This is a genomic window from Ralstonia insidiosa, from assembly GCF_008801405.1.
GTDB lineage: Bacteria > Pseudomonadota > Gammaproteobacteria > Burkholderiales > Burkholderiaceae > Ralstonia > Ralstonia insidiosa.
In genome coordinates, this window is the sequence record NZ_VZPV01000005.1 from 114,362 (window position 1) to 161,730 (window position 47,369).

A 47,369-nucleotide genomic window follows, 5' to 3' on the forward strand; every position below is an offset into this window, starting at 1 on the left:
ATGTTCGACGACAACGACAACATCAAGTGGTACCGCACGGCGGTGGTGCTCAATCGCGTGAAGGTCGGGCTCGAGGTGCCGCTGGGCTAACGCTGTACGGCCCACCGCCTGCGCAAGGCGTCAATACGGGGATGAGGCTATAGTGCCCGAGCACGCCGCCTGATAAGGTTCGCGCGCCGATAACACGTACGCCGGCACAACCGGCGTCCAGAAGGTACCAAAGGAGCTCCTATGCAGAATCCAAGAACAGGCATGCGGTGGATCGCCGCCGCAATCGCATCGGTCAGCATCGCTGCCGTTGCCCCCTCATACGCCGCCTCCGTGGCGCCGGTTGCCGCAGAAAACGGAATGGTCGTCTCCGCGCAGCACCTCGCCACCATGGTGGGCGTGGACGTGCTCAAGCGCGGCGGTAACGCAGTCGACGCGGCCGTGGCAGTCGGCTATGCGCTGGCCGTGGTTTATCCCGCAGCCGGTAACCTGGGCGGCGGTGGTTTCATGACCATCCAGCTGGCCGATGGCCGCAAGACCTTCCTCGACTTCCGTGAAGTCGCGCCGAAGGCCGCCACCGCCAACATGTACCTGGACAAGGACGGCAACGTCATCAAGGGCGCCTCTACCAAGGGCCATCTGGCTGTGGGCGTGCCGGGCACGGTGTCGGGCATGGAATACGCCCGCCAGAAGTACGGCACCATGCAACGCGCTGCATTGATCGCACCGTCCATCGCACTGGCTGAAAAGGGGTTCACCCTCGATCAGGGCGACGTCGACATGCTGCACACCTCCACCAAGGACTTCCAAGAGGATGCTGCTTCGGGCGCGATCTTCCTGAACAAAGGCCAGCCCTTCCAGGTGGGTGAGAAGCTGGTGCAGCATGACCTGGCCAAGACGCTGCGCGAGATCAGCAACAAGGGCACCGACGGCTTCTACAAGGGCTGGGTCGGGGAGGCCATTGCTGCATCGAGCAAGGCCGGTGGCGGTCTGATTACGACGGCAGACCTGACGAGCTACAAGACGCGTGAACTGGCGCCGGTCGAGTGCGATTACCGCGGCTACCACGTGGTCTCCGCACCGCCCCCGAGCTCGGGCGGCGTGATCATCTGCGAGATGCTGAACATTCTGGAAGGCTATCCGCTCAAGGAGCTGGGCTGGCACTCCGCGCAGGCGACGCACTACCAGATCGAAGCCATGCGCCACGCCTATGTGGACCGCAACAGCTATCTGGGCGACCCGGACTTCGTGAAGAACCCGCTGGACCGTCTGCTGAGCAAGGACTACGCGGCCAAGATCCGTGCCGTGATCGACCCGAAGAAGGCGGGCGTGTCGAAGGACATCAAGCCGGGCGTGGAGCCGCATGAGGGCAGCAACACGACGCACTACTCGATTGCGGACAAGTACGGCAACGCCGTGTCGGTCACGTACACGCTCAACGACTGGTTTGGCGCCAAGGTCACGGCCGCCAAGACGGGCGTGATCCTGAACGACGAGATGGATGACTTCACCGCCAAGGTTGGTGTGCCGAACCTGTACGGTCTGGTGCAGGGTCAAGCCAACTCGATCGCCCCGGGCAAGCGTCCGCTGTCTTCCATGAGCCCGACCATCGTCACCAAGGACGGCAAGCCTGTCATGGTGGTGGGCACGCCGGGTGGCAGCCGCATCATCACGGCCGTCATGCTGACCATGATCAACGCCATCGACTACGACATGAACGTGCAGGAAGCCGTGGATATGCCCCGCTTCCACCAGCAATGGCTGCCGGACGTGACCAACGTCGAGCCGTACGCGCTGTCGCCGGATACGCGCAAGGTGCTGACCGACATGGGCCACAACCTTGGCGCGCCGCAGCCGGCCAATCACCTGGCGGCCATCATCGTTGGTGCGCCGTCGCTGGGCGGCAAGCCGGTGGGCAACAACAAGTTCTATGGCGCTAATGATCCGCGTCGCAATACGGGTCTGGCTGCCGGTTACTGATCGGCACCGCACCACAAAAAAGCCCGCCAGAGTTTCGGCGGGCTTTTTTCATGGTTGGGTGGAAGCGGGTCAGGCCGCCGCGGTCAACACGGGTAGATTGCCCTCGCCGAAGCCATGGTGCCCGCGCCGCTGCACGATCTCGAAGAAGATTTCGCCCGGGTGGCGTTTGACAAAGGTCTGCAGGAACAGCTTGGGCACACCGTCGACGATCTCGCCATCGATCAGGATGCCGTACTGGCGCAGGGCACCGAGATCCAGACCATGCCCGGGCAGGCGTGCATCGACGGTGTCGTAATAGTGCGGCGGCGGCTCGACAAAGGTGAGGCCGTTGGCCGCCAGCGCGGCTGCCGTGTGCAGGATGTCGTCGGTGGCCAGTGCAATGTGTTGCACGCCTTCGCCGGGGTGGTCGGGCAGGTAGGCGTGCATCAGGTGGGCGCGGTGTGTGCCTTCTTCGTAGAGCGGAATCCGGATCGTGCCGCACGACGACACCATCACGCGGGAATCCGGCGCGACATGCCAATTGGTGTGCAGTTCGTGGATTTCGCTAAAGCCCAGTTGGTTGCGATAGAAATCGATCCAATCCTGCAGCCGGCCGGCGCCGACGGTTTGCGTCAGGTGGTCGACCCGCGCCAGCCCAACACCGGCGTGGTGCCAGTCTTCATGCGCGGTGGCAGGGTCCAGCGGCCGGAAGTCGATGTCGTAGATGGAGATGTCGCCCAGACCGCCCTTGGCGCCGTGCTTGCCGCGCCAGCGATCGACAAAATACAGGTGCGTATCGCCCACGCCCTGGATGGCAGGGATGACCAATTCACTCGGGCCGATCGGCTCGGCCTCGGCCGGCCATGCGCCCAGTTCGACAGCACGGTCATAGGCGCGCTGCGCATCATCGACGCGGATGCCGATCGCGCAGATGCCCACGCCGTATTCCTCGGCCCAACGGTAGGCGAAGGAGTCGGCCTCCGCGTTGACGAGGAAGTTCATGTCGCCCTGCCGGTACAGCGTCACGTCTTTGCTCACGTGGCGCGCGATGGCCTTGAAGCCAAACGATTGGAACATCTGCCCCAGTGCGGTCGGCTCCTGGGTGGCGAACTCGACAAACTCCAGGCCGGCGGTCTTGAACGGCAAGTCGGCATTGCGGCCCATGTGTGAACTCCTGTAGCTGAGCAAAGAGTGAGAACTCCGCATTGTGTACCACGCCTGTGGCAATGCGCACGCACCTGCGGCTATGCGGCAACCCTTTGCAGATTCGATGGACGCGGCAGCCTTGGCAGCCACACGAAGGCGATCGACGCCAGCACCGTGCCGGCAAGCATCATCGGCACGACCATGGGCCACGCGCCCAGGCTGTGCGATGGGTTGTCAAAGGCGGCAGCCGTTTGCCCCAGGCAGAAGGCGGCCAGCATCATGATGAAGCCCGACCATGACACCGCGCGCCCCGCAAGATGCGGAAGTTCGCCCACCGCGCCTGCCTGGCCGCAAGGCTGATGGATGCCGTGCCCCATGCAATAGACGCCGTGCCCAAGCAGCAGCGGCCATGCCTCCCCAGGGAGTAGCCAGCAGCCCAGCGCCTGGATGCCCGCGCCGCATAGGCTGAGCGTTGCGCCTTGCTGCACCGTCCGCACGAGGCTTTGGTGACGCAGCAGGCGCCGGCAAACGGTGGTGCTCACGATATAGACGAGCGAGCCGCCGGCCGGTATCCAGCCATACAGCGCGGGCGACAGGCCGAGGTAAGCGATGTAGACCATCGGCGAGAGCAGCAGGAAGCAGAACATGCCGGCGTAGGTCGTGGCGGCCAGCAGCCCCCAGACGCGAAAGTCCGCGCTGGCAAAGATCTCGCGCACGCCGCCGGCCTGGGTGTGTGTGTCTTGCCGGGTCTCGGCAAAGCCGTACCAGCACATCGCCCACAGCACGAGCGCATAGCCGCTCATGCCCGCGAGCACCCAGCGCCAACCGGCATGCTGCGCGACAAAGGCGCCCAGAATCGGCGCCACCAATGCCACGAAACCCAGCCCGGTGAGACCACGCGCCATCACATGAGGGCCGTCGCGCGCCGGATGCAGATCGCGTACGGCCGCACGTGCGCACACCAGGATGGCCGCCATGGCGAAACCCTGCATGGCACGCGCTGCCGTCAGCATTGGCGCGGTCATCGACAGGGCGCCGGCCAGCGCCGCAAGGGCGTAGCACGCCAGCCCGATCAGCAGCACCTGCCGACGGCCAAACCGATCGGCAAGGCTGCCCATCGGCAGTTGCCCAATGCCAAAGGCCAGCGCGAAAACCGTGAGGCTCGTGCTGACCGAGCCCAGCGCCTGGGCAATCGCGGGCAGGGCGGGGAGGTAGCTGTCGGTCGCCACTGGCTGCGCAGACAGCAACAGCGGCAGCAGCAGGGCAAAGCTCAGCGGGCGACGCGTCATCGAACTCAGTAGGCAATGGCTGCCGTACGCCGCAGTTCTTCTGCAGTTGCGGTGCCAAAGCCGAAGAATTCCAGGTAGGCGGGAATCATCTCGAACAGCATGTCGGTGCCCACCTGGACTTCGCAGCCCTTGTCGAGCGCCGCGCGCAGCAACGGAGTGAATTCCGACTTCATGACCACCTCGCCGACAAAGCAGCTGGGCGCGATGCGTGATACGTCGAAGGGCAGCGGGTCGTCGTCCTTCATGCCCACCGGGGTGGCGTTGACGACGACGTCGAAGCCGTCCGGGTCATTCGAGCCGGTGCGCACCACCAACGCCGGGTAGTGCTCGCGCAGACGCCGGCCCAGCGATTCAGCCGAGGCTGCGCGCGTGTCGTACAGGGCCAGCTCGCCAACACCGGCGGCGGCCAGGGACGCGGCAATCGCCGAGCCCACACCCCCCGCACCGGAGAGCAGCACGCGCGCGCCTTCCAATGTGTGCCCCTTTCGCAGCACGCCGCGCACAAAGCCTGCGCCATCAAACTGGTCGCCCAGCAGCGTGCCGTCTTCGCGCTTGAGCACCGCGTTGCACGCGCCGGCAATGCGCACAGCGGGCGTCACCTCATCGACCAGATCGACCGTGGTCACCTTGTGCGGCATGGTGATCAGTGCGCCGCGCAGATTGGTGAAGCGGAAGATCGACTGGAGGCTCTGCGTGTAGTCCTCCGCCTTGACCCCCATGGGCACCACAACGGCGTCGATGCCCTTCTGTTCGAACCAGGGGTTGTAGATCATCGGCGACTTGAAGGTCTCGGTCGGGTCGCCGATGTGGGCGATGAGGGTGGTTTTTCCAGAAATCATGGTTCAGGAGGTGCGTGTTTCAGGCGGCCAGAGCGCCGGCCCGCTGGCGGGCGTATTCAGCTTTGTCGACGGGTTGCGCGGCTGGCTGGCCCAGGTCTTCCATGTGGATGCGGTAGGTTTCGCGCGCGCTCATGGCGGCCACGGCGGCAATGATGGTCACGCCGAAGGCGATTGCACCCACGGTCAGCCAGATGTTGTCCGATCCCGGGGGCGCCACGGCCGTGAAGAGCGCCGGCAGCATGGCGGTGATGGCGGTGCCGATGTTTTGCGAAATCGCCATCGCAGACACACGGGTGCGCGTCGGGAACAGCTCGGGATAGAAACTCGGGAACACCGCGTTGTAGCCCTGGTAGACCACGCCCCACATCAGAATCGACATGCCAAACGCCAGCGGCACATTCTTGATGCTGATGGCATACAGATAGCCAAACGCGAGCAGGCCGGCAAGCAGCGAGCCGATCACGATGGGCGGCTTGCGGCCGACGCGGTCGGACAGGTCGCCCACATACGGAATGACCAGCACGGCGACGATGTTGCCCACCACCGGAATCCACAGGTAGATGTCCTTGGCAAAGCCGATGCCGTAGGCCGGCTGTACCGCATAGGCCGCGCCGAAGATGGTTGCCACCACCGGAATCACGTTCATCAGCGCCATGCAGACCACACGCAGCATGTCGGGCGTGCTGTATTTGAACGCCTCGAGGATGGGCGAACGGGGGCGGCCCTGTTGCTGTTGCTCAGCGGTAAAGGCCGGCGTTTCGTGCACTTCGCGGCGGATGACGTAGCCCGCGACGATGACGATGAAACTCAGCAGGAACGGAATGCGCCAGCCCCAGGTGTTGAACTGTTCGGCAGGCATGTAGTGCGCCAGCGGCAAGAAGACGGCAGCTGCCAGGATCTGCCCGGCCTGCACCCCCTGCAGCGTAAAGCTCGCAAAGAACCCGCGCCGGCCAAACGGTGCATGCTCCAGGATCATCGAACTGGCGCCCGAAATTTCACCGGCCACGGCAAAACCCTGGATCAGTCGCATGATGACCAGCAATGTGGGGGCCAACAGCCCAACTTGGTCATACGTTGGCAGCAGACCCACGGCGATGGTCGAAAAACCCATCAGGAACATGCACACCAGCAGGACGTTCTTGCGCCCGTGCGTGTCGCCAAGATGGCCCAGCACAAACGCGCCGATCGGCCGTGCGATATACCCCACGCCGTACGTAGCCAGTGAGGCGACGATGGCGGTCTTCGGATCCCCCTTGGGGAAAAAGATCTGCGGGAAAATCAGCGCCGCCGCGGTGGCGTAGATGAAGAAGTCGTAGTACTCGAGCGCCGAGCCGATCCAGCCGCTGGCGGCGGCTTTCTTCGACTGGTGCTTGCCCAGAGGCTCGTGGGCAGGGGCTGCGGTCATGGTGGTCTCCGGTTTTAGTCTGTGCGGCCTATCGTGAAGGTGGTGCAATGAAGGGCCGTCTGTACACGCACCGCAGCGTAGTCCGCCGCCATGGCGGGGCACAAGCCGCTGCCGGCTGAAAACGTTCGATAATCGCACAACATGGTGCGAATAGCGTACGACTCAAGGGTTTCTCCGAGTCCGTACGCGTGATAAAGGGTTGAGGTGTTGCGCCGGGAAAGTGCGCGATGGGCTGTCGGCCTACAACACCCGCATGATCGACAGCGCGGTGTCCTGCAGCACCTGCAGCACGCGCTGCAAGGCCTGCTCCGTGGTCTCTTCGCCGACTTGCATGTTCACGCTCAACGCGGCAATCACGTTGCCTTGGCGATCGCGCAGCGGCACCGCCACGCCGCGCACGCCGATCTGCAATTGCTGCTCGACCACGGCGTAATCCTGTCGACTGGCCTTGCGAATTTCATCGAGCAGCCGTTCGCGCTGCAGGATCGTGTACGGCGTATAGGGTGTCAGCACGCAGGTCTCCAGCCATGCCTTGACGGCCTGCTCGGGCTGCGCGGCCAGCATCATCACCCCGGCGGATGCAAGCGGCGCTGGCACACGTGCCCCTAGCACGAAGCCCGTGCTCATCACGCGGCTCGTGCTGGTGCGCGAGATGAACACCAGCTCCCAGTCGTCGAGCACGCTCAGGTACGCCACCTCACCAACGGCTGCCGTCACCTGCTGCAGGAAGGGCTGCACCGTGCGGGGCAAGCGGGCCGAGTCAAAGTAAGACCACCCCACCTTCAGCACGCGCGGCGTCAGGCTGAAGAGCGTGCCTTCGCTGGTGAGGTAACCGAGGTGCTCCAGGGTCAGCAGGTAGCGGCGCGCGGCCGTGCGCGTCAGCCCGGTCAGCTCGGCCGCCTGCGTGGGGGTCAGGCGTGGATGCTCGTGGTCGAACGCCTCAAGGATGGCAAGCCCTTTCTCCAGCCCGGCGATCCAGTCGCGCCGATCGAGCGGTTCTTTCTTCATGGCGATAACCCTAGGAACGTGCGATATGTGCGCATGATTGTACGATTATCGAACGCTGTTGCGCGAATGCCGCTTGTGAGCGTACGGGGTGCCCACCTACGCTGCGGGCATCGTCTGACCACCGCATCGCCATGAATCCGCTTCGCCCGGGCCCCCGCCCCAAATGCATCGCCACCGTGTGCCTGTCTGGCACGTTGCCCGAGAAACTGGAAGCGGCTGCTGCTGCCGGGTTTGACGGCATCGAGATCTTTGAGAGCGACCTGCTGAATTTCGACGGCTCGCCGGCGCGCGTACGGCAGATGGCGGCAGACCTGGGGCTGGCGATCATGCTGTACCAGCCGTTTCGCGATTTCGAGGCGATGCCGCGCGATCTGCTCGCCCGCAATCTGGCGCGTGCCCAGCGCAAGTTCGACGTGATGGCCGAACTGGGTGTCGAGACGGTGCTGGTGTGCAGCAACGTGCAGGACATCGCGATCGATGACCCCGCGCGTGCGGCGGACGATCTGCGCCAGATGGCCGAAGCTGCTGCGCAACGCGGGCTGCGCGTGGGTTACGAGGCGCTCGCCTGGGGCCGGCACACCCGGCGTTGGCGTCAGGCATGGCAGATCGTGCAGCAGGCCGACCACTCCGCGCTCGGGCTGATCCTGGACAGCTTCCATACGCTGTCGCTGGGTGACACGTTGGATGGCATCCAAGACGTGCCTGCGGACAAGCTCTTCTTCGTGCAGTTTGCGGATGCGCCCAAGCTGTCGATGGACGTGCTGTCCTGGAGCCGGCATCACCGCAATTTCCCTGGGCAGGGCGATCTGCCTGTCGCGGCGTTTGCGTGCGATCTGCTTGCCGCCGGTTATGCGGGGCCACTGTCGCTGGAGGTCTTCAATGACGAGTTTCGCTCCGCCCCTGCGCGCTTGACGGCCCTGGACGGGATGCGTTCCCTGATCTGGCTGGAGTCGGAAGCCGGTGGCGTTGCGCTGCCTGAGCCCGCCCGTTTTGTCGGCGTGGATTTCCTGGAGTTTGCCGTGGATGCCACTGCCGGGCGGGAGCTGGAGGCGCGCCTGCGTGCGTTGGGATTTGGTCTTGCGGGCCACCATCGCTCCAAGGCGGTGGATCTGTACCGGCAGGGCGGCGTGAATGTGATCCTGAACATGGAGCAGGACAGTGCAGCGTCGGAACACTTCCAACTGCATGGGCCATCCGTCTGCGCGATCGGCCTGAAGGTGGACGATGCCGAGCGCGCAATGACACGCGCCCGCGCGTTGTGTTGCCAGGAGTGGCGTGGGCCGGTGGGGCCGAGCGAGCGCAGCATTCCTGCGTTGCGCGCACCGGATGGCACGTTGCTCTATCTGATCGATGACCGCCACGCCGAGCGCAGTATCTACGAGAGCGATTTCATTCTGCAGCCCGAAGCGCAGTCCGATGCAACCGGATTGGCCTCGATCGACCACGTTGCGCAGGCGCTGCCCGCGCATCGGCTCGACAGCTTTGTGTTGTTCTATCGCGCCGTTTTCGGCATGCAGGCCGAAGCGGTGCAGGAAATTGCCGACCCCTACGGCTTGGTGAAAAGCCGGGCGATGGTGAGCCCGGACCGCAACCTGCGGATTCCGCTCAACGTGTCGGAAAGCGGGCACACGGCAACCGGCCGCTTCATTGCCGCGTATGCGGGCTCGGGCGTGCATCACATTGCCTTCCGTACGGACCGGCTGTTCGACACCGTTGAGGCTATCGACCGCAGCGTGGCCCGCATGCTGCACGTGCCCGAGAACTACTACGACGACGTGGCCGCCAGGCTCGGCCTGGACGACACGCTGCTCACGCGCCTGCATGACGACGGGTTGCTCTACGACCGCGATCCCCACGGCGATTTCCTGCACGTCTACACCGAGCCCTTCCGCGAGCGCTTCTTCTTCGAGCTCGTCCAGCGCGACGGCTACCTGGGCTATGGCGCCGCAAACGCGGCTGTGCGCATGGCCGTGCAAGCGCAGATGAGCCGCACCGGCGCGACAGCGGCTGACCGCTAAACCACGACACCTTTGACTTGACGTCCACGGCGTGTGCGGCTGTGGGCGGGTTCCACGCAACGCCACGGCTGCGCGGGCAGCCATCGCACATCCAACCCCATCACATCAAAGAGGAGACAGGGGAGCCATGAACAAGACAATGATCGCCGCACTGGTACTCGGAGCCACGAGCCTGCCGGCAGCGGCGCAATCCACCGGAGGTGTCACGCTCTATGGGCTGATCGACACCACCATCCGCTACAGCACGCATGAGAATGCGGCGGGCAACAGCAATCTGCAGATGATGGACGGCGTGCTGACCGGCAGCCGCTGGGGTTTGCGCGGCACGGAGGATCTGGGTGGCGGCACCAAGGCCATATTCATCCTCGAATCGGGGTTCTTTCCCGATACCGGTGGTAGTCAGCAGGGCGGCCGGCTGTTTGGGCGCACCGCGGTCGTCGGCCTGGAGGGCGACTACGGCAAGCTTTACCTCGGCCGACAGTACACGCTGGCGCATGAGGTGCTGTCTTCGTATGAAGCGATGGCGTTTGCCAACAACTCCATCGTCGGCTATCAGGGCGGCAACTACACCGGCTTGCGTTACGACAACACGGTCAAGTACATCAAGTCATTCGGTGGCTTGCAGCTGGCCGGCGCGTGGACCTTTGGCGAGGCCGCCGGCAGCTTCAGCAAGAGTTCGGCCGGTGCAGGCTCGATCGTCTACAGCATGGGGTCGGCGGAAGTAGGCGCGGTGTACCAGGTCACGCGCGATGTGTCTTCGGCGTTCTTCGGCGCGGTGCCGGCGGCGCTGGCCAGCAAGCAGACGGTCTGGGGTTTTGGCGGCAAGCTCGATACCTCGATCGCCACGTGGTACCTGGGCTACACAAACAGCCGCCTCGACGTGGCTGATTACAAGAACCAGGCCGCCTATGTTGGCGCGAAGGTGCCAATCTCCGGCGCGTTGAGCTTCATCGGCACCATGCAGTACGACTGGATGAAGCATCTTGATGCCAGCGGCAAGCGCCTGACCTCCGCCGGCATGCTCGATTACGCCTTTAGCAAGCGCACCGACGTGTATGCGGAAGTGGACTACACGCGTCTGCAAGGTGCCTGGATTGCGCTGAATAGCGCTGCCGCGTTCAACAACTCGGGCAATACCTACGGCAACAACTCGCGGCTGGGTGTGATGCTGGGGGTGCGTCACAAGTTCTGAATGCTTGGATATTCGTTGTTGTGACTTCGGCCCGCCGCGATCTGTGGCGGGCGCATGCCCTCCTGGGTATCGACATCGCTGCGCCTGCATGTGCTCGGTACATCCTGTCCCAAAATGTGACGCAATCGCCGCCACGATCGGGCGAAATACAGTTCGCGAGAAATTAAGAAATCGCGTAAAACTGTACTCTTCAGCACCGTACTGATGTGTGCTCATGCACAGCCGCACTGTGCCTTTACGCTTCCCCTATCGAATACACATGCGGCCGGCCGGACACGGGCAAGCCGCCAAGGGAGCACAGTCGTGGAACGGACAAAGCGGAGCACAAGTGCTGGCGGAAAGCCGCAGGCAGGGAGCCTCTGATGAAGCTCTACGAGAAGTTTGCGGACGACCTCGAGCGCCTCATCCGGCAGGGCGTCTACCACCACGGAGACCGCATCCCATCGGTGCGCCAGGCCAGCCAGCAGCACCGCATCAGCATCACCACTGTGCTGCACGCGTATCTGCTGCTGGAGAGCCGTGGGCTGCTGGAGAGCCGCCCGCAGTCGGGCTACTTCGTCAACCTGCAGCGCGGCAATGGCGAGCTGCATATGCGCGAACTGCAGCCGTCCAAGCCGATGGCGATCTCATCGTCGGTGGACGTGAGCCGGCTGGTGCTTTCGACCCTGCGCTCGATTGGTACCAACGATGCGATACCGCTTGGCTCACCGTATCCGGACCCTGCGCTGTTCCCGTTTGAGAAGCTCAACCGCTACGCTTACACCGCAGGCCGCGAGAAGGGGCTGTGGGGCGTGACGGGCGCACTGCCGCCCGGTCATCCCCGGCTGGTGCGCCAGATTGCGCGCCGCTACCTGGAGAACGGCCTGTCGGTCGACCCCAACGAGATCATCGTCACCGTGGGCGCAACGGAGGCCATCAACCTCTGCCTGCAGGCCGTCGCCAAGCCCGGCGATGTGATTGCGGTGGAGTCGCCCACGTTCTACGCCATGCTCCACGCGATCGAGCGGATGGGCATGAAAGCCATCGAGGTGGCGACGCACCCCGAATACGGCATCGACATTGCCGCGCTGGCCGCGATTGTGAAGTCGCAGCCGATTGCGGCGTGCATGGTGATGCCCAATTTTCAGAACCCGCTGGGTTTCCAGATGCCAGACGAGCGCAAGCGCGAGCTGGTTGAGTTCCTCACGCGGGCGGATATTCCCGTGATCGAGAACGGCGTCTACAACGAGCTGTACTACGGCAACGCGCACCCGAGCAGCCTGAAGTCGTACGACAAAAAGGGGCTGGTGCTGCATTGCTCGTCGTTCTCGAAGAGCCTGACGGCCGCGTACCGGATCGGCTGGGCGCTGCCGGGCCGGTATCGCGATCAGGTGGAGAAGCTCAAGTTTCTGAACACGCTGACCACGCCGTCGATCCCGCAATTGGCCATCGCGGAGTTCCTGGAGCACGACGGCTACGAGCACCACCTGCGACGGGTCCGCAAGGCCTACGCGCAACAGGCCAACCTGATGCGGGCGATGGTCTCGCGGTTCTTTCCGGCGGGCACGCGCATGTCAAGCCCGGCAGGAGGCTACGTGCTGTGGGTAGAGCTGCCGCCCAAGGTGGATGCGATGCGCTTGTATCAACTCGCGCTCGAACGTGGCATCACGATTGGGCCGGGTTACATGTTCTCGATTTCGGACACCTACCGGAATTACATCCGGCTCAACTACAGCAGTACGTGGTCGAGCGAGATCGAGCAGGCCGTCATTACCGTCGGCAAGCTGGTCGCGATGTGCGACCGCTGAGCGGGGGCGAATTGGTGGCCGCAGGTCAGCCACCGGTAACGGGCGGGAAGAACGCAACTTCGCAGTCCTCGCGCACGATGAACGCGCCGTCGACGGTCTCCTGATTGACGGCAGCCCGCACCGCCCGACCGGTGCGCAACGCTTCGGCGGTTTGCGCATGCCTCGCGGCCAGGGTGGAGCGCAGTGCGTCGATGCTCAGTTCGGGCACGTCGATGTCGATGGTTTCCTGCGTGATGCCCAACTGCTCGCGAATGCTGGCGAAATATCGGATGTTGAGTTTCATGGATGTGCTTATCCCCAGCGCTTCATGGCTTGCTCGTCGCTGATTTTGGTTTCGACCCATTCGGATGCGCCGCTGCGCTGGATCTCCTTCTTCCAGAACGGTGCGTGAGTCTTGAGAAAGTCCATCAGAAACTCGCAGGCGTCGAACGCCGATGCGCGATGCGGCGCAGCCACCGCAACCAGCACCACCGGATTGCCCAGCGCAATGCGGCCCACGCGATGGACGATCTTCACGGCTTCGACCTGCCAACGCGCCGCCGCTTCTTCAATGAGGGTCCAGAGCGTCTGCTCGGTCATGCCGGGATAGTGCTCCAGCTCCAGCGCGATCACATCGTCGAGGTCGCCGCTTTGTCTTACGACGCCTACGAAGTTCACGACCGCGCCGACCTTCGGGTTGCGCATGATCGGCTCAAGCTCGGCTTGAATGTCAATCGGGACGCGCTGCAGGCGCACCTCGAAGCCTGCGGCAATGTTCAGTTGCCGGCCTTCAGGCTGAAACGCTGTGTTCTCGATGTCTGGGGTGTCGGTGCTGGCCTGCACATCGGACTGTGCGGGTGGGTGATCGGAGGCGGGTGTCATCGCTATGCTCCATGAGGCATCGCCGCGCTAGCGGGAAGGACCGCAGGCCATTGCGGGCGCTAAGGTGGAAGCGGATTCGGTGATGGGCGCCGTGTATTCGACGAAGCCGTTCTCACGGCAGAAGCCAAGTAGCCGGATGCCCGCTTGCTGTGCAATGTTGATGGCGAGCGAAGTGGGGGCAGAGATTGTCGCGACCATCGGAATGCCCACACGGGCGGCCTTGCGCACCAGTTCATAGCTGGCACGGCTCGACAGGAACACGAAGCCGGCACGCGTATCGATCTTCAGGCGGGCGAGCTGGCCGATCAGCTTGTCGAGTGCGTTGTGGCGGCCTACGTCTTCAAAGACGCTGAGCACTTCACCGTTACGGGAGCACCATGCCGCGGCATGGATACCGCCGGTCTCATGCATCAGCACCTGGTGCGCGGGCAGTTCGCGCGCGGCACGCTCGATGGCTGCCGCGCCGATATCGTTTGCGGTACCCGCGTGGTCGAGGCACGCAGGGTGCAGATCGAGCAGTGCGATGCTTTCGATACCGCAAACGCCGCATCCGGAGCGGCCGGTCAGCGTGCGGCGCTTGTCTTTGAGCGCCATGAACGCCTGCTGCGCGATTGTCAGCTGTACCTCGGCACTGTCTGGCCGGAGTTCGGCTTCGATGTCGAAGACGTCAGTCGCGCGTTCGACAATGCCTTCGCTGAGCGCAAAGCCCAGCGCAAACGCTTCCAGGTCGATGGGCGTGGCCATCATCACCGCATGCGAGATCCCGTTGAAGACCAGCGCGACCGGCAACTCCTCGACCACCTGATCGGCGGTTGATGTTGGGGCGCCGTTCCGGTAGCGCGTGACCGTGCAGGACACGCTGCCGGCGTGGTCGGTGGGCGTGAAGCATGGCTGCATGGTGGTCCTCGTGGCGGCGCATGGGTCTCCAAGGTTAGGCGCGTGATTGCGGGCCGGACAGGCACACATTGCCCGATTTGGGCAGAGCACAGTTTGAGCGTGGCGGCATGTGCAAGCCTGCACAGACAACGTCCGGAACCGAGCCGGCAGAGCACAGTTTTGAGCAGAGCCGCCAGTTGTGTGCGCATTTCATGCACACCTCGCGGCAGTTGCTCGGAGCACAGTTCACGCGCAGCGAGATTTGATTGCGGGCGGCATTCGTGTCGCGCTACCGTCGGGCACGACTCGCACCAACCCACGTGCGCGTCGCCTTGAAACGCTGCTGCGCAATGCGGCAGTGTCCCGCTGTCACCCAGAGCCTTAGACATCATGGAAATCTTCGATGCACTTCATCTCGCAAGATTGCAGTTTGCGTTCACGGTGTCCTTCCATATCGTCTTTCCAGCCATCAGCATCGGCATGGCCAGCTTTCTGGCGGTACTGGAATGGCGCTGGCTACTGACGGGAGACCAGGCCTACAAGGACATGTTCCTGTTCTGGTCGAAGATCTTCGCCATCGGCTTTGGCATGGGGGTGGTGTCGGGCGTGGTGATGGCCTACGAGTTCGGTACCAACTGGAGCGGGTTCTCGCAGGTGGCGGGCAACATCACGGGGCCGCTGTTGCACTACGAAGTGCTGACCGCATTCTTCCTGGAGGCGGGGTTTCTCGGCATCGTGCTGTTTGGCTGGGAGCGCGTCAGCCCGCGTGCGCACTTCTTTGCCACGCTGATGGTGGCACTGGGCACGTTGATCTCCACCTTCTGGATTCTGGCCTCGAACAGCTTCATGCAGACACCGCAGGGGTTCGCCATCGAGAACGGCCGCATCGTGCCGGTCGACTGGCTGAAGGTGGTGTTCAACCCGTCGTTCCCGTATCGACTGGCGCATATGACGATTGCCGCGTTTATCGTGGCGGGCTTCATGGTGGCGGCATGCGGTGCGTGGCACTTGCTGCGCGGGCGGCGTGACGTGCCAGTCAAGCGCAGCTTCTCCATGGCGCTCTGGCTGCTGTTGCTGCTCGCGCCCATCCAGATCTTTATCGGTGACGCGCACGGCCTGAACACGCGCGAGTATCAGCCCGCCAAGATCGCTGCCATCGAAGGCCTATGGGACACCGAAAAGGGCGGCACCGCGCTCAACCTGTTCGGCTTGCCTGACATGGACTCCGAGGTGACCCGCTATGCGGTGCAGGTGCCGCACCTGGGTAGCCTGATCCTGACGCATAGCTGGGATGGCGAGATTCGTGGCCTGAAGGAATTCCCGAAGGAAGAGCGGCCGTATTCGCCCATCGTTTTCTGGTCGTTCCGGATCATGGCCGGGCTGGGCATGCTGATGCTGCTCACAGCGGTGCTGGGCCTGCTGCTGCGAAAGGGCGGGCGGCTGTACGAAGCCCGCTGGTTCCAGCGCTTCGTGCTCTGTATGGGCCCATCCGGCCTGGTGGCGTTGCTCGCAGGGTGGGTGACGACCGAGGTTGGCCGGCAGCCGTGGACGGTCTACGGCGTGCTGCGTACGGCGGACTCCGTCTCGCCTGTCAGCGCGCAGCTTGCCGGGGTGTCGCTGTTGATCTTTGTGATCGTCTACTTCGCGGTGTTTGGCATGGGCGTGTATTACATGCTCAAGCTCATGCGGCGCGGGCCGGTGGCGCAGGCCGACGCGCACAGCACTGCGCGCAAGCATCCGGAATTGCACAACCGCGCCTTGGACGCGCTGCAAGGGGAGTAAAGCCATGCAAATCGATCTGCCGGTCATCTGGGCCGGAATCATCGGGTTCGGCGTGTTCCTGTACGTCATGCTGGACGGCTTCGACCTGGGCATCGGCCTGCTGTTTCCGTTCTTTGAGTCCAAGGCGCACCGGCAAGTGATGATGAACACGGTCGCGCCTGTGTGGGACGGCAACGAGACGTTTCTCGTGCTGGGCGGCGCGGGGCTGTATGGGGCGTTTCCGGTGGTGTACTCAACGCTGCTGCCGGCCAACTACCTGCCGCTGATCCTGATGGTGGTGGGGCTGATCTTTCGCGGTGCGGCGTTCGAGTTGCGTGGCAAGGCACGCCGCACGCAGAACCTGTGGGATCTCGCATTCATCTGCGGTTCCGCCCTGGCGGCGTTCTGCCAGGGCATCGTGCTGGGCTCGCTGCTGCAGGGGATCAAGATTGCCGATGGACGGTTTGTTGGCGGTGCATTTGATTGGCTGTCGCCGTTCAGCCTGTTCTGCGGGTTCGGTGTGATGTTCACCTACGCCATGCTCGGCTGTGGCTGGCTCATCATGAAGACGGAAGGCAGGCTCCAGCACGAGATGCGCTTGCTGATGCGGCCGCTCACGGGTGTCTTGCTCGGCATCATGGCGGTCATCAGCCTGTGGACGGTGATCGGGCTGCCTGCGGTTGCGCATCGCTGGTTCGGCAGCGGCAATCTCGGCTGGTTTTTGCCGGTGCCCATTCTAGTGGTGGCCTGTGTCTGGGGCATTTTCAGCGCCAGCCGGCGCGCGCATCATCACGCAACGCCATTCCTGCTGGCGCTCGCGCTGGTCTTCCTGGGCTATACGGGGCTGGTCATCAGTATCTGGCCGAACATCGTGCCGCCGTCGTTGACGATCTGGCAGGCGTCGTCCAGCCATTCCAGCCAACTCTTCGCGCTGGTCGGTACCGTCATCGTGCTGCCCATCATCCTCGTCTACAACGCGATGCAGTACCGCGTGTTCCGGGGGAAGGTGCGCGAGGGGGATCCGGGCTACCACCACTGACCACACCGATGAACGATTTCAAGGGCGCGGGTGACGCATCATGATTGTGCGACCACGGGAGAACTGGTTTCGCATGCTGTTCGTCTGGAACGGCTCGGTGCTGCAATCCATCATTCCGCAGCTGATGTTCATGGCGGTGTTCAGCAGCTTGGCGGTGATTACGCAGGGCCGCATCCTGGGCGAGAAGATTCCGCTCAATACGACGCCCTTCACGCTGTTCGGCCTCGCCTTGGCAATCTTCCTGTCGTTCCGGAATAACGCCAGCTACGCACGCTTTGATGAGGCGCGGCACCTGTGGGGCAACCTGCTGATCGCGTCCCGCGCGCTGACTTCGCAGGTGCTGTGCTACCTGCCGGAGCACGTGAGTCAGGCTGACCGTATCAGGGTGGCCAACACCGTGATTGCGTTTGTCTATGCGCTCAAGCATCAGCTGCGCAAGACGGACCCGACGGCAGATCTAACGCGCCTGCTCGGTGCAGAACAGGCGCAAGCGCTGCAACACAAGTGCTACCGGCCAGCGGCGCTCCTCAATGACATCCGAAGCCGCCTGGTCCGTTTGCAAGGCGAGGCGCCGACTTCGGACACGACACGCTGGATGCTGGATGCGCAGCTCAACGACATGGGCAAGACGCTCGGCGGCTGCGAGCGGATTGCGTCCACGCCCATCCCATTCGCCTACAGCGTGTTGTTGCACCGCACGGCCTATGCGTACTGCATGTTGCTGCCGTTTGGCCTGGTGGATTCCACGGAGTTCTTCACGCCGCTGTTGTGTGTGTTCATCTCGTACACGCTGATTGCACTGGAGGCGATTGCCAATGAAGTTGCCGAGCCGTTTGGCATTGCACCGAATGCGTTGCCGCTCGATGCCATTACGCGCACGATCGAGCGGTCCGTCCTGGAGCTATGTGATTGCGAGATTCCGCCCGAAGTTGTGCCGCAGCGCCGGTATCTGCTGACCTAGTGATGGCTTGACCTTTGGGGCGCCAAGTTCTGTGCTCTTCACCCGCAGCGGGGCGTTGCCTGCCGTGCGGTGCAGGATCACGTGTTTGCTGTGCCATGACGCGGCGATGACAAGCGCAGTGCGCTGTACACAGGCCGGCGGCTGTCAACTGTACCTTGGAGCGGATACAGCGATCAGCTAACGTAAGCGGACAGGCTTGCACGGCCGCATCCGCATGAAGCGCATCGCGCTTGCGACGGCAGCGTGCGAGATGCGCACTCATAGAAGGAGGTTGTCGCATCGTGTCCACTCTCTGCGATATCTGCAATGTCCGGCCCGCCGTCGCGCGTGTCGCCGTGGTGCAAGACGGCGAGCGCAAGTCGATCTCGATCTGCGACTACCACTACCGGCAACTCATGCGGCATCAAAGCATGCTCAATCCGTTCGACTCTCTTTTGGGGGGCGGAGGTGGTGGGCTGTCACGCCTGTTCGATGAGTTTGGCGACGCTGAAGAACATGGCGCAGGTTTTTCTGCCGAGGTCCCCCGGGAATCGGTGGACGTGATCGACGCCTTCAGCGAGCAGACCCTTGAGCTGCTGCAGCGTGCTGCGGAGAAGGCCCACGAGCTGCATCGCCGTGAACTGGATACCGAGCATGTGTTGTACGTGCTTGCGGACACCGATATCTGTGCCGCGCTGCTCAAGGAGCTGAAGCTTTCTGCGCAGGATATCCGCAGCTATATCGACGAACACGCCAAGACGGGCACCGACGACGGTGACGCGTCAATGGACAAGACCACGGTGTCACCGCGTCTGAAGAAGGCGTTCCAGTATGCGTTTCAGGCATCGCGGGATCTGGGGCACTCCTATGTGGGCCCTGAGCACCTGCTGATCGGGCTGGCGGCGGTGCCGGAGAGCATTGCCGGCGCGTTGCTGAAGAAGTACGGAGTGACGCCGGAGGCCTTGCGCCAGAAGGTCGTCAAGGTGGTCGGAAAAGGCGCGGAAGATGGCCGGGTGGACGCGCCGAGCGGCACGCCTACGCTCGATAAGTTTGGCCGCGATCTCACCACGCTGGCGCGCCAGGGCAAGCTCGACCCGGTGCTTGGGCGCGCGCAGGAGATCGAAAGCGCAATTGAAGTGTTGGCCCGTCGCAAGAAGAACAACCCGGTGCTGATTGGCGAGCCGGGTGTCGGTAAGACGGCCATTGTCGAAGGCTTGGCGCAGCGCATCATCAACGGCGATGTGCCGGAAGTGCTGCGCGGTAAGCGCCTCGTGGAGGTCAACATCAACTCGATGGTGGCGGGCGCGAAGTATCGCGGCGAGTTTGAGGAGCGTGCCAAGCAGCTGATTGACGAAGTGACCGCCAAGCAATCGGAGCTGATCCTGTTTATCGACGAGCTGCACACCATCGTGGGCGCGGGGCAGGGCGGCGGCGAGGGCGGGCTCGACATTGCCAACGTGCTCAAGCCTGCGCTTGCTCGCGGCGAGTTGAGCCTGATCGGTGCCACCACGCTCAATGAATATCAGAAGTACATCGAAAAGGATGCCGCGCTTGAGCGGCGCTTCCAACCCGTGCTTGTGCCGGAGCCCAGCGTCGAGCAGACCATCGTCATCCTGCGTGGCCTGCGCGACAGCCTGGAGGCGCACCACCAGGTGACCTTTGCCGATGATGCGTTTGTTGCCGCGGCCGAGTTTGCGGACCGCTACATCACATCGCGCTTCCTGCCCGACAAGGCCATCGACCTGATTGATCAGGCAGCGGCCCGCGTGCGGATTGGCGCGACATCGCGTCCGGCGGACATTCAGGAAGGTGAGGCGGAAATCGCACAACTGAAGCGCGAGCAGGATTACGCCGCGTCGCGCAAGCGCTTTGATGAGGCCAAGCAGTTTGAAGAGCAGATCAACGCCAAGCAGACGACGCTCGACGAGAAGATGGAAGCCTGGCAGCGCAAGACCGGTTCGGAGACGCTGGAGGTGACGGTGGCATCGGTGGCCGAGGTGGTATCACGCCTGACCGGTGTTCCGGTGTCGGAGCTGACGAAGGAAGAGCGCCAGAAGCTGCTGAAAATGGAAGAGCGCTTGCGCGAGCGCGTGGTCGGTCAGGACGACGCCGTCGTCGCCGTGAGCGATGCAGTACGGCTTTCGCGCGCTGGCCTCGGGCAAACGCATCGCCCGATAGCCACCTTCCTGTTCCTCGGCCCCACTGGCGTGGGCAAGACCGAGCTGGCGAAGGCGCTGGCCGAAACGGTGTTTGGCGACGAGCAGTCGATCATCCGCATCGACATGTCGGAATACATGGAGCGCCACGCGGTTGCGCGCCTGATTGGCGCACCTCCGGGATACGTTGGCTACGACGAGGGCGGTCAACTCACCGAACGCGTGCGACGGCGCCCGTACAGCGTGATCCTGCTCGACGAAATCGAGAAGGCTCACCCGGACGTGAACAACGTGCTGCTGCAGGTGTTTGACGATGGCCGGCTGACTGACGGCAAGGGCCGTGTGGTGGACTTCAGCAACACGATCCTGATCGCTACCAGCAACCTTGGCGCGTCGATCATCATGGACAACCTTGAGCGACCCGAAGACGAGCGCAAGACCGACAAGGCGCTGCGCGATGCACTGATGCCGGTGCTGAAAGGCCACTTCCGCCCCGAGTTCCTGAACCGGATCGACGAGATCATCGTGTTCAACGCGCTGTCCAGGCAGAACATTCGCGCGATCGTGCAGATCCAGCTTGACCGGGTGAGGCGTACCGCGGCGGCACAGGACATTACCCTCAAGATGGGTGAGGCGCTTGTCGAGCACCTGGTGGAGGAGGGCTATCAACCCGAGTTCGGTGCGCGTGAGCTGAAGCGTCAGGTGCGGCAGATGATCGAAACGCGGCTTGCCAAGGAGATTCTGGGCGACACGCTCAAATCGGGCGACACCGTGGAGCTGGATTTCGACAAGGACAGCGGTACGGTGACCTTCAACAAGCTCGCGCCGCCCGCAACGGAAGGGAAGGCCCCTCTCTCGCAAGAGAAGAGCACCACTGAAAAGAAGCGCAGCAAAGGCTCCAAAGGCACCGCCGAATCTGAGGCCTGACGTATCAGGTTTGTCGAACCCTTTCATTTCAACCCACGGCCGCGCAGCGGCTTTACCAACGCAAGCCCCCAACCCTGGCTGGGGGCGATGGAGATTCACATGGCAAATCGACGCGAAGTTCCCGGCATCCGGCCTTATGACGGCCCTGCCGGCGGCTGGGGCGCGCTGCGGGCAACGGCGCAGGCCGTTCATGACCAGATGGACAAGTTCCAGGCGCCGATCACGCTGATGCGGACCAACCAGCCCACGGGCTTCGATTGCCCGGGGTGTGCCTGGCCCGACAAGGAACACCGCTCCACCTTCCAGTTCTGCGAGAACGGTGCCAAGGCCGTGACCTGGGAGGCGACGAACAAGCGCGTGCCGCCCGAGTTCTTTGCCACGACCACCGTATCGGAACTGCTCACATGGTCCGACTACGAACTGGAAGACAAGGGCCGGTTGACGCATCCGCTGGTGTACGACCGCGAGAAAGACACCTTCCGTGCCGTCGAGTGGGAAGACGCCTTCAACCGCATCGGCGAGATCCTGCGCGGGCTCCCGCCTGATGCGGTCGAGTTCTACACCTCCGGGCGGGCATCGAACGAGGCGGCCTACCTCTATCAGCTCTTCGCGCGGGAGTACGGCACGAACAACTTCCCGGACTGTTCGAACATGTGCCACGAGCCCACCAGCGTTGGCTTGCCGCAGTCGATCGGCATCGGCAAGGGCACCGTGTCGCTGGAGGATTTCGAACACTGCGAGCTGATCATCTCGATCGGCCACAACCCGGGCACCAACCATCCGCGCATGATGGGTACGCTACACGAAGCGTCGCGGCGCAACGTGCCCATCATCGTATTCAACCCGCTGCGCGAGCGCGCGCTGGAGCGCTTTGCCGACCCACAGAACTTCCTGGAGATGGCCACCTACGGTTCGACCCGTATTGCATCGACGTACTACCAGGTCGATGGCGGTGGCGATGCTGCAGCACTGATCGGCATCATGAAGGCCCTCCTGGCGATGGAGGCGGCGCAAGGCGATGTGCTGGACCGCGACTTCATCGCAGAGCACACCCAGGGCTTTGATGCATTCGCAGCCGAACTGGAAGCGGCAACGTGGCCCGACATCGAAAAGGCCAGCGGGCTGACGCGCGCCGAGCTGGAGCAGGTTGCTGAGGCCTATGCCAAGTCGAACGCCACCATCATCACGTATGGCATGGGCGTGACGCAGCACAACAAGGGGACGGCCAACGTGCGCCTGATCGCCAACCTGTTGCTGATGCGTGGCAATTTTGGCAAGCCCGGTGCCGGCATTTGTCCGCTGCGGGGCCACTCCAACGTACAGGGCAACCGGACGGTGGGCATTACGGAAAAGCCGTCCGCCGATTTTCTCCAGCGTATCGAAAGCGTGTTTGGCTTCAAGCCGCCTGCAGCGCACGGGCACGATGCCGTCAACGGCATGCAGGCCATGATCGACGGCAAGGCGAAAGCGCTGATCTGCCTGGGCGGCAATTTTGCAGTGGCGCTGCCCGATCCGGAGCAGAGCTTCCCAGCCATGGGCAAGCTGGACCTGAGCGTGCACATTGGCACCAAGCTCAACCGCTCGCACCTGCTGGTGGCCAAGGAAACCTACGTGTTCCCTTGCCTGGGCCGGACCGAGCTTGATGTCCAGGCGGGTGGCCCGCAGTCCATCACGGTTGAGGATTCGATGTCGATGGTCCACGCATCGGCGGGCAAGCTGACGCCGGCGTCGGAGCACCTGCGCTCCGAGCCGGCCATTGTTGCCGGCATGGCCAAGGCGACGTTGCCGCACAGCAAGGTGCCGTGGATGGAGCTGGTTGCCGACTACGACAAGGTTCGCGACCTGATCGAGAAGACCATTCCGGGTTTCGAGAACTTCAACGAGCGCATCCGCACGCCCGGCGGCTTCCGCCTGCCGTTGCCACCTACCGAGCGCCAGTGGCCGACGCCCACCGGCAAGGCGATGTTCTCCGTGTACGGTGGCGTACGGGAAGACGCTGGTGTCCTCGGTGGCGAAGAGGTATTGCGCCTCATCACGTTGCGCAGCCATGACCAGTACAACACCACCATCTACGCGCTCGATGACCGCTACCGCGGCGTGTTCGGCCGACGCGATGTGCTGTTCATGAACGAGGCTGATCTTGCCGCACGCGGGCTCGAACATGGCGACCTGGTCGACATCGAGACCATCGTGTCCGGCCGGAAGCTACGCCTGGAGAAGATCACAGCCATCGCCTACAGCATTGCGCGTGGCTCCGTGGGGGCGTACTACCCTGAGGCGAACGTGCTGGTGCCCCTGGACTATATCGACAAGGAAAGCGGCACGCCGTCTTACAAGTCCGTGCCGGTTCGAGTCCTGCGCTCTGAGGCGCCCGTATCCGCACCCGAGTAACACCCAAACGGATCGGGCCTGGGTTGTCCTGGCCCGATCCGCTGTGGGATTGGTGATCAGTGCAACGGGCAATCGCGCGCGATCACGTCGCCGATCATCGCGGCCGTGGCGCCAGAGAGCGTCCAGCCAAGGTGCCCATGGCCCGTGTTGTAGAACACGCGCGCATGCCGCCCGCGACCAACGCGCGGCATCATGTCCGGCATCATCGGACGCAAGCCAGCCCACGGCACCACGCGCGAGGTGCCGATCGCAAAGTTGCGGCGCGTCCAGGCCACCAGGGGTTCGATGCGGTCTGCGCGGATGTCGCGGTTGTAGCCGTTGAACTCTGCCGTGCCGGCCACGCGGAAGCGTCCCGCGCCCAGGCGGCTGGTGACGATCTTCGCGCTCTCATCCAGCAGGCTGACCCACGGCGCGCCTTGCATGCTCGCCTCATCGTCCAGATGCACGGTGATCGAGTAGCCCTTGACCGGGTACACGTTGATACGGTCGCCCACCATCTGCGCGACATGCCGGCTGCCGACGCCCGCGCAGACGACCAGCGCATCGGCGGTGATCTCCTGCACGACATTGGCCGCGCTTGTGGAGAGGCGATCATCCAGTGTGGTCTGCAGCAGCAGTCGCACGCCGCGCTCGGTGGTTTCCACGTCGCGCACATCCACGCCTTGCATGAAGCGCACGCCGCGTTTCTCGCAGGCTTGCGCAAGACCGCGTGTGAACTTGTGGATGTCGCCCGTGGCGTCCGATTCGGTGAAGTAGCCGCCGTAGTAGTTGCCGCGCAGCGTGGGCTCGATGGCAGCAATGTCTTCCGGGCTCACGGCGTGGCGCTCTAGCCCGCCGGCAACGAGCAGCGCGTTGGCTTTGCCTGCCGCGGTAAAGCTGGCCTTGTCGTGGTAGACGTGCAGGATGCCGCGCCGTTGCAGGTCGAAATCGATCTGCTCGCGCTCGGCCATCGCAAACAAATGCTTGCGCGCCTCGATGGCCATGCGCGTGGTCTCGATGGTGTTGCGGCGGTAGTGGGCGATGCCCGCCACGAACTCGCCAATCCATGAGTACTTGTGCCACGACGGCTTGGGGTTGAGCAGCAGCGGCGCATCGTTGCGCAGCATCCATTTGATGCCCTTGAGCAGCGTGCCGGTGCTGTTCCAGACCTCGGCGTTGCTGGCGGAAAGCTGCCCGCCGTTGGCGAACGAGGTTTCCATGGCCGGATACAGATGCCGGTCGAGCACCGTGACCTGATAGCCGAGTTGGGAGAGCGTGTAAGCGGTGGTGACGCCGGAAATGCCGGCGCCAACGATGACGATATGCGTCATGGCGGTCCCTATGGAGTGGTGGGTTGACCGGACGATCCGGTCGGCTCACCCCATCTGTCTTGGGACCTGAGAGCTTGGGCACCCGCAGCGTGCAGCGTGAGTGCCTTCCCCTTCGGTGGGCATGCGCGTGCATGCCTCTCTCCAGATTCGCAGTCGACGCCACAGTCCTTTTGCCTGAGAGTTTCCGGGGTGGTTGCTCCATCGGCGCCGGGCATCGTTGCAACCCGGTCTCTCCTGCGGCGTGTTGCAGCGGTGCGTGTTGCGCCCGCCGCGCCTGCGTGCTGCCGGTAAAGGCAGCGGCTGGAGTGTGTCACGGGTTGTGACGTTCGGCAAGCCGGGCGATTGCGGAGGCTGTGCGCTAGCTGAATGCTATGCTGCGCACCCAAGCGATCTGGGCGTCGCATTTTCGCCCGAAGGTCGACGTGGAAACGCCCGCAAGAACACCAAGACAGCCGAGGGGATGATGGAATCGACACCAGCACAGCAGACCACCGATTCGACGCGCGCACCGCTTGCCATTGCAACGCTGCTGCAGGCCGGCTTTACCGCCACATACGCGTCGGCCTATTGGGAGACGGTGGCGACGGGTTCGATGTCGTTGCTGACCGCACTGATCTCTCTGCTGGCGTGCCTGCTGCTTTACAGCGGCGTGGTCCGCCACCTGATGGGCAAACCTGCGCAATGGAGCCTGATGCTCGCAGCGGTGGGCTTGGCGTGGTCGTTCCTCGAGTGGGGCTCGGGGAATCTGTGCTCGTATCCGTTCCTGCTCGGGGCCGTGATCGGCACGGTGGCCTGGGCGTTGGCGCTCAAGGCTTCGCGGCGCGCCTGATCAGCCTTCCAGGCGCGGCAGGCGCACGATAAACCTGGAACCCTTGCCTTCAGCGCTGCTGACGGTAATCGTGCCCTGGTGCAGTTCCACCACGAGCTTGACCAGGTACAGTCCGACGCCGGCCCCCACTGTACCGGCCACGTTGCCTCCGCGAACATAGCGCTCGAACAGCCGCTCGATGTCGCGCTCCGGAATGCCCAGGCCGCGGTCTTCCACCACCACCGATACGCTTTCGGCGTCGCCTTGCACATACACACCGACCGGCGTGCCAGGTGGTGAGTATTTGACGGCATTCCCGATCAGGTTACTGAACGCCTGAAAGAGCAGTTTGGCATCACCAAAGATGATGTCGGGTCCATCGGCTTCGATGTGTTCTTCGATGCGTGTGCCGGGTGTGCTGTCCCGATGCATCTCGCACACCTCGTGCAGCAATGCCGGCAGCGGAAATTTCGTACGCCGCATCGCCGCTGGCGTTGTGGTGTCGAGCCATTGCGAAGAATCGAGCAGATGATCCATCAGATGCGTCATGCGCTGTACTGCAGCGCGGATCTTGCCGCAGCGCTCGTCGATCACTTCTGGCGCGGGCGCTTCTCGCATGCGCATGAGCCGCTGTGCATGGCCATCAATCACGCCGAGCGGCGTACGGAATTCATGAGACGCCATGGACACGAAGTTGCGCTGCAGTTCGGCCAGGCGGCGCTCCTTGTCCAGCAGGTCCTGCAGAACTGCTGCCTGTGCAACCAGTGCATCTTTGCTGCGGCCGAGTTCGATCGTGTTGTCGCGAAAACGTGCCACGGCCCGCGCGATATCGCCGATTTCATCGCGACGCTCAAGGCCAGGAATGTCGACGTGCGTGTCGTTGTTGACGATGTGGTGCATTCGATCGACCAGAACGGCGATCGGGCGCGAGACGGCATAGGCGAGGTAAGCCACCGCAATCACGACCAGGCACGCCGCCACGACGATGGCACCGATGATGAGTTGCCGCGCATCGTGATAGGCCTGTGCTTCGCGCTCGGTTTCAGCGGCGCCGCCGGCCACGCTGCGCTCGGTCATGACGCCCAGCGTGTCATTGGCCAGGTCGAAAGCCCGTTTGGACTCCGTGTGGTAAAGCTGCGTCGCGCCTTTTACTTCGCCAGTTTTGGCAGAAATCATCAGCCGCCTCGCCAGCTCCCGATACATGTTCCACTGCACAACAAACTGACTATAGAGTTCGCGCTCGGCGGCGTCGTGCTCGATCTTGTCGTAGCGTGCCTGCGACGCGGCAATGAGGTCATCCAATGTGGCGACCTGCTGATCCGCCGCGCGCAGATCAGCACGGGACGAGGCGATCAGGAAATCACCCTCGGCGGCACGATAGTCGGAGATGTAGTTGTTCAGATCCCCTAGAATGCGGCTGTTCTTCAGCCAGCGTTCGCTGATCTGTGCCGACACGCTGTGGAAGCTGGCCAACTGGTTGATACTGAAGGCACCCACGCCAATCACCAGCAGAAGAAAGGTCACGAACACCAGCGACAACCGCACCCGGATGGGGCGCAGGATTGACGGAGAGTCGAGGCCGAGCAGGCGTCGCCTGGGGGAGATACCAGAGGCGGGCGCACTGTGGGCCGGCTCCGGAGAGTGCATCGGAATTGTCATGCGCTGGGTCCTTGGGGCTGCAGCGAAGCATCGGTAACCATACCTTCACATGAGCGCATCATGAACGCAACGGCTCCGAAAATCCTCTGTATCGAGGACGACGTCGAGACCGCGGAGCTGATCAGCGAAGAGCTGGTCGAACACGGCTACGCTGTCACCGTTGCGCATGACGGGGAGTCGGGGCTGGCAGCGCTGCTGCGCGAGGAGCCCGATCTGGTGCTGTGCGATGTGAGCATGCCCGGCATGACCGGGTTCGAGCTGCTGGAGCAAGTCGGGACCCTTGCGCCGCGCTATGCCGAGATTCCGTTCGTGTTTCTGACCGCAATGGCGCAGCGCGAATCGGAGCTGCGTGGTCGTCGCCTGGGCGCGGATGACTACGTGACCAAGCCGGTCGATTTCGAGATCCTGATCAGCATTGTGCAGACACGCCTTGCCAAGCGTGTGCGCCCACGCGCAGCGCTGCCGCCGGTGCACCTGAGTGAGCGCGAAGTGGAAGTACTGGCCTGGTCGGCGCGCGGCAAGACCTCTGGCGAGATCGCCACGATTCTCGGGTTGTCCAAACGTACGGTCGATTTTCATATCGACAACGCGCGTCAGAAGCTGGGTGTGGCCACGCGCATCGAAGCCGTAGTCAAGGCTTCGAGCGCGGGCATCATCAAGCTGTAGGGCATGCCGCGCCGGGGGCGCGGCAGTACGCTAGACCGGTGCCTCTTCAAGGGGCGGGGCATCTGGCGGCTCCTTGCCGAGAAACACCATCCGCAGCGCCGGCACGATCACGAGCAACATCAGGGGGCCGACCAGCATGCCGCCCACCACCACGGTTGCCAGCGGACGCTGCACTTGGCTGCCGATGCCCGTGGAGATGGCCGCCGGGAACAAGCCAATGCACGCCGACAGCGCCGTCATGAGCATTGGCCGCATCCGCTGCTGCGCGGCATGGAACATCGCTTCAGTCGGCTTGAGGCCCTTGTCGCTGCGCAGGTCGTTGTAGTACGTGATCATCAGGATGCCGTCCATGACCGACACCCCGAACAACGAGACGAAGCCGATGGCCGCTGAGATGCTGAAGTCCAGCCCCGTCAGGAACAGCGCCGCCACACCACCGGTGATGGCAAACGGAATGCCGGCCAGCGCCATCAGGCTGTCGCGCAGCGAGTTGAACAGCCCATACAGCAGCACCAGGATCAACACGATGCTGATGGGTACCACCACTTCAAGCCGCTTCTTGGCTTGCTCCAGCTCTTCAAACTCGCCGGCCCAGTCGATGCGATAGCCCTGCGGCAGCTTGACGTTCTGGGCGATGCGCTGTTGCGCTTCTTCCACCGTGCCGCCCAGGTCGCGCCCGCGCACGCTGAACTTGACGGGGATATAGCGGGTGTTCTTCTCGTGATAGATGTACGAGGCACCCGTATCCAGCGTGATGTCTGCCAGCGCCGACAGCGGAATGTACGAGTTGCCACCATTCGCATTCGTGTAGGCCACGCGGATGTTGCGTACCGCGTCGATATTGCTGCGGTACTCCGGTGCCATGCGTACTGTCAGTGCGAACTGCCGATCGCCCTCCAGGATGGTGCTGGCCTGCGAGCCGCTCAGCGCGGCTTGCACCACGGTGTTCACGTCGCCGGTGTTCAGCCCGTAGCGTGCCGCAGCCTCACGGTTGATGCGCACGTTCAGGTTGGGCTGACCCAGCACGCGGAACACGCCCAGGTCGGTCACGCCCTTGACCTTGCTCATCTCGGTCTGCACCTGGGTGGCCAGGTTTTCCAGCACGTTGAGGTCCGGGCCGATGATCTTCACCGAGTTGGCCCCCTTCACGCCGGATAGGCCTTCTTCCACGTTGTCCTGGATGTACTGCGAGAAGTTCAGGCCAACCCCGGCAAACTCGCTCGTGAATTCCTTTTGGATCTGCGCGATCAGCTTCTCTTTGGTCATGCCGGACGACCATTGGTCCAACGGCTTGAGCGGCACGAAGAACTCGGCGTTATAGAAGCCTGCCGAATCGCTGCCGTCATCCGGCCGGCCATGCTGCGACACCACCGTGCGAACCTCGGGGTGCTTGAGCAGGATCTGCCGCATCCGCGCCACCGGCACGACGCCGGATTCGAGCGAGGCGGTTTGCGGCATGGTCAGCCGGATCCACAGGTTGCCTTCTTCCAGCGCGGGCAGAAACTCGGTGCCCAGGAATGGCATCAGCGCGACGGTTGCCGCCAAGACGATGGCTCCAATCGCCACCGCGATGCGCCGGTTGGATAGCGACCACGTCAGCGCCGGCTGATACGCCCGATGCAGCACGCGCACCAGCCAGGTTTCCTTTTCTTCAATGTGCTTGGGCAGCAGGTACGAGCACAGCGCCGGCGTGACGGTAAAGGTGGCGATCAGCGCGCCGGCCAGTGCGTAGCCATAGGTGCGTGCCATGGGGCCGAAGATCTGGCCTTCCACGCCTTGCATGGTGAACAGCGGCACGAACGCGGCCACCGTGATGAGTGCTGAGAAGAACACCGCACGGTCCACCTGCAGCGCACTCACAAAGATCATGCGCAAGCGCTCCGGCACACGAAGGCCGAGCACCTTGGCGTCTCGGCTCGTCAGCAGGCGTACCTGCTCGGCCGCCGGCATCTGGAAGTTGCGGAAGATGTTCTCAACCAGAATGACCGAGGAATCCACGATGATCCCGAAGTCCACCGCGCCCACCGAGAGCAGGTTGGCCGATTCCCCCGTCAGCAGCAGGATCAGGATGCTGAAGAAGAGGGCAAACGGAATGTTCACGCTGACGATGATCGCGCTGCGCAGGTCGCCCAGGAAGATCCACTGGATGAAGAACACCAGCAAGCAGCCAAACAGCAGCGAGTGCATCACCGTGTGCGTGGTCACGGAGACGAGCTCCGAGCGGTCGTAGTAGCGTTCGACCTTGACGCCGGCCGGCAGTGTGCCGTCGGTGTTGATCTTGTCCAGCTCGGCCTTGACGCGCGTCACCACGTCGTTGGTCTGCATGGTGCGGTTCATCACCACGACGGCAGTGACGACGTCGCTGTCATTGTCGCGCCCGGCAATACCCAGTCGCGGCTTGAAGCCGATCTTCGTCTTCGCCACGTCTTTGACCTGGACGGGCACGCCGTTGGTCTGCGTGAGGACGATCTTGTCGATGTCCTTGATGTCTTCGATCAGGCCGACACCACGAATATTGATCGACTGCTGCCCGAAGTTGATGGTGCGCCCGCCAACGTTGATGTTGGCGTTACCCAGGGCGGTCATCATCTGCGGCAGCGTAACGCCATAGGCTTCTAGCTTTTTCGGGTCGACCTCGACGTCGTACTCTTTGGTGGTGCCACCCCAACTCACGACCTGCGCCACGCCCGGCACGGTCAGCAGACGGCGTTGCAGCACCCAATCCTGCAGGGTGCGCAGGTTGGTCAGGCCATAGTGCGGCGGCCCTTTTACCTGATAACGCACCACTTCGCCCACCAGGCTCGACGCCTGGATCTGCGGCTGCACGCTGTTGGGCAGGCTGACGTTCTGCTGCAGGGACAGTGCCGCCTGCGTGTAGGCAAAGTAGTAGTCGATGCCGTACTTGAACGTCACGCGCACGAACGACAGGCCGTAGAACGACGTGGAGCGGATGCTTTCCACACCGGGTGTGGTGGCCAGGCCGATTTCCATCGGCACGGTGTAGTACCGCTCCATTTCCTCGGCAGACAGGCCGGGCGTTTGCGCGGTGATTTCGAGAATGACGGGCGCAGGGTTGGGGTAGGCCTCGATATTCAGTTTGGAATAGGCAAACAGCCCCGCCACCACGAATACCAGCAGGAACAACAGGATCAGCGGCCGCCGCAGCAGCGACAGCTTGAGAATCGCCTTCAGCACGGTGGTCCCCTTCAGTCGGCGCTGTTGATGCTGCCGGCAGCTGCCGTGCTCAGGTACAGCGCACCTTCGTTGGCAGCCAGTTCACCCGCCGTGAGGCCTTCGACCACCTGCACGAAGCCGTCCTGCTCAATGCCAAGTTTGATGACGCGCCGGGCAAAGCGTTTGCGGTCGGTCGTGACCCAGGCGGTCATGGTGCCGTCGCCTTCGCGTACCACGCCGTCTGTCGCCAGCGCAGGGGAGCTCATGGGTGCCGCAGTGGTGATGTCGAACGACGTGAACATCCCGGGGCGCAGTTCGCGCTTGGGATCGTCAATTTCCGAGCGCACCAGGATGCGGTGCGTGTTGGCATCCACGGTGGCGCCGACGGTGGTGATCTTGCCGTTGAACGTGCGCCCTGGGAATGCCATCACATGAATCTTGACCGGCTGGCCGACATGCAGCAGCGGCACATCCGCTTCCGGCACGAACGCTTGCATCCACATGGTCGATACGTCCGCAACCGTGAACGGCGCAGTGCCGCTGCCCGGCTGCAACAGCAGGCCCGGCTGCGCGCTGCGCGCCGTGACCTGACCGGAGATCGGGCTCGCCACGGTCAGCACCGAGTCTGTCTTGCGGGTTTCGACAATCTGGTCCATCTGTGCCGGCGTCTTGCCAAACACGGCCAGCGCTTCCCGGGCAGCCTTGTAGGCAGCTTCAGCGCCTTGCTGGTCAGAGATGGCCTGGTCCAGGTCTTTCTGCGCCAACCCTTGGATGTCATACAGCTGATGCGCGCGCGCCAGTGCCGCCGTGGTCAGCTTGCGCGTGCCTGCGGTCGAGATCAGCGTGGATTCCGCCTGTACAAGATCGGGGCTCTCAATATCGAACAGCGGCTTGCCCTTGGTGACCGTATCCCCCACCTTGGCGTAGATATTGCGGATCTTGCCCTGGTAGGACGTGAACACCTGCACTGCGCGGTCTTCATTGAAGTCGACGTTGCCCACGGCTTCGCGGCGATTGGCGAAGTCGCGCAGCTCCACCGGTGCGACTTTGATGTACTGCAGTTGCGAAGCACTGAGCGTGACGGCCTGGCCATCGCGAGACGGGGCGGCCGGCAGCTTAGTGGGCGCGCCATAGGCCGACGTGGATGCGCCGGGCGTTGCGGCTTCCGAGTGCTTTGGACCGCCTGATCCCCCCATCGCCCACATGAGCCCGCCCACGGCAAGCGCGGCAATTGCGCCCCCGAGGGCTGCGGATTTGTAATCGACCTGCACAGCAGTACCCCTGATGATGGAAATTTGCCGGGATGATGCTGGCTGCCTGCAGATCGGTCTACTGTGACGAATCACAGTTCGCAACAAATGGCGTCTCGCCTAGAATCGCCGCCATTCGATCAGACTGGGTGCTTCCATGCCCGCCAACACTGCTTTCCGCACACCACATTCCGCCTCTGTTCTGCTGCGCCTGACTGCCTTGGCAGCGGCGTGCCTGCTGGCTTCCGCGTGCGCGGTGGGGCCCAATTTCAAGACGCCGGAAGCGCCCAAGGTGACCGGCTATACGCCGCAGCCGTTGCCGGAGCAGACGTCGTCCGCCGCCACGCAAGGGGGTGAGGCGCAGCGGTTTGTCTCGGGCATGCAGGTGTCTGACCAATGGTGGAAGACATTCCAGTCGGACAAGCTGAACAAGGTGATTGCCGATGCGTTTGCCGCCAGCCCCACGCTGGCCGCAGCGCAAGCGGCGCTGCGGGTCGCACAGCAGCAAACACGGGCGCAGCAGGCCTCGTTCTTCCCGCTGCTGCAGGGTTCCTATCAGCCGAGCCGTCAGCAGAACGCTGTGGGTACCATCTCGCCCACGCTCACTTCGGGTGCCCCGATCTACACACTGCACACCGCGCAGCTCACCATCAGCTACGCACCGGATGTGTTTGGGTTGACTCGGCGCCAGGTTGAATCGCTCAAGGCGGCGGAGGATGCGCAGTACTTCCAGATGGAGGCGGCGTACCTCACGCTGGCCTCCAACATCGTGGCGGCGGCAGTGCAAGAGGCCTCGCTGCGCGCGCAGATCGCTGCGCAACAGCGCATCGTGGACATCAATAACCAGCTGGTCGACAACCTGCGCAAGCAATTCCAGTTTGGCGCCGTCACCGGGCTGGATGTAGCTGCTGCCGTGACTGCGCTGGCACAGGCCGAGCAGGCACTCCCCAATCTGCGGAAACAACTGGCCGTGCAGCGCGACCTGCTGGCCGCCCTGGCGGGCAAGCTGCCGAGCGAGGGCATTCCCGAGACCTTTACGTTTGCCGATTTCAAGCTGCCGCAAGATCTGCCGGTGTCGCTGCCGTCTGACCTGGTGCGCCAGCGTACCGACGTGCGCGCAGCCGAAGAGCAACTGCACGCCGCCACCGCGCAGGTGGGCGTGGCCATTGCGAACATGCTGCCGCAATTGACGATTACCGGCACCAAGGGTGGCACCGCCGAAATCTTCAGCCAGATGTTCCGCGACGGCAATGTCTTCTGGAGCCTCGTAGGTAACGTGGCGCAGACATTCTTTGACGGCGGCGCGTTGCTGGCGAAGAAGCGCGGTGCCGACGCCGGCGTCGACCAGGCCGAGGCGCAGTATCGCGGTACCGTCATCACCGCGTTCCAGAACGTGGCCGATACCCTGCATGCGCTGGATGCCGATGCCGACGTACTGAAGGCTGCGCTCAAGTCCGAACAAGCCGCGCAGACCACACTCAATATCACCGACAAGCAACGTGCGCTTGGTCAGGTGAACATCCTCGCCGTGCTCAACGCCGAGCAGGCCTATCAGACTGCCACCCAAGCCACCATTGCCGCGCGCGCCAACCGCTTTACCGATACGGCGGCGTTGTTCCAGGCGCTCGGAGGCGGATGGTGGAACCGGGATGGCGTGAGTACTGCCAAGAACTGAGCGTCGGGGGCCGTCGCCTCCTTCTATCGAGAGATAGGTAGCAGCGCCAACCAGACGCCAGCGGCGCGCGCGAGTGCGCTGCTTGCAACAGCGAGTGCATGCGCGCTACGATCCGCGCTCGCCGGAATCCGATCCTCGGCCCGCCGGCAGACCGCCCTGGGGTGCGTTTCATTCTCCCGCCTGTGTGGGCGCGTTTCTGGCCTTGACCGAACGTAGAGGAGCTGCCACTCCATGGGCTTGATGTCGCTGATGGCTCGTATCAAAACCGCGCTGGCCAATCGCCGCATCAGCGCTGACGCTGTCGACGCTGATGCGGCGCCAGCCGAGGCGCACCGTGCCGCCGAGATCGAAGCGCTCATCGCCACGCTTCGGCAGCAAGCCCCCGACATGCGCCGCGGTGCCAATGTCAGCCTGACCGATCTGGGCGTGGATGATGCGTTTGTTCCCCCACTAGTGGCCGCCACGCGCGACGCCGATGCCTACTTCCGCGCGAGCGCTGTCCATGCGCTGGCGGATTACGACCTGGGCCAATATCCGCAAGCCGAATCCGCAGTGCTGCACGCACTGACGCACGACACCGAGGCGGACGTCCGCGCCGCTGCCGTCCTCACCCTGGGCATGCAGTCGGAGGCAGTTGCGCAGGCGCACCTGCCCGCATGTCTTCAAGCTCTCAAGGATCCGAGCGCCGAGGTACGGCGAGAGGCGGTAAAGGTGCTGGGGCGGTGGTCGTCCGAGCCAGTGGTTGCCGCATTGCGCGCACGGCTGCATCTGGATACCGACGTCGACGTGCGCATCTGGGCAATCCATGCACTCGCTAGATGCGATACCACCAACGCGATGCCTGATCTGGTTACCGCCACGGCAGACCTTGACGGCAGCGTGCGCGCCGCCGCGTTGGATGCGTTGTGCGAATGCCTCGACACGGAGGACACCACGCTGCGCGACCTGCTGTTGGCCGCGTTGTCCGACCCCGTGGCGGAAGTCCGCCGGCAGGCGGCCCAGGGCCTGCGCTTCGGTCCGCCGCAGGTGCTGCCTGCGTTGCTGGCCGTTGCCAATGACCCCGAGCCGCGCGTGCGTCTGGAAGTCGTCATCGCGCTGGGCTGGCAGCGCGATGCGCGGGCGGTCGACGCGATTGCGGCGCGCGTGTTTGATGAGGCGGATGAGGAGGTGCGCTACTACGCCGTCAGTTCGCTCGGTGAACAGCGCGACGCACGTGCCACGCAACACCTCATCACCGCGTTTGAGACACCCGAACTTGGGCACCGCGTCCGTTGGGGGGCGCTGTGGGCGCTTGGTGATAGCGGTGATCTTGCAGCAATGCCGACGCTTCTTGCGGCGCTGCGTGACCCCGATGCTGAGTTCCGCGCGCAAGCCGTCGAGTCGCTTCGCAATCTGCTAAGCGGCGCACATGCGGATGCCGAGCACGCATGGCCGACGTTGCGTCCCGCATTGATGCAATCCCTGCGGGACGACGATGACAATGTTCGGGAACAAGCCGCACGGGCATTGACGGCGATTTTCACGCTACCGGCGCTGCACGCGCTGCTTTCCAGCTTGCCCGAGCACGATATCGCTGCCATCCATGCATTGCAGAGCGCAATGGCTGCACGCGAGGAAGAGGAGGCGGTGGCAACCGGACCCATCGGCCGCGGCACTGTGCACTACGCGTAGCGGGGTTTCCGCGCGCAAACATCGACCAGTAATCGGTGTGTTCTGGTAGGCTGCAAAATCCTATCGTCCTCAGCGCACGCCAATCGATGCCAACCCCAGAATCGCAAGCCGTTGCTGGTCCCGTGACCCGCAACGCCATCTTTATTGTCGCCACCCTGAACCCAGGCGCTGATCACGCGAATGTTGTCCGCGCATGGTGCGCCGACGTTGCGGCGCTTGTTCGCTCAGTCGGCAAGCGTGTTCCGGCGGGTCAGCTGTCATGCGTTTGCGGCTTTGGCTCGGATGCGTGGGATGCGTTGTTTGGCACACCGCGGCCAGCGTCGCTGCATCCGTTCCGCGTGTTCGGATCGGGGGAACGTACCGCTGTCGCAACGCCAGGCGATCTCCTGCTGCATATCCGTGCAGACCAGATGGATCTCTGCTTTGAACTGGCCACGCAGCTGATCGGCAGACTGGGCGCGGCGGTCAAGGTGGTCGACGAGGTGCATGGCTTCCGCTACTTCGACCAGCGCGCCATGGTCGGCTTTGTTGACGGCACGGAGAATCCGGAGGGCCGCGAAGCCGTTGATTTCACCGTGATCGGTGATGAGGATGCGGCCTTTGCCGGCGGAAGCTACGTGCTCGTGCAGAAGTATTTGCATGACATGGCCGGGTGGAACGCCCTTTCCGTCGAGGCGCAGGAGCACATCATCGGGCGGACCAAGCTGTCCGACATTGAGCTGGACGACGATGTCAAACCATCGTGGTCGCACAGTTCGCTGACAACGCTTGAGGAAGACGGGCGGGAGGTGAAAATCCTGCGCGACAACATGCCGTTCGGCCGGCCGGGTTCCGGCGAGTTCGGCACGTATTTCATCGGCTACGCACGTTCGCCGGCGCCAATCGAGCAGATGCTCGAAAACATGTTCGTTGGCCGCCCGCCTGGCAACTATGACCGCCTGCTGGACTACAGCCGCGCGGTCACGGGCAGCCTGTTCTTCGTTCCGTCTGCAGATCTACTGGAGGCGTTGGCTGAGCGCGGATCGGGGGAGGGCGGCGCCTGAGATGCGGGAGCTTCAAGGTAACCGCTGACGGATCACCCGGCGATGTCCTTGGGCGAGCGACCGACCAGGACGTTGCTGATGGTGGTGCCGTCCATCGAGTCGAGTGTGACGAACCAGTGGATCGGCGTCACGGACGTGGCAAGCTGCTGTGCGGGCGGCACCTCCGCGATTGGCTCGAGCGTGCAGAGTGTGCTTGAGCGTAGTCCGGCCGCAGGCTGCATCGCCCGGCAGGTGAAGCCGCGCGACTGAAGCGTCTTGATGGCCGCTTCCAGCCCCATGGCGGCCGGTATCCAGCCGGCGAGCTGCTGCCGCGCTTCCCGCGCCGACTGCTGGGTGTGGAAGGTGTCGTCGGATGTGTCCGCGCCCGTGGCAACACCACCTTGCGCCAACAAGAGAAGCAACAGCAGCGATAGCGCGTGGAAGCGGGAGAGCTGCGGCATTAAGGTGACTCCTGATCTTGCGGGCTGAGCCGCGGGCATCGAGATGCGAACGCGAAGTTGCGGTGCATGGTAGCTCAGAGGTGTGGGCTGCGTGCACACGAACAGAGTCGTCTCTGAGAAGAAGCGGGCGTGTCATGTCTATCCTCGTAGTGAATTGCCGGGATTGGCGGATAGGCAAAGTGTGTGGCGATGCGCCGCGCCGAAAAACGGTATTCGAGCTGCAGGCCGTGCAGGTCCAGGGCCAAATTGAAGAGATAGGATGCTTTTATCCGTCTAATTCATCGATTGAATGTCAGACTGCACAAAGAATCGAAAGGTATCGCTTTAAAGCGAGATTCAATAAGGTGTTCGCAAGGGAAATACAACACGCTGTCTAAAGACGAAATCGCCTCGGTCGTTGAGCGGGTGGTGATACCGAGAGATCGATTTCCGAATCTTTGACACTGGCCGACGATATTGCACCGTCTGCCAACACAACAGCGGTACAACTTTCCAAGCGAGAACATCATGGGATTCCAACAAGGGCTGAGCGGCCTCGATGCCGCATCCAAGTCGCTGGACACGATCGGCAGCAATATCGCCAATGCCAACACCGTGGGCTACAAGAAGGCGACCACCGTGTTTGGCGATGTCTATGCGCGCTCGCTGGTTGGCGCATCCGACAGCCAGATCGGACAAGGCGTGAACGTGACGCGCGTGTCGCAGTCCTTTACGCAGGGCAATGTCACGCGTACGGGCAATCCGCTGGATATCGCCATCAATGGCACGGGTTTCTATCGCATGGTGGACCCGGGCAGCGGGCAGGTTTCGTACACCCGCAACGGTCAGTTCCACACGGATAAGAACGGCTACATCATCTCCGCCACCGGCCAGAACCTGACGGGCTACGGTGTGGATAACACCGGCAAGGTCAACACGGCCGTGCTGACCAACCTGCAGATTCCGGTGAACGATCTGGCGCCGCTGGCAACCACCAACACGGCATTTGGCGTCAACCTGGATTCGGGTGCCAAGCTGCCGACCACCACGCCGTTCTCGTCCACCAACTCGCAAACGTTCAGCCATTCGGTGTCGCAGCAGGTGTATGACGGCACGGGCAAGGCCCATATGCTCACCAACTACTACGTGCGCACGGCCACCGGCTGGGATGTGCACGCCATGGTGGATGGTGCGGCCCCCACCGGCGGCAACCCGATCACCTCGCTCACCTTTAACGGCAATGGCCAGTTGACGTCCACCCCGACCAAGATTCCGGTGGCGTTTGCCGGCATGAGCATCGGCAACATCGACCTGACAGGCACCACGCAATACGGCGGCGGCTACAACGATACGGCCCCCGGCGTCTCGCAAGACGGCTATGCCACCGGGCGCCTGGCCAGCTATGCGGTGGGCAACGACGGTACGGTGATGGCGCGCTACTCGAATGGTCGCAGCTCCGTACTGGGGCAGATTGCCATGGCCAACTTCAAGGCGCCGGACGGCCTGCAGAACATTGGCGGCAACCAGTGGGTGGAGACCTCCAACTCGGGCGCTGCAAACCTCGGTACGCCGGGCATGGGTTCGTTCGGTCTGCTGCAATCCCAGTCGGCAGAACAGTCGAACGTGGACCTCTCGGCCGAGCTCGTCCACATGATCGTTGCACAGCGTTCGTACCAGGCCAACGCGCAAACGATCAAGACACAGGACTCGATCCTGCAGACGCTCGTCAGCCTGCGTTGATCGCGCACGGCAAGCGACAACCCGCCTGGGGCGATTCCGGCATGCCGGGGCCCCCCCGGGCGGCTTCCTCCCAATTCTGACGAGAGGCCTCCAATTGATTCGCTCTCTGTGGATCTCCAAGACCGGGATGGACGCCCAGCAAACACAGCTGGACGTCGTCTCCAACAACCTGGCGAACGTCAACACGACGGGCTTCAAGCGCTCGCGCGCCGTGTTCGAAGACTTGCTGTACCAGAATGCCCGCGAACCAGGTGCGCAGTCGTCGCAGCAGACCACGCTGCCTTCGGGCATGCAGATCGGCACCGGCACACGCGTTGTCGCCACCACGCGGCTGCACACGCAAGGCAACCTGACCAAGACCGGTAACTCGACCGACGTGGCCATCAACGGCAACGGCTTCTTCCAGGTGCAGATGCCGGACGGCACGCTGGCCTACACGCGTGACGGCAACTTCCGGATCAACCAGCAGGGGCAGCTTGTCACGTCGAGCGGCTACGCGGTGCAGCCTGCGATTACCGTGCCGCAAAACGCCAAGAGCCTGACGGTTGGCAAGGACGGGGTGGTGACGATCACCACGGCGGGCACCACGAACAACACGCAGGTGGGCACCTTCCAGCTGGCCAGCTTCATCAACCCGGCCGGCCTGCGCAGCATGGGAGAGAACCTGTACGCAGAGACGGAAGCCTCCGGCACCGCCAACCTGGCCGCGCCCGGTTCCAACGGCGTGGGTGTGCTCAACCAAAACTACGTGGAAACGTCCAACGTGAACGTGGTGGAAGAAATGATCCAGATGATCCAGACGCAGCGTGCGTACGAGATCAACAGCAAAGCCGTGCAGACGTCCGATCGCATGCTGGAAAAAGTGGCGCAGCTCAAGTAACGCCCTGCGTTCCTGATCACGCAGATTCTTCTCCTCGCAACTATGAGCTCCTCTCTTCTGAACATTGGCGCATCGGGCTTGCGCACCGCGGGCATCCACCTGCAGGTGACGGGCAACAACATCGTCAATGCCAACACGCCCGGCTATTCGCGCCAGGAAGCAGTGCAGACGCAGAACGTGCCGCTGTATGCCGGTGTCGGCTACCTGGGGCAAGGCGCCGATGTCGCCACCGTCAAGCGCATCTACGACCAGTTCCTGACCACACAGGTGCAGAGCGGCCACGCGGCCACCAGCGCCGCCAACCAGCTCAGCAGCCTGCTGACTGGCTTGGACAAGTACCTGGGGGATCCCAACAGCGGGCTGAGCTCGGCGCTCACCAGCTTCTTCAATGCCGCGGACGGCCTGGCGTCCAAACCGTCGGACACCACGGCGCGGCAGGTCTTCCTGAATGCCGCCGCTGGCCTGCAAAACCGCTTCAATGCGATTGCGGGGCAGATGAATGCGCTGTCCGGGCAGGTCAATACGCAGGTGCAGACGCAAGTCAGCACCGTCAACGGCACCGCCAAACAGATCGCCGCACTCAATGAGCAGATCGCCAAGGCGGAGGCTTCCACCGGCCAGCCCACCAACGACCTGCGTGACCAGCGCGACCAACTGGTGCTGACACTCAACAAGTCCATCAAGGCCAGCGCCGTGCAGACGAGCGACGGCCAGTACAACGTCTACATTGGTAACGGGCAGGCCCTGGTGCAGGGCAATCAGAGCTTTGAGCTGACGACGGTGTCGTCGCCGTACGATCCGACGCAATTGTCGGTGGGCTACAAGAGCCCGGCGGGTACGGTCAGCATTGACGATAGCCAGCTTGGCGGTGGTGCCCTGGGCGGGCTGATGGATTTCCGCCGCAATACGCTCACACCGGCACAAAACAGCCTGGGCCGTCTGGCGACCGCGATGTCGTCCGCCGTGAACGCGCAGAACAGGCTAGGCATGGATGCCAACGGCAAGATGGGCACCGACCTGTTCTCTGTGGCCGGCCCCACCGTCGCACCCAGCAGCGGCAACACTGGTAGCGGCACGCTCACGGCCAGCGTCACCAATGCCAACGCAGGGCAAGGGTACGACTATCAGGTGAAGTATCAAGGCGGCGCCTATACCGTGTCGCGCTATCCGGATGGCTCCGGCGCGGTCACTGTCACCAGTTGGCCGACCACGGTGGATGGCGTCACGCTCAACCTGAGCGGTGCCATGAACAACGGGGATTCATTCCTGGTGCGCCCGACCGCCAACGCTGCGTCCAGCATGAAGACGCTGACGAACGACTACCACGCGGTCGCCGCAGCCTCGCCCGTGGTGGCGGACCTGGGCAGCAACAACAAGGGTAGCGGGGCAGTCACGTCCGTCGGCGTGAATGCGGGCTACGCGGGGGCGCCGCTTGCCTCGCCGGTCTCGCTCACCTACAACGCGGCGGGCGGCGGTTCGCTTTCAGGCTTCCCGGGCACGGTGACTGTCACCGTCAACGGTACGTCGACCACGTATACCGGCACGGCACCCTACACCCAGGGCGCGACGTATGCGTTCAACGGCGTTCAGATGACGATGACAGGCACGCCCGCAAACGGCGATACCTTCAAGCTCTCGCCCAATGCCGCCAACAGCACCGACAACGGCAACGCCAGCGCGTTGGCCAAGCTGCGCAATGCCGCACTGCTTGATGGTGGCACCACGTCCTTCGGTTCGGCCTGGAACAACCTGACCACGCAGGTGGGCGTGCAGACCAACCAGGCCAACGGCAATCTGACGGCGCAGACGGGGTTGCTGGCGAGTTCCGTGCGCCAGCAGCAGTCGGTGTCTGGCGTGAGCCTGGACGACGAGGCGATGAACCTGATGCAGTATCAGAAGGCCTATCAGGCGTCAGCCAAGGTTATGCAGACGGCAAACAGCCTGTTTGACTCGCTGCTGTCCATCGCAGGCCGTTGAGATTGGGCGATGTCTGCCTGAACCGGGCCAGCGTCATGCTGGCGCCAGGTTTGTCGCGGCGATCAGGTCTGAGGGCAGTTGCAGCGGCTTGCCGTAGCCAAAGCAGTGTTGTGCCAGCGGGAAGGCGCCTTGCCGAACCTCGTCGGCATATTGCGCGACGGCCTCACGCATGACGGCATTGATGTCCGCGTAGCGTTTGACGAAGCGCGGCGTGTAGGCGTCGAAGCCGCCCACCATGTCTTCGGTCACCAGCACTTGGCCGTCGCACGCAGCAGAGGCACCGATGCCGATCGTCGGGATCGTGAGCGTTTCCGTGATGTGCCGCGCCAGTGCCTCGGCGGTGCCCTCGATGACCACCGAGAACGCGCCAGCCTGCTCCACTGCGCGTGCTGCCTCGAAGATGCGTGCGGCCGATCTCGCATCGAGCCCCTGCGCCTTGAAGCCACCGGTGGCGTTGGCCTGCTGTGGCATCAGGCCAATATGCGCCATGACCGGTACGCCGCGCTCGGTCAGGAAGCTGATGGTGTCGGCCATCTCGACGCCCCCTTCCAGCTTGACCGCCTGCGCGCCGGTTTCACTCAGCAGACGCGCCGCACTGCGGAACGCCTGGGCGGGAGATTCCTGGTATGTCCCGAACGGCAGGTCGACCACCACGCAGGCCCGCGTCGACCCGCGTACCACCGCTGCGCCGTGCGCGATCATCATCTCGAGCGTGACGCCCAGCGTGCTGGGCATGCCGTACAGGACCATACCCAGCGAATCACCGACGATGATCACATCGGCATGCGCGTCGACCAGGCGAGCCATGGGGGTGGAATAGGCCGTCAGCGAGACCAGGCTGCCGGCGCCTTTGCGTGCGCGCAGCGCGGTGACAGTGTGGCGGGAGAGGGCGGTATGTGTGCTCATGGAATGGTTGCCGAACAGTGGATGCACCACGGTATCATCCGCGGCGCGCGCCCGATCCCGCGCGGAGGACACCCTATGCTGCTCGCAGGACAAGCTCGCAACGCCTACGTGGTTCCGCCCATGGCAATGCTGCCGCGGCCGCTGTTCGTGCGGGCGTTCGAGATTCCCGGCAACGGTTGGGTGGAATCCCACAGCCATCCCTGGGCGCAGTTCACTTACGCCACCGCCGGCGTGATCGAGATCGATACCCCACTGGGCCGTCATCTGCTGCCGCCGCACTACGCGATGTGGATTCCGCCGGACATGCCGCACGCCGTGTCGACGCGCGAATGCGTGGCCTTCCACAGCCTCTATCTCGATGCGGCCGCGTTTGGTGCCCATCCACCACGTGCAGGCGCGATGCTGTGCGTGACGCCGTTGCTGCGCGAACTGGTGGCAGCAACCGCCGAATTGCCGGTGGACTACGACATGAGCGGCCCCGACGGTGCCCTGGTGTGCCTGATCATGGATCGCATCCGGCGTCTGCGGGCTGCGCCGTTATCTGTGCCCATGCCGAGCGACACGCGCCTGCTCAAGATTGCGCGCGCATTGCACGTTGATCCGGGCGACCCTCGCACGCTGGATGATTGGGCTGGTCAGGTCGGAGCCACCCGTCGCACGCTTTCGCGCCTGTTTCGGCAGGACACCGGGTTGTCGTTCGTCGAGTGGCGGCAAGCGCTGCGGCTGCTTGCCGCGTTGCTCTTGCTGGAGGCAGGTACCGCCGTGAGTGTGGTTGCCGAGCAATTGGGCTACACGTCGGTATCCGCATTTATCGCGGTCTTCCAGTCCCGCTTCCAGGTCACGCCGGGGGTGTTCGCCCGCACTCGGCAACTTGAGGGCAAGGCGGATTTGCCGCCGGCGCTACCTGTCTAGGGATCGTCCCTCAAACGCTTCCTTCACCGGCCTCGGCGTCCGGCGCTCCGTAGTAGAGCACGCCAAGCTGGATCGGCGCACGACCCGCTGCCTTGCGCTGCTGGTTCGTGTCGCGCAGCGAGTAAGCGCAGCCGCAGTATTCCTGCTGATAGAAGTTCTCGCGCTTGCTGATCTCGATCATCCGGGCAGAACCCCCACCCTTGCGCCAGTTGAATTCCCAGTACATCAGATCGGGATAGCGTGAGGCCGCGCGTACGCCGCTCTCGTTGATCTGCTGCATGTTCTTCCAGCGCGAAATACCCAGCGAACTCGTGATGACCGGAAAGCCGTGCTCGTGCGCGTACAGTGCCGTGCGCTCGAACCGCATGTCGAAGCACATCGTGCAGCGCACACCGCGCTCGGGTTCGTGCTCCATGCCCTTGGCGCGGGCGAACCAGTTGTCGCGGTCGTAATCCGCGTCGATGAAGGGGATGCCGAACTTCTCCGCAAAGCGGATGTTTTCATCCTTGCGCAGGTCGTACTCCTTACGTGGATGAATGTTCGGGTTGTAGAAGAAGATCGTGTAGTCGATGCCGGAAGCCAGCATGGCTTCCATGACCTCACCGGAACATGGCGCGCAGCATGAGTGCAGCAGCACCTTGTTGTGCCCGCCGGGCAGCGGCAACGCCTTGCGTTCAATCGGAGTCATAGGGGCCGTCATGGGGTTCCTTGCGCCCCGAGCTCGCGCTCGAAGCATGCTCAACTGCTATGTATGAATATGATTCATTTAATTTAAAAAACACATCATTTTACTTCATGAGATGGAATTTCTAGAATCGGCGGATCGATTTGATTCCATCGGAAACTCCAGACAATGACCACCGTCCACAACCTTGGTTTTCCCCGCATCGGCGCCAAACGCGAACTCAAGTTCGCCCTCGAGTCCTATTGGAAGGGCGAGTCGTCGCGCGACGAATTGAAAGGCCTTGGCGCCCAACTGCGCCAGCGCCACTGGCACAACCAGCAAGGCCTGGACTTCGTGCCGGTGGGCGACTTCGCGTTCTATGACCAGGTGCTGGACATGAGTTTCACGCTCGGCAACCTGCCCGAGCGCGTGCGCGACTTCCATGGCGATGCGCTGGACAACTACTTCCGCGTAGCCCGCGGCCGCTCGGCGCAATCAGCAGAACATGCCGCCTGCTGTGGTGGCGTGGCAGCCGGCGAGATGACCAAGTGGTTCGACACCAACTACCACTACATCGTCCCCGAGTTCGCCGCCGATACGGCATTCAAGCTGGATGCCTCACGCCTGGTCGAGCAACTGGCCGAGGCCCGCGCGCAAGGCGTGCGTGCCAAACCGGTGATCATCGGCCCCGTTACGTACCTGGCGCTGGGCAAGGCCAAGGACGAGTCCGACAAGCTCGCACTGTTGTCACGCCTGCTGCCGGTCTACGCCGAATTGCTGGCCGCGTTGGCCGCGCAGAGCGTGGAGTGGGTGCAGATTGACGAGCCCGTGCTGGTGACCGAACTGGCGCCGGAATGGCAGGACGCCTTCCGCACTGCTTATGCGGCGCTGGCCACGAGCCCGGTCAAGCTGCTGCTGGCCACGTACTTTGGCCAACTGCAAGAGAACCTCCCGCTGGTGGCCGAGCTGCCCGTGCAAGGTGTGCATCTGGATGCCATCAACGCACGCCAGGAGGTTGCCGCGCTGATTGCCAAGCTGCCGGCTGACCGCGTGGTCTCGCTGGGCGTGATCAACGGCCGCAATATCTGGAAGACCGATCTCAACGGCGTGCTGGACTGGCTGGAGCCGGTAGCCAAGCAATTGGGTGATCGCCTGTGGATTGCGCCGTCGTGCTCGCTGTTGCATGTGCCGGTGGATCTGAACAGCGAACAGAAGCTCGATGCCGATGTGAAATCCTGGCTGGCCTTCGCGCTGCAGAAGCTGGAGGAACTCAAGGTGCTGGCCGTTGCGCTGCGCCAAGGGCGTGAGGCGGCAAAGGATGCGCTGTCGGTCAACCGTGCCGCCATCGATGCGCGCCGTAGCTCACCGCGCGTGCACAACCCGGCCGTCAAGGCGGCGGTCGACAAGATCACCCGCGCGCTGGGTGAGCGCCAGAACGCCTACGGTGCGCGCGCCCCGAAGCAATCGGCGTTGCTGAACCTGCCAGCGTTCCCGACCACGACGATTGGCTCGTTCCCGCAGACGGCGGAGATCCGTCACGCACGTAGCCAGTTCAAGGCGGGTGCCCTGGATGCAACCGGCTACAAGCAGGCCATGCGTGCTGAGATCGAGCGCAGCGTGCGCGAGCAGGAAGCCCTGGGCCTGGATGTGCTCGTGCACGGCGAAGCCGAGCGTAACGACATGGTCGAATACTTTGGCGAGCAACTGCAGGGCTACGCCTTCAGCCAATTCGGCTGGGTGCAGTCGTACGGCTCGCGTTGCGTGAAGCCGCCCATCCTGTTCGGTGACATCAGCCGCCCGAACGCCATGACGGTCGAATGGATCCAGTACGCCCAGTCGCTTACCAGCAAGCCGATGAAGGGCATGCTCACGGGCCCGGTCACGATCCTGAATTGGTCGTTCGTGCGTGACGACCAGCCGCGCTCGGTGTCGTGCTACCAGCTTGCCTTGGCGATCCGCGAAGAGGTGTTGGACCTGGAGCGTGCCGGCATCAGCGTGATCCAGATCGACGAGGCTGCGCTGCGCGAAGGCCTGCCGCTGCGCCGCGCGCAATGGCAGGAGTACCTTGACTGGGCGGTGGAGTCGTTCCGCATCACGGCCAACGGCGTGCGTGATGAAACGCAGATCCACACCCACATGTGCTACTCGGAGTTCAACGACATCATCAAGTCGATTGCCGACATGGATGCTGACGTGATCACGATCGAAACCTCGCGCTCGGACATGGAGCTGCTCGACGCGTTCGACAACTTCAAGTACCCGAACGAGATCGGCCCGGGCGTGTACGACATCCACTCGCCGAACATTCCGACGCAGGATCACATCGTGCAACTGATGCGCAAGGCCGCCGAGCGCATTCCGCAGGAACGCCTGTGGGTCAACCCGGACTGCGGCTTGAAGACACGCCAATGGGCAGAGGTGATTCCGGCGCTGACCAACATGGTCGCTGCTGCGAAGACGCTGCGCGGCCAGTAAGCGCATTGCCGGCTGCGCCTTGAGCGTAGCTGGGCGCCCGTCTCTCTATCTCTATATAAGAAGATCCTTCGCCCCGGACATGCCCGGGGCGATGCCGTTCCAAGGCTCCTTTCATAGGAAAATGCAGCCGCCAGCGCGTCAATCGGATCGCCCTGCGGGATACGGCGGTTATTTTTGAAATATTTTTTTGCCCGCAATCCCAGTCCCAGCCTGGGCTAGCGCGGATTCTTCACGCGCTGGTCATCAGTTGGTCACGAGAAAGGTGTTGCCAAGTGCGGGAAACGTCCTTATAGTTCGCCCCTCGCTGCAAACGACAGCGCCGAAACGAAAGCGACGGCGGGGTGGTTAAGGCGGTGGAGAAGTAAGTGTGGTGCGGGTTTGCGGGTTGTCGGGTGGTTAGCGGCGGTCTGCGGTTGCGGTGAAGTTAGCGACGCGTTGAACGATAAAAATTCTTCAGCAAGTTGTTGACAGCGACGAAAAAGCTCTGCATAATCTCGTTTCTCTGCTGCAGCAAACGCAGCGACGCGGTGAACAAAGTTGATCGCGCAGTTCTTTAAC

At 63.3% G+C, this 47,369-nt stretch carries 35 protein-coding genes, 1 pseudogene and 1 riboswitch (1 of these 37 cut by a window edge); of the genes and pseudogenes, 20 read left to right on the forward strand and 16 right to left on the reverse strand.

Annotation, left to right across the window (positions count from 1 at the left end):
* On the forward strand, window positions 1-90 hold the end of the coding sequence (locus tag F7R11_RS26010) for an Lrp/AsnC family transcriptional regulator (RefSeq protein ID WP_064807014.1). The gene continues 387 nt to the left of window position 1, outside the view; only the last 90 of its 477 coding nucleotides appear in the window; its start codon lies beyond the left edge, outside the window; its stop codon occupies window positions 88-90.
* 141 nt (window positions 91-231) lie between these two features.
* Window positions 232-1,968, forward strand: coding sequence for a gamma-glutamyltransferase (gene ggt, locus F7R11_RS26015; RefSeq protein WP_064807019.1), 1,737 nt, complete (start codon window positions 232-234; stop codon window positions 1,966-1,968).
* A gap of 69 nt (window positions 1,969-2,037) precedes the next feature.
* On the opposite strand, the gene F7R11_RS26020 is transcribed toward ggt, so the two are convergent.
* From F7R11_RS26020 to F7R11_RS26040, 5 genes are all read right to left on the reverse strand, one after another.
* Complete coding sequence (locus F7R11_RS26020) at window positions 2,038-3,111, reverse strand: 4-hydroxyphenylpyruvate dioxygenase family protein (protein WP_064807021.1); 1,074 nt, start codon at window positions 3,109-3,111, stop codon at window positions 2,038-2,040.
* Between the two features lie 80 nt (window positions 3,112-3,191).
* Window positions 3,192-4,382 carry an MFS transporter gene (locus F7R11_RS26025; protein WP_064807024.1) on the reverse strand — a complete coding sequence of 397 codons (1,191 nt, stop codon included), beginning with the start codon at window positions 4,380-4,382 and terminating at the stop codon, window positions 3,192-3,194.
* A 5-nt stretch (window positions 4,383-4,387) separates the two neighbouring features.
* Entirely contained in the window at window positions 4,388-5,221 is an 834-nt protein-coding gene (locus F7R11_RS26030; protein ID WP_064807030.1) for a shikimate dehydrogenase family protein, read from the reverse strand.
* A 19-nt stretch (window positions 5,222-5,240) separates the two neighbouring features.
* On the reverse strand, window positions 5,241-6,626 hold the full coding sequence (locus tag F7R11_RS26035; RefSeq protein WP_021192525.1) for an MFS transporter: 1,386 nt from the start codon (window positions 6,624-6,626) through the stop codon (window positions 5,241-5,243).
* Window positions 6,627-6,866: 240 nt separating this feature from the next.
* The gene (locus F7R11_RS26040; RefSeq protein ID WP_064807032.1) at window positions 6,867-7,634 is read right to left on the reverse strand and encodes an IclR family transcriptional regulator domain-containing protein; all 768 of its coding nucleotides are present in this window, start codon (window positions 7,632-7,634) and stop codon (window positions 6,867-6,869) included.
* A gap of 131 nt (window positions 7,635-7,765) precedes the next feature.
* On the opposite strand from F7R11_RS26040, the gene F7R11_RS26045 reads away from it, so the two are divergent.
* From F7R11_RS26045 to F7R11_RS26055, 3 genes are all read left to right on the forward strand, one after another.
* Window positions 7,766-9,652: a bifunctional sugar phosphate isomerase/epimerase/4-hydroxyphenylpyruvate dioxygenase family protein gene (locus F7R11_RS26045; RefSeq protein WP_064807037.1), complete on the forward strand. Its 1,887-nt coding sequence runs from the start codon at window positions 7,766-7,768 to the stop codon at window positions 9,650-9,652.
* A gap of 127 nt (window positions 9,653-9,779) precedes the next feature.
* Window positions 9,780-10,844, forward strand: a complete 1,065-nt coding sequence (locus F7R11_RS26050) for a porin (RefSeq protein ID WP_064807040.1) — start codon at window positions 9,780-9,782, stop codon at window positions 10,842-10,844.
* 362 nt (window positions 10,845-11,206) lie between these two features.
* Window positions 11,207-12,631: an aminotransferase-like domain-containing protein gene (locus F7R11_RS26055; RefSeq protein ID WP_064807042.1), complete on the forward strand. Its 1,425-nt coding sequence runs from the start codon at window positions 11,207-11,209 to the stop codon at window positions 12,629-12,631.
* A gap of 25 nt (window positions 12,632-12,656) precedes the next feature.
* Here the strand turns inward: F7R11_RS26055 and moaD are convergent, their stop codons facing one another.
* The 3 genes from moaD to fdhD are packed head-to-tail and all read right to left on the reverse strand — an operon-like array spanning window position 12,657 to window position 14,389.
* Window positions 12,657-12,914 carry a molybdopterin converting factor subunit 1 gene (moaD, locus tag F7R11_RS26060; RefSeq protein WP_021192520.1) on the reverse strand — a complete coding sequence of 86 codons (258 nt, stop codon included), beginning with the start codon at window positions 12,912-12,914 and terminating at the stop codon, window positions 12,657-12,659.
* Window positions 12,915-12,922: 8 nt separating this feature from the next.
* Window positions 12,923-13,492 (reverse strand): molybdenum cofactor biosynthesis protein MoaE, encoded by a 570-nt coding sequence (locus tag F7R11_RS26065; RefSeq protein ID WP_082932911.1) that lies wholly within the window; start codon window positions 13,490-13,492, stop codon window positions 12,923-12,925.
* A gap of 27 nt (window positions 13,493-13,519) precedes the next feature.
* A complete protein-coding gene (gene fdhD / locus F7R11_RS26070; protein WP_064807044.1) occupies window positions 13,520-14,389 on the reverse strand; it encodes a formate dehydrogenase accessory sulfurtransferase FdhD in 870 nt (289 codons plus the stop codon).
* A 369-nt stretch (window positions 14,390-14,758) separates the two neighbouring features.
* Here fdhD and F7R11_RS26075 point away from each other — a divergent pair, with 369 nt between their 5' ends.
* From F7R11_RS26075 to F7R11_RS26095, 5 genes are all read left to right on the forward strand, one after another.
* Complete coding sequence (locus F7R11_RS26075; protein ID WP_064807046.1) at window positions 14,759-16,150, forward strand: cytochrome ubiquinol oxidase subunit I; 1,392 nt, start codon at window positions 14,759-14,761, stop codon at window positions 16,148-16,150.
* Window positions 16,151-16,154: 4 nt separating this feature from the next.
* Window positions 16,155-17,168, forward strand: coding sequence for a cytochrome d ubiquinol oxidase subunit II (cydB, locus tag F7R11_RS26080; RefSeq protein WP_064807049.1), 1,014 nt, complete (start codon window positions 16,155-16,157; stop codon window positions 17,166-17,168).
* Window positions 17,169-17,208: 40 nt separating this feature from the next.
* Window positions 17,209-18,129 (forward strand): bestrophin family protein, encoded by a 921-nt coding sequence (locus F7R11_RS26085; protein ID WP_064807052.1) that lies wholly within the window; start codon window positions 17,209-17,211, stop codon window positions 18,127-18,129.
* Between the two features lie 281 nt (window positions 18,130-18,410).
* A complete protein-coding gene (locus tag F7R11_RS26090; RefSeq protein WP_082932912.1) occupies window positions 18,411-21,191 on the forward strand; it encodes an ATP-dependent Clp protease ATP-binding subunit in 2,781 nt (926 codons plus the stop codon).
* Window positions 21,192-21,290: 99 nt separating this feature from the next.
* Window positions 21,291-23,582, forward strand: coding sequence for an FdhF/YdeP family oxidoreductase (locus F7R11_RS26095; RefSeq protein WP_064807053.1), 2,292 nt, complete (start codon window positions 21,291-21,293; stop codon window positions 23,580-23,582).
* Between the two features lie 56 nt (window positions 23,583-23,638).
* On the opposite strand, the gene F7R11_RS26100 is transcribed toward F7R11_RS26095, so the two are convergent.
* Window positions 23,639-24,892: a D-amino acid dehydrogenase gene (locus tag F7R11_RS26100; RefSeq protein WP_064807055.1), complete on the reverse strand. Its 1,254-nt coding sequence runs from the start codon at window positions 24,890-24,892 to the stop codon at window positions 23,639-23,641.
* 152 nt (window positions 24,893-25,044) lie between these two features.
* Window positions 25,045-25,139: riboswitch (glycine riboswitch) on the reverse strand.
* 216 nt (window positions 25,140-25,355) lie between these two features.
* On the opposite strand from F7R11_RS26100, the gene F7R11_RS26105 reads away from it, so the two are divergent.
* Window positions 25,356-25,721 (forward strand): hypothetical protein, encoded by a 366-nt coding sequence (locus F7R11_RS26105; RefSeq protein ID WP_151180576.1) that lies wholly within the window; start codon window positions 25,356-25,358, stop codon window positions 25,719-25,721.
* Here F7R11_RS26105 and F7R11_RS26110 read toward each other — a convergent pair whose 3' ends face one another.
* A complete protein-coding gene (locus F7R11_RS26110) occupies window positions 25,722-27,347 on the reverse strand; it encodes a sensor histidine kinase (protein ID WP_064807060.1) in 1,626 nt (541 codons plus the stop codon).
* A gap of 72 nt (window positions 27,348-27,419) precedes the next feature.
* Between F7R11_RS26110 and F7R11_RS26115 the strand changes: the two genes are divergently transcribed.
* Window positions 27,420-28,025: a response regulator transcription factor gene (locus tag F7R11_RS26115; RefSeq protein ID WP_021192509.1), complete on the forward strand. Its 606-nt coding sequence runs from the start codon at window positions 27,420-27,422 to the stop codon at window positions 28,023-28,025.
* 30 nt (window positions 28,026-28,055) lie between these two features.
* Here F7R11_RS26115 and F7R11_RS26120 read toward each other — a convergent pair whose 3' ends face one another.
* Both F7R11_RS26120 and F7R11_RS26125 read right to left on the reverse strand, forming a co-directional pair.
* Window positions 28,056-31,220 carry an efflux RND transporter permease subunit gene (locus F7R11_RS26120; RefSeq protein WP_064807062.1) on the reverse strand — a complete coding sequence of 1,055 codons (3,165 nt, stop codon included), beginning with the start codon at window positions 31,218-31,220 and terminating at the stop codon, window positions 28,056-28,058.
* A gap of 11 nt (window positions 31,221-31,231) precedes the next feature.
* Window positions 31,232-32,470, reverse strand: coding sequence for an efflux RND transporter periplasmic adaptor subunit (locus tag F7R11_RS26125; RefSeq protein WP_064807065.1), 1,239 nt, complete (start codon window positions 32,468-32,470; stop codon window positions 31,232-31,234).
* Between the two features lie 136 nt (window positions 32,471-32,606).
* Here F7R11_RS26125 and F7R11_RS26130 point away from each other — a divergent pair, with 136 nt between their 5' ends.
* The 3 genes and pseudogenes from F7R11_RS26130 to F7R11_RS26140 all read left to right on the forward strand — a co-directional run.
* Entirely contained in the window at window positions 32,607-34,124 is a 1,518-nt protein-coding gene (locus tag F7R11_RS26130) for an efflux transporter outer membrane subunit (RefSeq protein ID WP_064807068.1), read from the forward strand.
* Window positions 34,125-34,373: 249 nt separating this feature from the next.
* On the forward strand, window positions 34,374-35,795 hold the full coding sequence (locus tag F7R11_RS26135; protein WP_167317218.1) for a HEAT repeat domain-containing protein: 1,422 nt from the start codon (window positions 34,374-34,376) through the stop codon (window positions 35,793-35,795).
* A gap of 86 nt (window positions 35,796-35,881) precedes the next feature.
* A pseudogene (locus F7R11_RS26140) lies at window positions 35,882-36,820 on the forward strand (Dyp-type peroxidase); the annotation flags it as partial.
* A gap of 50 nt (window positions 36,821-36,870) precedes the next feature.
* Here F7R11_RS26140 and F7R11_RS26145 read toward each other — a convergent pair.
* Complete coding sequence (locus F7R11_RS26145; protein WP_064807073.1) at window positions 36,871-37,278, reverse strand: hypothetical protein; 408 nt, start codon at window positions 37,276-37,278, stop codon at window positions 36,871-36,873.
* A gap of 507 nt (window positions 37,279-37,785) precedes the next feature.
* Between F7R11_RS26145 and flgE the strand changes: the two genes are divergently transcribed.
* From flgE to flgK, 3 genes are all read left to right on the forward strand, one after another.
* Window positions 37,786-38,997 (forward strand): flagellar hook protein FlgE, encoded by a 1,212-nt coding sequence (flgE, locus tag F7R11_RS26150; protein ID WP_064807075.1) that lies wholly within the window; start codon window positions 37,786-37,788, stop codon window positions 38,995-38,997.
* Window positions 38,998-39,091: 94 nt separating this feature from the next.
* On the forward strand, window positions 39,092-39,877 hold the full coding sequence (gene flgG / locus F7R11_RS26155; RefSeq protein WP_064807078.1) for a flagellar basal-body rod protein FlgG: 786 nt from the start codon (window positions 39,092-39,094) through the stop codon (window positions 39,875-39,877).
* Window positions 39,878-39,919: 42 nt separating this feature from the next.
* Window positions 39,920-41,854 (forward strand): flagellar hook-associated protein FlgK, encoded by a 1,935-nt coding sequence (gene flgK / locus F7R11_RS26160; RefSeq protein WP_064807080.1) that lies wholly within the window; start codon window positions 39,920-39,922, stop codon window positions 41,852-41,854.
* A gap of 33 nt (window positions 41,855-41,887) precedes the next feature.
* On the opposite strand, the gene panB is transcribed toward flgK, so the two are convergent.
* The gene (panB, locus tag F7R11_RS26165) at window positions 41,888-42,760 is read right to left on the reverse strand and encodes a 3-methyl-2-oxobutanoate hydroxymethyltransferase (RefSeq protein WP_064809030.1); all 873 of its coding nucleotides are present in this window, start codon (window positions 42,758-42,760) and stop codon (window positions 41,888-41,890) included.
* Between the two features lie 75 nt (window positions 42,761-42,835).
* On the opposite strand from panB, the gene F7R11_RS26170 reads away from it, so the two are divergent.
* Window positions 42,836-43,672: an AraC family transcriptional regulator gene (locus F7R11_RS26170; protein ID WP_064807083.1), complete on the forward strand. Its 837-nt coding sequence runs from the start codon at window positions 42,836-42,838 to the stop codon at window positions 43,670-43,672.
* A 10-nt stretch (window positions 43,673-43,682) separates the two neighbouring features.
* On the opposite strand, the gene F7R11_RS26175 is transcribed toward F7R11_RS26170, so the two are convergent.
* Window positions 43,683-44,360, reverse strand: a complete 678-nt coding sequence (locus tag F7R11_RS26175) for an epoxyqueuosine reductase QueH (protein WP_064807086.1) — start codon at window positions 44,358-44,360, stop codon at window positions 43,683-43,685.
* A gap of 165 nt (window positions 44,361-44,525) precedes the next feature.
* Here F7R11_RS26175 and metE point away from each other — a divergent pair, with 165 nt between their 5' ends.
* Window positions 44,526-46,811, forward strand: a complete 2,286-nt coding sequence (metE, locus tag F7R11_RS26180) for a 5-methyltetrahydropteroyltriglutamate--homocysteine S-methyltransferase (protein WP_064807088.1) — start codon at window positions 44,526-44,528, stop codon at window positions 46,809-46,811.
* 287 nt (window positions 46,812-47,098) lie between these two features.
* On the opposite strand, the gene F7R11_RS27180 is transcribed toward metE, so the two are convergent.
* Window positions 47,099-47,369, reverse strand: a 271-nt coding sequence (locus F7R11_RS27180) for a hypothetical protein (protein WP_211368863.1), incomplete at its 5' end; no start/stop codon positions are given.

Bases quoted from the DNA above. Each gene is read 5' to 3' on its own strand.
- ggt (WP_064807019.1), top strand. From the start codon at position 232: ATGCAGAATCCAAGAACAGGCATGCGGTGGATCGCCGCCGCAATCGCA.
- F7R11_RS26020 (WP_064807021.1), bottom strand. From the start codon at position 3,111: ATGGGCCGCAATGCCGACTTGCCGTTCAAGACCGCCGGCCTGGAGTTT.
- F7R11_RS26025 (WP_064807024.1), bottom strand. From the start codon at position 4,382: ATGACGCGTCGCCCGCTGAGCTTTGCCCTGCTGCTGCCGCTGTTGCTG.
- F7R11_RS26030 (WP_064807030.1), bottom strand. From the start codon at position 5,221: ATGATTTCTGGAAAAACCACCCTCATCGCCCACATCGGCGACCCGACC.
- F7R11_RS26035 (WP_021192525.1), bottom strand. From the start codon at position 6,626: ATGACCGCAGCCCCTGCCCACGAGCCTCTGGGCAAGCACCAGTCGAAG.
- F7R11_RS26040 (WP_064807032.1), bottom strand. From the start codon at position 7,634: ATGAAGAAAGAACCGCTCGATCGGCGCGACTGGATCGCCGGGCTGGAG.
- F7R11_RS26045 (WP_064807037.1), top strand. From the start codon at position 7,766: ATGAATCCGCTTCGCCCGGGCCCCCGCCCCAAATGCATCGCCACCGTG.
- F7R11_RS26050 (WP_064807040.1), top strand. From the start codon at position 9,780: ATGAACAAGACAATGATCGCCGCACTGGTACTCGGAGCCACGAGCCTG.
- F7R11_RS26055 (WP_064807042.1), top strand. From the start codon at position 11,207: ATGAAGCTCTACGAGAAGTTTGCGGACGACCTCGAGCGCCTCATCCGG.
- moaD (WP_021192520.1), bottom strand. From the start codon at position 12,914: ATGAAACTCAACATCCGATATTTCGCCAGCATTCGCGAGCAGTTGGGC.
- F7R11_RS26065 (WP_082932911.1), bottom strand. From the start codon at position 13,492: ATGACACCCGCCTCCGATCACCCACCCGCACAGTCCGATGTGCAGGCC.
- fdhD (WP_064807044.1), bottom strand. From the start codon at position 14,389: ATGCAGCCATGCTTCACGCCCACCGACCACGCCGGCAGCGTGTCCTGC.
- F7R11_RS26075 (WP_064807046.1), top strand. From the start codon at position 14,759: ATGGAAATCTTCGATGCACTTCATCTCGCAAGATTGCAGTTTGCGTTC.
- cydB (WP_064807049.1), top strand. From the start codon at position 16,155: ATGCAAATCGATCTGCCGGTCATCTGGGCCGGAATCATCGGGTTCGGC.
- F7R11_RS26085 (WP_064807052.1), top strand. From the start codon at position 17,209: ATGATTGTGCGACCACGGGAGAACTGGTTTCGCATGCTGTTCGTCTGG.
- F7R11_RS26095 (WP_064807053.1), top strand. From the start codon at position 21,291: ATGGCAAATCGACGCGAAGTTCCCGGCATCCGGCCTTATGACGGCCCT.
- F7R11_RS26100 (WP_064807055.1), bottom strand. From the start codon at position 24,892: ATGACGCATATCGTCATCGTTGGCGCCGGCATTTCCGGCGTCACCACC.
- F7R11_RS26105 (WP_151180576.1), top strand. From the start codon at position 25,356: ATGGAATCGACACCAGCACAGCAGACCACCGATTCGACGCGCGCACCG.
- F7R11_RS26110 (WP_064807060.1), bottom strand. From the start codon at position 27,347: ATGCACTCTCCGGAGCCGGCCCACAGTGCGCCCGCCTCTGGTATCTCC.
- F7R11_RS26115 (WP_021192509.1), top strand. From the start codon at position 27,420: ATGAACGCAACGGCTCCGAAAATCCTCTGTATCGAGGACGACGTCGAG.
- F7R11_RS26130 (WP_064807068.1), top strand. From the start codon at position 32,607: ATGCCCGCCAACACTGCTTTCCGCACACCACATTCCGCCTCTGTTCTG.
- F7R11_RS26135 (WP_167317218.1), top strand. From the start codon at position 34,374: ATGGCTCGTATCAAAACCGCGCTGGCCAATCGCCGCATCAGCGCTGAC.
- F7R11_RS26145 (WP_064807073.1), bottom strand. From the start codon at position 37,278: ATGCCGCAGCTCTCCCGCTTCCACGCGCTATCGCTGCTGTTGCTTCTC.
- flgE (WP_064807075.1), top strand. From the start codon at position 37,786: ATGGGATTCCAACAAGGGCTGAGCGGCCTCGATGCCGCATCCAAGTCG.
- flgK (WP_064807080.1), top strand. From the start codon at position 39,920: ATGAGCTCCTCTCTTCTGAACATTGGCGCATCGGGCTTGCGCACCGCG.
- panB (WP_064809030.1), bottom strand. From the start codon at position 42,760: ATGAGCACACATACCGCCCTCTCCCGCCACACTGTCACCGCGCTGCGC.
- F7R11_RS26170 (WP_064807083.1), top strand. From the start codon at position 42,836: ATGCTGCTCGCAGGACAAGCTCGCAACGCCTACGTGGTTCCGCCCATG.
- F7R11_RS26175 (WP_064807086.1), bottom strand. From the start codon at position 44,360: ATGACTCCGATTGAACGCAAGGCGTTGCCGCTGCCCGGCGGGCACAAC.
- metE (WP_064807088.1), top strand. From the start codon at position 44,526: ATGACCACCGTCCACAACCTTGGTTTTCCCCGCATCGGCGCCAAACGC.